We start from the raw sequence: 57,671 nt of genomic DNA, 5'->3' as shown, positions 1-57,671 counted from the left end.
GAGTTTCCTAATTTACGGTTTTCCATGAGTAATCTCTCCTTTACAACTCTTTATTATTAAACAATTCTTCAAGATGACGTTGTTCTCCTTCATCATTAATGTTCAGAAACCAGTAACTATTTTCCTCAAATCGAATATCCTCGATGAATGATGTCTTGACTCGTTCAAATAGAGTACCTACTCTATAGAGTCCCTCATCCAACAAGTCCTTAATAATAGGCATACATGAACGATGGTAAAGCCCCATAAGAGGCTGTCTTTTTCCATGAACGATAGGAATGATAGCTGAGTATCCATTTTGGATATGTTCTAGAAGAGTATCGTAAATAACTTGATGGATCATAGGTGTGTCACAAGGTGCTGTAGCAAACCATTCTGCAGCTGAGCTACTCATTGCAGAATGTAATCCTGCAAGTGGTCCGCAGCCCTGATAAGGAGGAATGTCTTCAATGACTTCTAATTTAGTTAAGCTAGAAAACTGAGCGGTTAATTTTGGATGACTAACAATTATTGTTTGTTTACAACTCTTGAGGGCTTCAAGACTGTAGGAATAATAAGGTTTACCTTGAAATAAAGCCATTGCTTTAGGAGAGCCGAACCGTTGGGACTTACCTCCAGCCAGTAAAACGCCTCGTACATTTTTGTGCATCATTATTTCCCCCTAACCATCTATACCCATTATGGCATAACAAAAACGGACAAGTCATATAGTTAGAGTAAGACGATGGTGAAGAGGAAGGGGAAGCGTATGTCTAAGGATATAAATAAAGTTCGAAAACGTTTAGAATCAAGGCGACGAACAATCGATTATCAGGTGAAGCAGCGTGAGCGTACCGTGCCAATGCTTATAAATCGTCATGAGGAAGAAAGAGAAGAACCAGATGTTTATTATCAACCGATAAATCGACAAGAGAAACCTAAACCAAAGGGAGCAGATTTCTTTCTTATGAGAACACTGTTGGCTGTATGTTTATTTTTCGCGATTGCGATTCTTTACCAAAACGGATCTCCTCAATTCGAAAGTGCTCGTCAATTTGTAAAAGGGGCTTATGAACAGCAATTTCAATTTGCGACTGTGGCCAATTGGTATGAAGAACAATTTGGCCGACCACTTGCACTCGTTCCTATGAACCAAGATGTGGCATTAGGTGATATTGAGGAGCAAAATGAGGCTGAGCTAGTGTATGCTGTTCCTGCTTCAGGAGGAACGGTGGTAGAGAACTTTCAACAAAATGGTCAAGGAATTCTCGTGGAAACAGGCAAGGGAGCCGGTGTAGAAGCTGTCAAAGGTGGACACGTAACATCCGTTGGTCAAAGTGAACAAGGACTTACAAAAACAGTTATTGTTCAACATCCTGATGGTACAGAATCGATATATGGAATGCTAGACGAAGTAATGGTTAATATGTATGACCACATTAAATCGGGTCATAAAATTGGTACTGTATCGACTAGCGGTCAAGCAGAGAAAGGAGTTTTCTATTTTGCGTTAAAAAAGGGTGACGAGTATGTTGATCCAAGTGATGTGATTATGTTTGAGTGAACTGTGGATTCTCTTAAAGAAGGTTAAAATAAATCCTTTGTTTTGGTTTGTTCTCAGTGTTGGTATTATCACAGGGTACTTTCGGGAAGTCATCATGGTGTTTCTCATTGTTTTTATTCATGAAATGGGGCATGCGGGTGTAGCTCATTACTTTAAGTGGCGTATTCATAAAATTGAACTCTTGCCGTTTGGTGGAGTCGCTGAAGTTGAGAACCATGGTAACTGGCCAATCCGAGAAGAATTTTTTATTATAATTGCCGGGCCGATTCAACATATCTGGTTAATCGGTCTTTCTTTTTTGATGGTTGAGACGTCATTTTGGTCAAGTACTGACCACCAAGTATTTATTTGGCACAACGTCACAATATTAATATTTAATTTACTTCCAATCATGCCCTTGGATGGTGGCCGTCTCGTTCAATTATGGTGTACCTATTGCTGGCCTTATCAAAGGGCATTAGTCATCTCATGGTGGATGTCTGTTTCAATCCTTTTCCTTCTTGTTTTGATAAGTGGATTGTTTTTTCCGTATCATTTAAATTTATGGGTAGTACTAGGGTTCTTAATTATTGCCAATTATCTGGAATGGAAACAAAGGCCTTACCGTTTTATCCGCTTTCTTATGGCTAGGCAACATTTTTCTACGCCTCACACGTTTTGCAAAAAAACGATAAAAGTACAAGGTAGCTTGTCAGTAAGAGATACAGTCAAGCTTTTTCGCAGAGGGGTTGTCCATCGAATTCTCATTCGTCACCCTTTTAAAGAGTCTTTACAATTAGAAGAAAAAGAATTATTACATGCATTATTTCAAGAGAAACAACTTAAAACCCCAATAGCGGAATTGATAAGAAAAATATAGTATGAGTTAAACTTACATCAAGAATTAAGGTACAATAGAGGGAAGAAGGGCTAAAGGGGCTGCGTAATGTGAAAAAAATCTACTTTAACATGACAACAAGAGAGCGGAGAGCGGCAATTGTTGAACATGATCGAGTGGTTGAATTAATGATTGAGCGACCGGTAGAAAACAGAATTGTCGGGAATATATATCTAGGTCGAGTCATTAATGTTTTACCAGGAATGCAAGCGGCTTTTGTTGATATCGGTCGGGATAAGAATGGGTTTTTATATCGAGATGATTTACTCTCTTTTCACTTATCAACAGAAAATGAGGATACGAAAAAGAAACGAAATGTATCTGAATTTGTTAAACAAGGAGAAGAAGTTCTCGTTCAGGTTACGAAGGAAGGGTTTGGAACGAAGGGACCTCGTTTAACCGGTGTGGTCTCTTTTCCTGGTCGTTATGTCGTTTATATGCCAGAAGGCGGCTATATCGGAATTTCAAGACGGTTTTCATCCGAAGCAGAACGTGAACGTTGGCGTGAACTTGGCGAAGAAATGCTTCAAAAAGAAGAAGGGATGATTGTCCGAACGATTTGTGAAGGCCGAGATACTGATATTATCAAACAAGATTTGCAATTTCTAAGGATGTGTTGGCAAGAGATTTGGAAAGAAGGAAAAAATCGTAAGGCGCCAGCACTTATCCATCAAGATTCAGGACTTTTAGAACGAGTTGTTCGAGATTTTTCGTTCGAAGATGTATCGGAAGTAGTCATTGATAGTCTACGGGATTATCAAGTTCTTAAAGTATTACTCGAGCCTTATCCAGAACTGCGAGCGAAGCTGAAGCTTTATAGAGAAAGAGAGAATATCTTTTCCGCTTATGCTATTGAAAAAGAGTTAGAGAAGGCTTTGCGTCAACAAATATGGCTGAAAAATGGCGCCTACCTTATGATTGACCAAACTGAAGCGTTAACGGTCATTGATGTTAATACTGGTAAATTCACCGGAAAAACAGATTTAAATGACACGATCGTAAAAACGAATAAGGAAGCGGCGAAGGAAATCGCTCGTCAGCTGAGGCTGCGTGATATTGCCGGGATTATTGTCATAGATTTCATTGATATGAAGCGAGAAGAGGATCGCCTTGAAGTGTTACGGATATTTCAACACGCGTTAAAACATGACCGTACAAAAACGAATGTTGTTGGACTGACGGGACTAGGCCTTGTTGAGATGACACGAAAAAAGGTGAGACAGAATTTGCAGGCAAGTCTTTCAAAAATTTGTCCAACCTGCCAAGGGAAGGGTGTAGTTTTGTCTGATGAAGCCAATGCTTTTAAAATAGAACGCGTATTGTGGGAGCATCAAGGAATGGATGAGGATGCCCTCTTACTTGAAATTCCTTCAAAAATAGCAAAGGTTTTATTTGGTCAAAAAGGTGAGCATTTAAAGAGACTTGAGGAGGCGCTTGGCTTTCGTATTTTCGTATATGCAAATCGCCTGTTGCCAGAGGATAAATTTGCGATACGATTTATTGGCAATAAAGAAGATGCTACAGAGCAGCTTGAACGCTTAAAAGCAAGTAAGTAGGAGTTGAATGATGACAGCAATAAAAAGGTAAAAAAAAAGACGAACTTTTCATTAGATGAGGGCGTTGGACGAGTAGTTTACGGATGAGTTTTGACATTGTCATCCAATGTAAATTTTAGTAAAATGACATCCACAGTAATACATGACGTCAATTTGGCAGAAAGGGAAATTGATTATTTCTCTTGAACAGTTAGAATGGTGTACCGCTTCGAGAAAGCAATCAATTGGCTGTGTAAATGCGTTAGGTTTACGGTAAACGATGAACAAAGACTCGGTTGAGGGGGGATCTCAATCGAGTCTTTTTGTTCATTGTTCGTCAATTTGAAGAGACTTAAGTAAGGTCAAAGGCAATTGAGCATGATCGTCAATTGTGTCTGTATTAGTGACGTCCTTCATTTCATTTACTTCGTTATGCAGTTCTTCCATTTTGCGATCTAATGTCGCAGCTGTTTCAGCTGCATCTTTCAATTCCTTAAGCAATCTCTCGGGAACACCTTGATTATACTTATAAAAAATCTTATGTTCTAAGCTAGCCCAAAAGTCCATAGCTATTGTGCGAATTTGGACTTCGACATATACACGTTCTTCTCTATCAGACATATAAATTGGAATTTCAAAAATCAAATGCAAGCTTTGATAACCATTGTCTTTTGGATCTTTAATATAGTCCTTTATTTCAATGAGCTTTAAATCGCGTTGTTTTTGGAGCATGTCGCTAATTTGGTAAATGTCAGATCGAAAGGAACAAGTAATTCGAATTCCGGCAATATCACGAAGGTTCTCTTTGACATTGGCAAAAGAAATCGGACCGCCTTTTCGCATGACCTTATTTAAGATACTCTCTGGTGCTTTTAGACGCGATTTTGTATGTTCAATTGGATTGTAGTCATGAATGTACTCGAACTCTTCTTGTAATATCTTTATTTTTGTATCCATTTCGTCAATGGCAAATTTATAGGCCATTAGAAAACGAGTAATTTTATTCTTATACATTTTTAATTGATTCATATCAATTTGTGAATAAGGCGTAAGGTCCATAGTAACTCCTTTTAACTCTTTTTGTTTATTGTGGTTGACACATGGCATCTAGTCAAGAAAAAAGCGATGAAGTTCTTCTAGATTTCACATGGAGAGGATCAATTATAAGCGTATGAAAAAAATGCAGATTGAGTGAAATAGAATATTGTATAATAAAGGAAATATCTACTAAAAAGGAGGATGAGTTTCATTTCAAATATAGGAGTAAACTTCATTACAGTTAGAAGAAAACGGAGACGACGTATGGCATTAGGTATAATTGTAGTAATGTTCACGACAGTCTTTATTGTATCAGTCTACGGTTATGTTAAACCTCTCCCAAAGGGTCTCTCCTATGAGGGAGACGTTCATCTAGTTGATGAAGTGGAGTTTCTTTATGATTTAACGTATGAACAAGAGGGTGCCCAACATAAGGAACAACAGATTTTTGAATATCTATATGAAATGATTGATGAGGCAGAAGAATTCATTGTCTTGGATATGTTTCTATTTAATGATGAGTATGACAGAGATATGTCGTTTCCCACCTTATCACAAACGTTAACCAATCATCTTGTAGAGAAAAAGCAATCTGAACCAAAAGTTAATATTCTTTTCATAACCGACCCGATTAATACGTTTTACGGTGCCTATTCATCTAAGATGGTAAACCAGTTAGAGGAACAAGGAATTGAGGTGATTTCAACAGATATGACGCAAACAAGGGATTCGAACCCAATCTATTCCGGGGCATGGAGAACTTATGTGCAGTGGTTTGGTACGGCGGGTAATGGTTGGCTTCCAAATGCCTTCAGCCCGGATTCACCTAACGTAACACTCCGATCTTACCTAAAACTATTGAATTTTAAAGCGAATCATCGAAAAGTGATGATTACTGAAAACGAGGGTCTGGTGACCTCGGCTAATCCACATGATGGAAGTGCCGTACATTCAAATATTGCATTTGCCTTTTCTGGGTCAATTCTTGAGGAATTATTAGCTAGCGAGATTGCAGTTGCAAGGATGTCAGATTCTTATCCTGATTGGGTGAATGATGTTGCTATCAAGCCTAGTAATCCGAGCGGTGAGAGATATAAGTTGCAATTGTTAACAGAAGGCAAAATTAAAAAGCATTTGATTGAGGAACTGCGATTTACTGAAGCAGGGGATCGAGTGACAATGGGAGCATTTTATTTGTCAGATAGGGACGTTATCTCCGAATTAATAGTAGCCGCTGACAGAGGAGTTGAAGTGAGATTAATACTTGATGCAAATAAGGATGCCTTTGGCCGCGAAAAAAGTGGCATTCCAAATCGTCCTGTTGCTCACGAACTTATCAAAAAGACAAACGAAGCCTTACAGGTGCGTTGGTATAATACAAGCGGAGAACAATATCATACAAAGATGATAATCTTGGAACAACAAGAGAAGGATGTAATTATTGCTGGTTCCTCTAATTTCACTAAACGCAATTTAGCTGATTTCAATTTAGAAACCGATGTTAAAATCTCTACGTTACCAAATGACGGGGTGGGAGCAGAAGTACGTAGTTATTTCGACACGCTTTGGAATGATGGGACCTACACATTGGATTACGAAGAATTTGCTGATGACTCCTTGGTAAACCGGCTCCTCTATCGCTTTCAAGAGTGGACGGGGTTGTCCACTTTTTAAGGGTGTTCATCAGGGAAAATACATTGACATGAGATTTTCATTTATGGTAAAATAGCTCTTGTTAGTTATTTGGTCGCACCCAAACGACTACAACCGCACAGACTAGGTTTGATAAATAGGATTTCTTGAAATCCTTACCTGTGATGGCGAGTCTGAGTATATTGAGGAGGTGCAAGTATGTACGCAATTATTGAAACTGGTGGTAAACAAATCAAGGTTGAAGAAGGTCAAGAAATCTACATCGAGAAATTAGATGCAGAGGCTGGCGAAACAGTTAGCTTTGACAACGTTCTTATGATCGGTGGTAGTGATGTAAAGGTTGGTGCTCCATTTGTTGAGGGAGCTCAAGTTACAGCTAAGGTTGAAAAGCATGGTCGTCAAAAGAAGATCATCGTTTGGAAAATGAAAGCAAAGAAAAACTACCGTCGTAAGCAAGGTCACCGTCAACCTTACACGAAAGTTGTTATCGACAAGATTAACGGTTAAGGTGTCGGATGATCACGGTCAGTATTGAACGTAATCAATCAAATGACATTGTCTCATTTACGATGAGTGGACATGCAGATTCTGGTCCGCATGGACATGATCTCGTTTGCGCTGGAGCTTCTGCAGTTTCATTCGGTTCAGTCAATGCAATAGCTGCTCTTTGCGGAGTAGAACTAGACATTGATATCGAGAACGAAGGTGGCTTTCTCCGCTGTTTGGTTCCGAGTGAATTGGATCCTCGAACATTTGAGAAAGTACAGCTACTTCTTGAAGGGATGAGAGTTGCCCTGCAGTCGATGGCAGAGGAGTACAGTGACTATATTGAAATTAAATAGCATGGAGGTGAAACTCATGTTGAAAATGAATCTTCAATTTTTCGCATCGAAAAAAGGTGTAGGTAGTACAAAGAACGGTCGTGACTCTCAGTCAAAGCGTCTTGGTACAAAGCGTGCTGACGGTCAAGAAGTAAGCGGTGGTTCTATTCTTGTTCGCCAACGTGGTACACGCATTTATCCTGGTGTGAACGTAGGTAAAGGTGGAGACGATACACTTTTCGCGAAAGTCGACGGCGTTGTTAAATTTGAACGCGTAGGTCGCGATCGCAAGCAAGTGAGCGTATACCCTGCATAATTAAGAGTAACACTCCAACAGTTATAGCTGTTGGAGTGTTTTTTTATTTGAAGTGAAGAAAAAGACAGTATACAATTAAAGCTAGGACCCAAAACATACTATTAGAATCTCATTTGGATATCCCGAGTAACACCACCCTAAGTGGGAATTTAATGGGTTTTAAGTTAATCATATCTAATATAATCAGCAATGCAATAAAATATAGTTACGAGAACGGAACTGTAACAATATTGGGGTTTATAGAAAATAATCATATTCATATAGAGAATGTTGATCGTGGAATTGGCATGTCATCTGAACAAATAGATAAATTATTTCAGAAATATCAAAAGCTTAATGATGAAGCTCCTGGACAAGGTATCTCGATTGTTTATGGTTTATAAATTAGTTCATCACTTTAAAGGCGATATTCAAGTAGAAAGTGTCCTTCACATAGGGACAACCTTTCGCATATCGTTACCATTATACATGAAATTTTCGATCAATTGATTAGGCCTAGAACTTTTTACATAGTAGATGATAAGAAAAGGGTGAGAAACATGAAGGTGACTGTTATTGGCTTTTGGCACGGCTATCCTGAAAGTGGAGAGGCCACATCAGGCTATTTACTTGAACATGAGAATTTTAAAGTGCTCCTAGATTGCGGAAGTGGCGTTTTATCGAAGTTACAAAGATACTGCTCAATTGACGACATTGATGCTGTTGTGTTATCTCATTATCATGGTGACCATAAAGCTGATTTATCTCCTTTTCAATATGCCCGTATTATTAATGCTAATCGCAACGGACAAAAGGTAGCAACTGTGTATGGACATCAGGATGACGAACAAGAGTTTTCTAAGTTATCTTTTCTTCATGTAGTCAAAGCTGTCGCTTTTCATGATCAAGCCCCACTTAAAGTTGGCCCGTTTCAGTTTACTTTTCAGAAGACAGATCATCCTGTACCTTGCTATGCGATGAAAATTCAATTAGAAGGAAAAACACTTGTATACACGGCTGATTCTCGTTACATCAAGGAATTAGAGTCGTTTGCAAGTCACTGTGATGTGTTAATCAGTGAGTGTAGTGGTTACGCAGAGGACAATGTTGCAGAATTCGGACATATGAATAGTGTGGATGCTGGTAAATTAGCAGCTGCAGCAAATGCAAAGACACTTGTTTTATCTCATCTTCCTCACTACGGAAAACATGAACTATTGCGAAATGAAGCTTCTTCTATTTATTCGGGGAATATTCACATAGCAAAAACAGGATTAGTACTTGAACTATAGAGGTAAAAAGGGGTTATGTCATAAGGGCTGGTTACTTATGACATAGCCCCTTTGCAATGTAGCGAAAGGAGCCATTATCATCTCTTCCTATACTTTTGGGAAACCCTTTTTCACAAGAGTTTTTTTTTTGTGAGAACAACCACTTGCGCATATAAGTATATGATTATATACTATATTAAAGAAAGAGGTGAGTAGAAATGACTGAGATGTTGACTGTAACAATTGACCAAACTGCTAAAATTCTTAAACTGCTAGGTGATAAAACTCGTTTAACTATGGTGGCACTGATGGCAGAGGATGAATGTTGTGTGTGTGAATTTGTTGAACTGTTTGAGATGAGTCAACCTTCTATTAGTCAGCATCTTCGAAAACTACGTGATGTGGGCTTAGTTGTTGAGGAGAGACGAGGGCAATGGGTTTTCTACCGTGTAAATAAAACCCATGAAGCATATCCTATTATTAATAGTTTATTAAAACATCTTCCCAACCAAAAAAACAAGCTTATTAATTTAGAGAACCGTGGTTTAAGAGTATGTTGTGATTAAATACATTTAAAGAGAAATATTAGGGAGAGTGGATGAAGTATGTCTGACGTTTTACTAGCATCCGTTATATTCCTGGTTACGCTCATCCTGGTCATATGGCAACCTAAAGGGCTGTCAATAGGGTGGTCAGCGACAATTGGAGCTATACTTGCATTAGTGGTCGGAATTGTTGATTTTGGAGATGTCGTAACAGTAACAGGAATTGTTTGGAATGCAACATTAACATTTGTAGCGATTATTATTATATCTTTGATTCTTGATGAAATTGGTTTCTTTGAATGGTCTGCATTACATATGGCACGTTTTGCAAAAGGAAACGGCGTGAAAATGTTTATATACGTGTCTGTTCTAGGATCAATTGTTGCTGCATTATTTGCAAACGATGGGGCAGCATTAATTTTAACACCAATCGTTCTAGCGATGGTTCGTGCGCTTCGTTTTAAAGATGTAATGGTCTTACCTTTTATTATGGCAAGTGGCTTTATCGCTGATACGACCTCATTGCCTTTACTTGTCAGTAACCTTGTTAATATTGTATCTGCAGACTTTTTTGGGATTGGGTTTGTTGAATATGCAACACGAATGATTGTTCCAAACTTCTTTGCCTTAGGAGCAAGTATTCTTGTTTTGTATCTTTATTTTAGGAAGGATATACCGAAACAATATGATATGAGTCAGCTTAGAAGGCCTGTAGAAGCGATTAAAGATCAACGCTTATTTAACCTTTCTTGGTTTATACTCGCAATCCTTTTAATTGGATACTTTATTAGTGAATTTATTCATTTACCGGTTTCGTTTATTGCAATGCCAATTGCGATTATCTTCTATGTAATTTTCCGAGTGATGAGTGCAGCAAACTCTGAACTTAGCTCGGCTGGAATTATTAAGAGTGCGCCGTGGGCAATAGTCGTATTTTCGATTGGAATGTATGTGGTTGTTTATAGTCTTCGTAATGTCGGTTTAACGGACGTATTAGCTGAGGTAATTCAAAGTACGACGGAACAGGGATTATTTGTCGGTACGATTTCAATGGGCTTTATTGCAGCCATTCTTTCATCATTTATGAATAATATGCCAACAGTTATGATTAATGCACTCGCTATTGCTGATACGAATACAACAGGGGCCATGCGAGAAGCGCTTATTTATGCAAATGTTATCGGATCTGATTTAGGACCGAAAATTACCCCGATTGGATCACTTGCGACCCTTCTCTGGTTGCATGTATTAGCTCAAAAAGGAATGAAGATTACATGGGGCTATTATTTTAAAGTAGGTATTATTTTAACGATACCGACGCTTTTTATCACATTAGTTGGCCTTTATTTATGGCTAAATATAATCTTATAGCAGTTTGCTAAAATAAGGAGAGAAGAAAATGTCAAAACCAATTATTTATTTTCTATGCACAGGGAATTCTTGTCGAAGCCAAATGGCTGAAGGATGGGGGAAAAAGTATTTAGGGGATCGGTATGACGTATACTCAGCAGGAATTGAGGCGCACGGTGTAAACCCGAATGCTGTTAAAGCAATGAATGAGGTCAGTGTGGATATCTCAAATCAAACCTCTGATATGATTGATAGGGATATCTTACAAAAGGCTGACTTAGTTGTTACCCTTTGCGGTCATGCGGATGACGTTTGCCCAGCAACTCCTCCAAATAAAGAGAGAGTTCATTGGGGCTTCGATGACCCAGCTAAAGCTAACGGTACAGATGAAGAAAAATGGGCATTTTTTCAACGAGTTCGTGATGAGATTGGTGAGAGAATTAAAGAGTTTGGTGAAACTGGTAAATAAGAGAGAGCCGAGGAAACTCGGCTTTTAGTTTTAACTCAAGTAATGAGAAGAAGGAGGAAATGAGATGATTAGAGTATACGATCCGGCAATGTGTTGTTCTACAGGTGTGTGTGGACCAAGCGTCGACCCTGAACTGACACGTGTGGCATCAGCAATTTTCATACTGGAGGGTAAGGGCATTGATATTAAACGCTTTAACCTTGGAGCTGAACCGCAAGAATTTATTGAAGAATCAAAAGTGCAAAGTCTACTAAATGAAAGAGGAACTGAGGCATTGCCAGTTATCTTAGTTGATGGCGAAGTGCATATGACCGGACGTTACCCTACAAATGAAGAATTTGCCGAATGGACAGGTTTATCTGTGGATGACTTCACGAAAAAAAGAGATCCACTTAAAGGCATAAAGTTATTATAGAACCGGAGGAGATGCCAATGAATCGACGTTTTCAACCAACCTCAAATAAATTAACACCTTACTTGTTTTTTACGGGAAAAGGTGGGGTAGGAAAAACATCAACGGCATGTGCGACTGCGGTTGCATTAGCTGATGAGGGAAAAAAGGTATTAATTGTTAGTACAGATCCTGCTTCAAACCTACAGGATGTGTTTGGTGAGGACATAGGGTATACGGAGATGCCAATTAGTCAAGTTGAGAACTTAGATGCCATTAATCTTGATCCGGAAGAGGCAGCTGCTCTGTACCGAGAAATGACCATTGGACCATTTCGAGATAAATTACCTGCTACTGTTATTGCTCAAATGGAAGAACAGTTGTCAGGAGCCTGTACGGTGGAAATTGCTGCTTTTAATGAGTTTGCCACTATTTTAACGGACAAAGAAAGAACAAGAGGTTATGACCATATTATTTTTGATACAGCTCCTACTGGCCATACATTAAGACTTTTACACCTCCCAATGGCATGGTCAGGATTCTTAGAGGAAAGTTCGCATGGTGCCTCTTGTCTTGGGCCGCTTTCTGGTCTAGAGGATAAAAAGGTCTTATATGAAGAAGCGGTTCAAGCCTTGTCAAACGCTGAACAAACGACCCTTATTTTAGTAACTCGCCCAGAGAAATCATCGTTGCAAGAGGCTAATCGAGCAGCAACAGAACTAAGAGATATTGGTTTGCTTAATCAGGTACTACTTATTAATGGAAAGTTAACTGAAAAACAGTCGGGTGATGCGGTGTCCGAAGCTTTTTTTGATAGACAGGAGAAGGCATTGGAGGCAATACCTGAAACGTTAAAAGAGCTTAACATTTACGAACTTCCATTTGTATCGTTTCCGTTAACTGGAGTAAAATCGCTTCGTCACTTATTTGGTAAACCACTTGAAATATCTTATACAGAAAAAAGAAAAATCAGTAATTTTTCAACGATTGAGGAGATGGTCTCTAAATTTGCTGAAAAAGAAAAAGGTGTTATTTTAACCATGGGTAAAGGTGGGGTTGGAAAAACAACGATTGCCGCAGCAATTGCAGTTGGGTTAGCTGAAAAAGGCCACAAGGTCCACCTAACCACTACGGATCCTGCAGAGCATCTTACACCATTATTTCAAGAGTCGATTGATTCACTTTTAACGGTTAGTGCAATTAATCCCAAACAGGAAGTTGAGGCTTACAAAAAAGAAATAATATCGCAGGCAAGTGAAAATCTTGATGAACATGGTCTTGCCTACTTGGAGGAGGATTTGAATTCTCCATGTACAGAAGAAATTGCAGTCTTTCGTGCGTTTGCGAAAGTGGTAGAAGAAGCAGATGAATCCTTTGTTGTAATAGATACAGCGCCAACTGGTCATACATTGCTTCTACTTGATGCGGCTGAATCTTTCCATAAAGAATTAGAGCGCTCAACAGGGGAAGTACCTGAGGCCGTTTCAAAACTATTACCAAGACTACGTAATCAACAAGAAACAGATGTTGTTATTGTTACACTTCCGGAAGCAACTCCTGTTCATGAAGCAAAACGTCTGCAAGAAGATTTGCGACGTGCTGATATTGAACCTTCTTGGTGGGCTATTAATCAAAGCTTTGCTATGACCGAAACAACGGATCCCATCCTAAATGCTCGGGCAGCAGCGGAAGGTGAGTGGATTGATGAAGTGTCTAATCGACTTTCTAAACAGAGGGTTATCATTCCGTGGGGACTTGAAGTAAAATAGATGAACCTTATTGGCATCTTCTTCTTTTCTTTAAAAGAGGAAGGTGTTTAAATTAAAGAAGGTAATTATAATGTTAAAAGGAGAGAGGATATGGCATATTTTGCAGCAATTTTACATATGGAACGACCTGAATTGAATGCCGAGTTTCGTCAAGCTCATCTAGACTATTTAGCAGATTTAGGAGAAAAAGGGAAGGTTTTTAAAAAAGGTCCTTTTATTGATGGTTCTGGAGGCATGGTCATTTATATTGCTGAATCTTTTGAAGAAGCAACACAACTTGCAGAAACAGATCCATATGTAGAAAAAGGGGTTCGTAAGCTTGATTTACGTGAATGGGGAATATAGTTTTATATTTTAAACGTTAAAGTCCGGTATGAGGGTGTTCTCATACCGGAATTTTTTAATTAGCGCTTAATGTATCAACATCAAAATACGCTGTTGTAACGTTCTTTATTTCCTGCGATTTTGATTTGTATGCTCAGAGATATTTGTCAGTGCGTCGCCGGCTTCATTTTGATATACGTTCTCTAAAGCTAGATCACCAAGGGCAACCATACCTACTAATTGACCATTATCCACAACGGGAAGGCGACGAATTTGATGCTGTGCCATCATTGAGGCAGCTTCGTGTGCATCGGTTGAAGATGAAGCGGTGGTAATGTTTGTAGACATGCATTCACGAATCGATTCATTTGTTTGGTTACCTTCAGCTGTTGCGCGTAACGTAATGTCACGGTCAGTAATTATTCCTACTAGTTGACCATTTTCGACAACTGGGATGGAGCCAATATCGTTTTGCTTCATCAAAGATGCTGCTTCCTGAATGGTTTGTTCAGGAGTAACTGTTATAACATTTGTGGACATTAAATTTGTTAGGCTCTGTGCCATGTGTGAATCTCCCCTTTCACTATTTAAGATGGCTATTATCATACTCAATTATGCATCAGGTAACTGTCGTATAGAGATTTTTAAAGAAAATTTCGGTATAGTATCTCATCTTAAAACAAAACGTAAAGATAAGTGAATTTTAAAATAGACAACTTGAATGGAGAGAGTTTGATGAAAGCAGTTACGTATCAAGGACCAAATCAAGTAAAGGAAAAGAAGTTGAAGATGCAAAGCTTGAACAAAAGGATGATATAATTGTAAAAATTACAAGTACAGCGATTTGTGGATCGGATTTACATCTATATCAAGGAAACTTTCCTCTTCCTGAAGGCTATATTATTGGACATGAACCGATGGGATTTGTAGAAGAGATCGGTCCTGAGGTTACTAAGGTAAAAAAGGGAGATAGGGTGGTTGTTCCATTTACCGTTGCATGTGGTAAATGCTTTTATTGTGACCATGAAATGGAAAGCCAATGTGATAACTCTAACCCCCATTATGATTCGGGAGGATATTTCGGTTACTCTGAAAAGTTTGGAGATCATCCAGGTGGGCAAGCTGAATATTTAAAAGTCCCTTTTGGCAACTTCACTCCATTTGTCATACCTGGGAGCTGTGAGCTCGAAGACGAGTCTCTATTGTTCTTATCGGATGTTCTTCCAACTGCTTACTGGAGCGTTATTAACGCAGGTGTAAAAAAAGGTGATACGGTTATCATACTTGGTTGTGGACCGGTTGGTTTGATGGCTCAAAAGTTTGCATGGATGCAAGGAGCAAATCGGGTCATAGCTGTAGATTATATAAAATATCGTTTACAGAAGGCTAAGCAAATGAACAATGTTGAAATTTTTGATTTTACCGAATTTCCCGATATGGGGGAGCATTTAAAAGAAATTACTGCTGGAGGCGCAGATGTTGTCATTGATTGTGTCGGAATGGATGGGAAGAAATCACCTTTGGAGTTTATTGAGCAAAAGCTTAAACTACAAGGTGGAACTCTTGGTCCGATTCAAATTTCTACGAAGGCTGTACGTAAATACGGAACCGTGCAAATTACAGGCGTTTATGGTAGTAACTACAATAACTTTCCGTTAGGTGCATTTTTTTCTAGAAATATAACATTGAAAATGGGACAAGCACCCGTTATTCATTTAATGCCAGAGCTCTATCAGAAAATTGTTGACAATGAATTCGATCCGACAGCTATTATCACACATAAAATGTCACTTGAGAACGCAAATGATGATTACCATAAGTTTAATGGACATGAGGATGACTGTATTAAAGTTATCTTGAAGCCTTAAAGGAAGAGAAGTCTAAAATGGTTGATTCAACCTTTAGACTTCTTTTTTATATATCCTACTTCCAGAAATCTCTCGTCGGTATACACTATTGCGGCAAGGGATTTAGAATCTAGTAAATATATGATTCGAGGAATTTTATCTAAGTAAAGAGGGTAAAGACAATAGGTTCTTTACCCTCTTTGTTGCTTAAACTAACAAGTTTCAACATAGATTTACAAAAGCTTTACATTTGTAACATACCTCCTTAATATTGGGCTACTATACTAGCAATTGTGAGAGACAAACTTCTCTAATTAAATTTAAAAGAGGAAAAGGGAGGACAATTAAGTGAATTTGAAAAAGTATTTATTATTTCTAGTAATGGCGGCATTAGTAGCAGTTGTTGCAGCATGTGGTGGAGCAACTGAAGAAACAGAAGGAACTAATACAGACCCAGAAGTTGAAGAACAAGTTGATACAGATACAGAAGAGCCAGTAGAAGAGGAGGCCACTACTGAATTAGAAGGTAGCGTTGTTGTTGATGGTTCGGGTACTGTATATCCTCTAATGTCTGTACTTGCTGAAGAATATATGATTAATGAGCAAGAAAATGTCTCAGTTGAAGTGAGCCGCGCTGGAACAAGTGCTGGCTTTGGTCGTTTCCTTGTCGAAGATGGAACAGATTTTAATGATGCTTCTCGTCAAATTAAGGAAGAAGAAGCTGCGATTGCAGAAGAATTAGGTATGGAAGTAAAAGAATTTAAAGTAGCTCTTGATGGTTTAACGTTTGTTATTAATAAAGAAAATGACTGGGCAACTGAGTTAACAGAAGAAGAATTAATTAACATTTTCCTTGGTAGTAGTGACATTAAGAAATGGTCTGACATTCGTCCAGATTTCCCAGATAGAGAAATTAATACTTACGGTCCTAACGAAAATCACGGAACTTATGAGTTCTTTTATGAAAATATTCTTGGAAAAGAGGATTTAGTTGACGATGTAAATCTTCAACAAGAATATTCTACATTAGTTACTTTGGTATCAGAAGATGTTGATGGAATCGCATTTTTTGGATTTGGATACTATGTAAACAACCAAGACCAGTTACAAGCAGTTAACGTTGATTTTGGAAATGGTCCCGTTGAGCCTTCTCTTGACACGATTGGTGAAGATGCTGAGTATGCACCATTCACACGTCCAGTATTCACATATTTAAATGTTGATACGGCTAAAGAAAAACCAGAAGTATTAGACTATGCATTATTTGTTGTAAAAAATGCAAATAAATTTGCAGGTGAAACTGGATTTGCTCCAATACCAGATTCAGAGTCTCAAGAATACGTTGATTTCTTAGAAGGTTTAAAGTAAGTATAGTTAGAGGATGAGGACCCCTTAATGGTCCTCATCTTCTGTGTATTTTTACAAGGGGGTTGAGAAGGGTGCAGCGAGCCATGGGACCGAACAACAGTGGAGAATTGGGGAACACTGTAAATGTAAGAGAGCTTATTGATAATAAGAAAAAATCACGAAACTTTACAAATATTACTGAGTTTCTTATGCCGAAATTGCTATTTTTGATCGCAACAATTTCTATTTTAACAACGCTTGGTATTTTACTTACGCTTTTAACAGAAACTATTGAATTTTTTAGAAGAGTTCCTTTTTTTACCTTCTTTACTGGAACTGTATTAAAACCTTTAAGTCAGAATCCTCAATTTGGAGTTTTGCCTTTACTAACAGGAACGATTATTTCATCCATCATAGCGATGTTCGTAGCTATACCTATAGGATTGATGACAGCTATTTATTTGAGTGAGTATGCAACAGATAAAGTTAGACGAGCGCTTAAACCACTGTTGGAAGTTCTTGCTGGTATTCCTACAATAGTTTATGGGTTTTTTGCTTTTACTTTTGTAACACCTATTTTAAGAAACTTTATCCCTGGTCTTGAAGCAACCAATATCTTAAGCCCGGGTATCGTGATGGGTATAATGATTATTCCTATGGTCGCATCACTTTCGGAAGATGCGATGAGCTCTGTACCTAATTCAATGAGAGAGGGAGCTTTAGCATTAGGATCTACTAAACTAGAAGTAACTCGAAAGGTAATTATTCCGGCAGCAATATCAGGGATTATTTCCTCATTTGTTCTTGGGATTTCACGTGCTATTGGAGAAACAATGATTGTAACAATTGCAAGTGGAAGTTCAAAGAATTTCACATTCGATATTACTCAATCTATGCAGACAATGACTGCATACATTGTTGAAGTGACTGGTGGGGACGCACCTGCTGGTTCAACTATATATTACAGTTTATACGCTGTAGCAATGACACTTTTTGTTTTCACATTTTTTATGAATTTACTGGCAAGATACATCTCTCGTCGATTCAGGGAGGAATATTAAAATGAAGTATGTAGATTTAAATCAAGTTCAAAAAAATATGAATTCACGCCTTTTAAAAAATAAATTGGCGAAAATGTTATTTTTATTCGCAACGATTTTTAGCTTAGTTGTACTCGTTGTACTAATCTTACGTGTCTTATCACAGGGGATGGGTTGGATAGATTTCAACTTTTTAACAGGTAAGTTATCTAATAATGCAGATCGTGCTGGAATTATGGGGGCTATAATAGGGACTTTGTGGCTCATGGTAGTTGTTGCTCCTGTTACGATGTTTTTGGGGGTTGGAACAGCCATTTACTTAGAATCCTATGCAAAAAAAGGTCGTCTTCAAGCTTTTATTCAAACGAATGTCTCGAATTTAGCGGGAGTACCCTCGATTGTATTTGGAATACTAGGTTTAACTATTTTTGTTCGAGCTCTAGATTTAGGTAATGTCATCCTAGCTGGCGGGTTAACAATGGCTTTGCTAGTTTTACCGATTGTTGTCGTAGCTAGCCAAGAAGCCATAAGGGCTGTCCCTTCTTATTTAAGTGAAGCGTCATATGGAATGGGAGCAACCAAATGGCAAACCATAAAGAAGATTGTTTTGCCTGCGGCTTTACCTGGAATTTTAACTGGTGCTATATTATCCCTTTCTCGCGCAATTGGAGAAACAGCACCACTTGTTGTAATAGGAATACCTGCTCTATTAATTCCTTTCCCAGGAAGTCTAATGGACAGGTTTACGATTTTGCCGATGCAAATTTATTACTGGACTATTGATGCAGCACTTGTCTCTGAGTACGCGAACTTAGCAGCGGCTACAATTGTTGTCTTACTTTTGGTTTTATTCATTTTGAATTCAGTTGCAATTATTATTCGTAACAAATTTCAAACAAGATATTAATTTAAGGGGGCATATTGATGAGTCTGTTAAAAGTAAATGAAAAGAAGGATTTAGAAGTAAAAATAAATAGTAAAAAATCTCCTGAGAAATCCTTAGCTGAGGAAATTGTTTATGCAACAAAGGATTTGAACCTTTGGTATGGTAAAGACCATGCACTTAAAAATATTAATCTATCAATTTACGAAAAAGAAGTGACAGCGATTATTGGACCTTCTGGGTGCGGAAAGTCTACTTATATAAAAACGTTAAATCGAATGGTGCAATTAATCCCGGTTGTTCGTATTTCCGGTGAAGTTCAATATCGTGGAAAAAGTATTTTAGATAAGTCTTATAAAGTAGAAAATTTACGTACTCGTGTTGGAATGGTCTTTCAGAAGCCAAATCCCTTTCCTAAGTCAATTTATGAAAATGTTGCATATGGTCCTAAAATTCATGGTATTCGAAATAAAAAAATATTGGATGAGATTGTGGAACGTAGTTTACGTGGTGCAGCAATTTGGGATGAAGTTAAAGGACGGCTGCATGAAAACGCATATGGTTTGTCGGGTGGACAGCAACAACGCCTGTGTATTGCTCGTTGCTTAGCAATTGAACCTGATGTTATTTTAATGGATGAACCTACATCTGCTCTTGATCCAAAATCTACATTAAAGGTAGAAGAGTTAATTCAAGAACTTAAAGAAGAGTACTCAATTATTATTGTTACTCATAATATGCAGCAAGCTGCACGCATTTCTGATAAAACTGCATTTTTTTTAAATGGAGAAGTCGTGGAGTACGATAATACTGATATTATTTTTTCTAACCCTACTGACAATCGTACAGAGGACTATATTACAGGGAGATTCGGGTAAGAAGGGTGTTGTAGGAATTGGTCGTTCGAAACTTTCATTTTCAACTGGATGATATCAAAAAAGAACTTTTGGATATGGGTAAACAAGTTCAAAAGATACTTGATGAACTAATTAAAGCCTTCTCTTTATTTGATAATAAGGTTATGGAAGCTATCATCATAAATGATGTGTTTATTAATCAAAAAGAGCTTGAGTTGCACGATAAAGTAACGATATTGATATCGACGCAACAGCCAGTAGCTACTGATTTGCGTAAACTTATTGTTGTTTTAAAAATTTCAAGTGATTTGGAAAGAGTTGCAGATTTAGCAGTGGATATTGCGAAACAATCAAAACGTTTAATAAAAGAGTGTTTAATTCCTTATCAAGATAAATTACTAACAATGTTTGTGTTAGCACAAGACATGATTCAAAGGTCCTTACACTCTTTTGAATTATCAGATTTGCTATATGCTCAAAAAATTGCTGTACTGGATGATAAAGTTGACTTTTTGTATGGAGAATTAATTAAGGATCTTTTTAACACTAGTAAGCAGCATGGCATCGAAGTTGGTCAAGTAACCCAACTAGCTTTTATTGGACGTTATATAGAGCGTATTGCCGACTATGCAACAAATTTAGCCGAATGGGTCATTTATGAAGTGAATGGAAAGCACTTTGACTTGAACTAATCCTTTAGGATTAGTTTTTTTTACTTTGTACTGAATGCAGTTGATTTCATTGACGAAAAAAGCCCTAATTGAAAATTGTACTACTTCGTATTTGACAGAGAACGCTCTGTAAGAACAGATCGCTGACCTAAAAAAGTATGAGCTTTTCTTTCCATTGAGGAGCTCTCAAAAGCATAAAAGGATAGGGTTAATGGCTCTCTCGTCTGACGATGAGAAAATCACTCGTCTTAAGGCTTTAAAAAATATATAGCGACTCCAAATTACAAAAGGGGTGCCATAAGGTAAAAAACCGTCCTTATGACACCGAGGTCACAGAAAAAGTAAAAACCAAACCCTTTTAACTCCTCAAAGAAGCGGCATGCTCAGAGTGTTGCACGCCTGCTATGAGAAACCCACTCATAGCGAGGCCACTGAAAAACCCTTTGAAAGCATTTCGAGGAAGCAGTAATGGCTTCACTCGTTGCGCGCCTTGCTATGAAAAAACCACTCATAGCAAGGCTTTTCAAAACCAGGCAACGGCTCCGCGCATTACTAAGAGGCCACTGTAAAAGGAAAAGCACCCTTTTTCAGTGGCCTCCTCATAGCAAGCTTAAGACAAAGCAACTGTTCCGCTCAAACCCTTTATGACACCCCCTTTGTAATTAATCGACATTAAATCGCTTTGTCATAGCAGTTAGTGATTTTGATAAATTCATTAATGTTATCCCAATTTGATGGGTGCTTTCCATATGTTGAATTTGATTCTCACTTGTTGCTAACATTTCTTCAGAACTTGCTGATGTTTCTTGAGAGACAGAAGAAAAGCTAAGTGCAGTTTGCTCGAGTTCCGGTAAGACGCCTTCTAAATCGACTAATTCTCCCTGCATTCCTTTTAACCTCATACTTACTTCTGATATTTCAGTCATGAGTCCATCGAAAGAGTCTTTGGATTCGTTGGCCATGGAAAGGTTTGTCTTTGTTTTTAAAAGCATTTGTTCAAATTCTTGAGTAGCATTTATTGTGATAGATTCCATGTTCGATATAGATTGTGTAATCTCTTCAGTTGCACTTGTTGATTGTTCAGCGAGTTTACGAACTTCGTTGGCAACCACTGCAAAACCTTTACCAGCTTCACCTGCACGTGCTGCCTCAATGGCTGCATTTAAGGCCAGTAATTTGGTTTGTTCAGCTACGCCATTAATGAGACCGACAAGACTTGTTATTGATGATGAGTAGTCTTTTACTTGTTTGATGGTCTCTGTTAAATGGTTAAAGTCTTTTTCAAACGCATGAATAGTATCAATTAATTCGGTAACATTCTTCTCGCCTCGATTGGCTGAGTGATTCATATCAGTAGATTTACTAAAGACGATATTCATATTATTCATGATTCCATTCACTTTATTCTTCATTGCCTTAAAGCTATTTACACTGTTTTCAGAATGAGTGGCTGTTTCCTCCGCGCCAAATTTAACGACTTGAATAGCTTCAATTAATTGATGGCTATATGTAAGAGTATCATTAGATGATGTACTTAATTCACCACCCGTTTGATTTAATTCAAACGTGGTTTCCTTAAGTTCATGTAATATAACCCTCACTTGATCAATCATGGAAGTATAACTTCTATACAGAGATACAAATTCAGGAAGAGTTGTCTTAAATGAAGTAGGTTTTAAAAAGTTTCCTTCACGGGCTTCTCTCATCATGTTTCTTAAATTATGTAAAGGCTTTGTCAGTGTTCTCACGAAAAGTAGAATGATAATGGTTGAGAGAATGATGCTTGTAAGAATAACAAACAGTGAGAATTGGGCCATATTGTTTACAACACCCATGTAAGATTGAGTAGGGACAATTAAAACATAGCTTCCCTCAATTTCTTTCATTTCTTGATGGGCGACTGTAAATGTCTCTCCATAAAAAGTTTCTTGAAAAATCCCCTTATCGGTATTACCTATACGTTTGACTATTTCCTCACGTATTTGAGGTAATGAATCTTTACTTACTTTAAAGGGAATTATTTGTTGTTCCTCAGTTATGTAGAAGAAGTCAGACAAAATGCCGTCGGTTTCAAGTTTTTTTTGTTGAGATCGAATGTTTAATTCAAGCTGCTGCATGAAATATTGCCGGTCACTGACGTAAAGAAAATTGAGGTTTTCAGCGATATATCCCATTAACTCTACTTCACGAATTAATCTATTTTCAATGCTATCAATTGTCATATCCTTTGCTTTTAGATAAGAGCTTATCCCTACAGCGAAAATCGATAGAACGAGTAAAGAAATAAATAGAATGAGAAGTCTGTTTTGAAGATTAAAGCGTTGAGAGGTTTTAAAATACCATTCTCTCAGTTTATTTTTTTTCATGTTGAAACCCTCCATATTAGAACTAATGATGATAGTTAAATTCTAACAGGGAATTGTTAAGCAATTGTAAAGATTGAGTTAAGGATTATCGAGTATTTTATCCTACTCAATTAGTATTAAATTAATGGTGGGTAATGGAACATATAGTAATTGACGTGTATATCATACAGGACTTTATTATTGCGGGTAGGGAGGACATGAAATTATAGTCACTGATTTTAATGTACCTCCTTAAAAAAAGAGACGCGTTATGAAAGAATTCATAATTTGAAAAGAGAATGGAATTAGATGCGGGAGAGGATTGCCTGATAAACTTGTTAGTTATAAACGGAAAAACTTACTTGTTTGCCTGATAATTGACCATAAAAACTAAAGGCGATGCTCATTCCAACAAATTATTTGGTTTCTTCTTTTTGATTTGGTGGAAATATGTATATAATAGAGATTGACATTATCAAACTATAGGAGGCCATTCATGTCACAGCTTTATAATATTTTTTATCAGTCACACACTGGTTCGTGGGCATTTTTGCTTATATTTTTCCTTATTAGCTATTTCCTTTACAAAGGTGGAAAGGCGAAGGGGGCAAAAATTGTTCATATGGTGCTTCGTTTATTCTATATCATTATGCTCGTTTCAGGGGCCGGACTACTTATTGGCTACGGGTTCCCTCTTTTATTCATCTTTAAAGCCGTGTTAGCTCTAATTCTAATGTATGCAATGGAGATGATTCTTGTTGGAACTAAAAAGAGAACACTTGGAACCAAGGCAACAATGTACTGGATTATGTTAGCTGCAACAGCCATTGTAGTAGTGGTCATTGGCTTTAGTAACTAAAAGAGTGGGGTACAAAAAGAGGTGAAGCTTCCTTTTTTTGTACCCTCTTTTTTTAAGCCAAAAGGTAGTAGGAATGATAGAATTAAAACAGTAAACAGTAAAACAGTGGAAGGGTTAGTCTCATAATAGAGAGACTAATCATTTGGGTGCTTATTTGTGAAAGAGGTGAATAGGGTGACAACAATTTATGGTACACAATTAGAGGATATTGCAAATAAAGAAAGGCTGGAAGAGGCATTTCAATTACAAAGAGACCTCAAAGATCCTGTTTTTTATTTATTACCTTCACATCAATGGCTACAAAAGGCAAGAAGTCGTCAACCAGGTTTACTATTTACAACATTTGATGATGTAGCTAATTATATATTAAAACAAACAGCTGAATCTTATATTGAGTTAAGTGAGCATGAACGGACGTTATTTTTTCAACAGTTTGTGGAAGAAAAACAGGAGATCCAACATGGGAAAATCAAAGGATATGCGGATACGTATGGGCAAATAGCACGTTTAGGCTTAACAATAGAGAATGTACCGACTTCTGTAAAGGAGTTAGTACCATTGTTTGAAACGTACGAGCAAGAAGTAACGAATAGAAGGATGCTCGATCCTGAACATGTGATCCTTTATGCAATTAGGTATCTTAAAAACAATCTTCACGTACCAATAGGAGCTGTTATTGTCGATGGTTACTATGATTTTAGTCCATTACAATTCTTACTATTAGAAGCATTAAAAGAAGCCGGTATTCGGGTGGATGTATATTTGCCGAACCATCAGCAGCTTGATATTGTCGAGGAAACTCTAACAGATTTACAGAAAATCGGTTACGCTACTAATTTTAAACTTCTTCAAAAAGAGCGAAAACATCAGGAGGTAGAACTCATCGCAGCTACGACAGAAGAGGAGCAATGGCGAGGGGTTTTAGAAGATATACAGCTTTCAGAGTTAGCCTTTGAAGAAATCGGAATTCTAGTTGCTGGAGAAAAAAACGATGAGTTATTAAGACAAGCGAACGAGATGGGGTTACCACTAAATCATTCGAAAAAAAAGCGATTATCGGATACAGCGGTATACACTTTGCTTTTAAAGTGTATACAAGAGACAGGTGCTTTCGAAACAAAGTGGGAGAGGCTACCATTAGTTGAACAGCTGCTGTCCGTTTTCTTTGTTAAAGGGATTCATTATTCAAAGGTTAAGCAGTTGTTTTTACAGAGTCAAGAACTCTCTGAACCAGCCGTTAACAATGCATACCAAACGATCATTCAAACCAAGTGGAGCAAGAGGGCGACGTTTCTAGTATATGTAAAACAATTACTAGATCTCGTTCATGCTCTCAAAATAAATAAAGAGTTGGAAAATACATTCAAATTAGAAACTGAGACGATTAAACTTCAACAAATTGTTCTTGAACAGAGGGCGCTTCTTCAAATAAAAGAAAAACTCAAACTATATGAAAAACAATTAATCGAAAAAGGACTTACTTCACTAGAAATGAATCGGGATATTTTTCATGATTGGTTTCGAGAGCTCGGTGAGACCACACAGTTATTTTTAGAACGAGGATCAAAACGTGGAATTCAACTTCATACGTGGCGTGATGTTGGACTATTTAAGGGTACGAAGCTTTACGTTGTTGGAATGAATGAAGGCGTCTATCCAAGAGTTAATCAACTTAGTGGGTATGTGCAAGAGCGGGATTTATATGATAGCTCTATACGCTTTGGTAGTCCTACGTTGCTTCATTTCCAGAAAAAACAAGATGCTTACTTCGAACAGCTTTTTTATGTTGCATCATCGCTCTCGTTTGTATATGTTAATGGCCTTGATCCGAATCACCCATTGTTACCGTCTCCTTTTGTTGAGGACCTCCCCATTAACCGTAAATGGTCCTGGGAGAAGCGTATGACAAACGATTATGCTTTTTCCGAAAAGGAACAGGTTGAAAAACTCGCCTATCATCTAGGAAAAAAGTTTATCGTAAAAAACCTTCCTTCTTCTTTACGAAAGCTTACACGCCAGAGTGAACGACTTGAAACCGGGGAGGAAGTAATTGAGCAATTTAGAAACAGGCAACCAGTGGTATCGGTCACAGAGCTTGAAAGCTACGCGCGTTGCCCGTTTCGGTATTCGATGGAGCGTGTTTTAAACGTGCGAGAGCCAGGTGCCCAGATGGAACGTGTGTCTCCTTTAGATATTGGACAGCTCGTTCATACGTTAATTGAAAACGTTTATAAGGAGCTTGGTCTCGTTGGAATCACATTTGACAGTTTAACGGAAGAGCAAAAAGAACAAGTTCCCAATTTAATTACCGAACGTTTTGAAACCCTATGGGAAAACATTGAAAAACAGCTTCACGAAATTCCTCAACTAGATTTGGAGTTATCCAAGAAAGAATGGTCGCGAAGGCTACAGAAATGGTGGCAAGCGGAACGAAAGCACTTTTGGGATAACCCTCGATTATCAACCATGAAGATTGATGCGCTAGAGACAGCGGTAAGGTGGGAAATGACACTTACGAATGGAGAACGTTTGATTTTAGCTGGTAAGGTTGACCGCGTTGATATTGAGGAAGAGGGTTTTGTTATTTATGATTATAAAACAGGGGCAGCTTCTATAAAAATGGAAGAGGATGTTCGTACAGGATTAAAGCTCCAACTCCCCCTATATACACATGCCCTGAAGAAACAATTAGAACAGAGAGAAAACCAACCAATGTCAGCCCTTGGAGCAAGCTATATTTCATTAAAAGAGCCTAATAAACGAGCAGGTAATGGAATATGGCGTTCGGATCATGTTGGCAAAGGGTCGATATTCCAAGTAAGTTCACAATGTAGAAATCGTGAGGATGAGCTTGGTACGGATTCATTTTTGGAAAAATATCAGCTTAAAGAACGAATTGAGGAGTTGTGGAATGGGATGAATCACTCTTTTCCCGTTGCACCAATCGAGTGCTCTAACTTTTGCCAATATCGTTCTGTCTGCCGTGTGACAGAAGCTCAGAGAGAGAAGGGGGGAGTGTAAATGAACTTTAATGATGCACAAAGTCAAGCCATTTACAGCAAAGAGTCGTTGGTCGTTATTTCGGCAGGCGCCGGTTCTGGAAAAACACGTGTATTAACAGAGCGCTTTATTTATTTGTGTGAACAAAAGTACAATAATCCTGACGGGACACTAGGCGCATCTGTAGAGGAGATCGTTGCGATTACGTTTACTGAGAAAGCTGCTAGAGAAATGAAAGATCGGATTCGTAAACGCCTATCTGAAAAAGTTGAAGAATCTGGAGAACAAGCAGAAAAAAACTTTTGGCAAGAACAAAAGGATTCTATGAACCGAGCGCATGTTTCTACGTTTCATAGCTTTTGTCAACATTTAATTAGCCAGTATGCGATGAAAGCTGAGCTTCCACCTAGGGTACGGGTTATCGATGATGTTGAAGCGAAACAAATGAAACAAGAGGTTCTTACACAGCTTTATGGTCAAGCGTATTTTGTTAAACTTGCTAATCCTTTTTTTAGGTTCATGACTAAGCGTCAGTTAAGTAGTTATCTTGAAGGAATTCATAATGAAATACGTGAGCTCAGTGCGGATCATTCGTTTCAGGCACTAGATGCTGAATCGATGTTACAACAACAGCAAAAAACTTTAAATGATGAAAAAAGGAAATATATTCAACGTTTTCATGAACAAGCCTATAGGTGTGTCAACGAATTTCCCTCCACCGAAGGTTTAACCAAGGCACAATCTGCCCATGTTGAGAGGCTCTCAGAAGCATTCAGTAACCCATGTTCTCAAGAGGACGCGGATGAATATTTTAAGTACATCACTGAGATGATGCCAAAGCGTAGTGATAAGAAGTGGGCTGAGCACATTCCTTCTTTACATGAATTATATGAGGATTGTTGGAAACCGTTAAAAGAGAAGTGGAAATCACTGAATCACTCTTTTGATGGTGAACTAGAAACAATTGATTTACTTAAAGGGTTTATTCAGCTCCTACAATATTTTGATACAACCTATTCTGCCCAAAAAGAAGAACGTGGGCTGGTAGACTTTTCCGATTTACAGCTAAAGGCGGTAGACTTATTAACGGATTCCTCCGTTCAAAAGACGTGTCGGACTCAGTTTCGCCATATGATGATTGACGAATTTCAAGATACCAACCGTTTACAGTTAGACATGCTTTTACGAATTAATCCTATTTATCAATTTATTGTAGGTGACACCAAGCAATCTATTTACAGGTTCCGGGGGGCTAACGTTCGATTAATGAATGAGATGGAGCAAAAAGCAACTAAAAAAGAACAAGCCGACTCAATATTGATGAACGTGAATTACCGAACAGCGTCGCCTATCATAGAAGCTGTAAATGCATTATTTTCATTTGTTATGACAACTGAACGGACAGAAACTTATGAAACAGTTTATACACCTTTAGAGGCAGCACGTCCACCAGAAGTTGAAAGTGAAAAAAGAGTCGAGCTTCTCACCCTTTCACAACCAGACGATGAGGAGGAGGAAGAACTAAATCAGTACCACGTTCTAGCTAACCGAATGATCGAAATGATGAAGTCTGGCAAACCAAGAGTTTTTCAAGGTGAGTGGCAAGCTCCACAGTGGAGGGATATGGCTGTATTAATTCCAGCACGTACACAGCTTTTGTTGCTTGAGCGTGCACTTACTGAAAGAGGAATTCCCTATGTTGTGTATGGGGGTGTAGGTTTTTATGAAAAACAAGAGGTAACTGATTATTTAACATTACTTCGCTGGTTAAATCGACCGTTTGAAGATGTTTATCTCCTATCAATTTTAAGAAGTCCAATCATTGGATTAACATTAGAAGACTTTTATATTGTTAATCAAATGAAGGATGAGTCACAGACTTTTTCTGAATTTGTCTATGATTCGGAATGTGCTCTTCCTCTTCATATACAAGAAGCGTTTTCTACTATTCGACTATGGATAGAACGCTGGGTGCCATTTAAAATTAGCCAGACATTAAAAGCAAGTTTGTACCAAATTCTTGAGGATACGGGGATGCTAAAAGCGATTCTAATTCAAAAGAATGGTATGCAAAAACTAAAAAATGTGGAAAAACTAATTCAGTCTATTGTTGATGGTCATTCAAATGTATTAGAAAACATTATCGACTCAATTGACCAAAGAATGGAGGTTAGCAGTAAAGAAGGTGAATCTGAAATTGAGAAGGTCGATGGAGATGTTGTGCATATTATGACGGTACATGCCTCAAAAGGACTTGAATTTCCAATTGTATTTCTTCCGCAGGTTGAGAGAAGTCCACAAGTAGATAAAGGAGTCATTCGTTTTCATCCAAGCTTAGGGATCGTATTGAATCTTGAAGAACTGGAAACATTCGATGATAAGCCGCAGACTCGTATCACCGAAGGATTTCCAATCGTAAAAGAGCAGGCAAGTGTTGAAGCGAAAGAGGAGGCAAAGCGGCTATTTTATGTTGCAATGACTCGTGCAAGGGACTATCTTTTTATAGTAGGAGAAGACACACCAGCTAAGAACTCTTGGCTTGAGATGATTAGAAGGTCCCAGGAAAAGGGAGTGTTGAATTCCTATCTAATTGAAAGAGATGAAGTGAGCGACCAAGGAGAGTGGGAAGTGGAGACCCCAATTTATGAGCCAGTAAAGGTATTAAAACAAAATACAATACCTATCTCTTTTTCAGTCTCGGAAATTATGTTGTTCCTTAAAAATCGGGAGGAATATTATAATAGATATATCCTCAACATGCCAGAATCTTTTTCCAAAAGGCAAGGAGTTTCCAAATTCGTACCTAATCCATCCAAGGTTGGTACGTTGGTCCATCGAGCCTGCGAGCTCCGTGATTATGGAGTTTCGGAAAAGCTCGCCATTGAAGAGGCACTTTCCGATTTGGAGGAACAATTAGAAGAAAATAGGGATAGCTATGAGGAAGCAGTTCGGGAATTAATGGACACGTATACAGAAGCAAGAAGACAGGACTTAGGAGATGTAGTAGCTAATGAGTGGAGCTTTTCAACAATAATTGAAGGGGCTGAAGTTATTGGAGAAATTGATAAAATTGTTCGGAAAGATGGAAGCATCCATCTGATTGATTTTAAAACAAATAAAATTCAAAGGTCAGGTGCTGAATTGTTAGAAGTCTATCAGACCCAGCTATACTTATATAAATTGGCCTATGAGCAAGAATCCGGTGAACATGTGAGCTCAATGTCATTATATGTGATGCGAGATAAATCTCAACCAATTCACACACTCATTTATAATAAGCAGGAAGAAGTTAACGTTCGTAAAGCAGTAAAAGCTTTAGTAAAACAAAAAATTCTAACCACTTCTAAATTAGAGTTTTTAAGTTTAAACTTCTAAAGAGAATAAACTTATTAGAGCAATTTACTTTCCGATGGTACTTTTAAGAATCATTGTAGAATAACCAATTTAACGACCATTTCCGTCCCCAGACTAAGCCCTTAGACATGTTATAATAGTTTTAGTTTGTAGATAAGCTTTTTTCTGTTTAGAGTGAAATAACTTTTTTATAGAAGGATGAGCGTGTATGAGGCAGGAAGATATGGAGAAAAGATTGAAAGAAATTGAACAACAGTTCCAATCTTTGTTCCACTATAATACAAATGCAATCTTTGTTTTAAATCGTTTGGGTTCGTTTATACGCGTAAATCCTTCTTCTACACTAATCACCGGCTATTTAGAAAAGGAACTTTTGTCATTGGAATTTGAAAAATTAGTGTGCTCAAAGGACCTGATTCGTGCCCAAGAGTATGTTAATTTAGCATTGGATGGGCAATCAGAAACGTTTGAGGTTGAAATGGTTCATCAACAAGGGAAACGTTTATATATGAATGTAACCCTTATCCCTAGCCTAGTTGAAGGAAGAGTTGAAGGGATTATCGGTATAGCGCAGGATATGACAAAGCGAAAGCATGCGGAGGAACAAATTAAAAAAATTGCAAATGAAGATGAATTAACTAAGCTACCTAACCGACGATATTTTCATGAAGTTTTAAAAAAAGCGATAGCCGAGGCTGAACTAGAAAAAAACAATTTAGCCGTTTTGTTTATTGACTTGGACCGTTTTAAATTAGTTAATGATACATTAGGTCATTTTTTTGGTGATGCTGCACTAAAAATGCTCGCAGACCGACTACATAATGGAATTGGTGAGCATGATGTTCTCGCTAGAATGGGTGGAGATGAATTTATTGTTTTTCTACCGTCTTCATCTTATCCGCTTGTAAATGAAGTAGCATCTAAGCTTCTTAAGTTAATAAGGGAACCATTACTTATTGATGATTATGAATTTACGATAACTGGAAGCATTGGAATTTCAACGTACCCTGAGAATGGTCGCGATGCAGAAGCTTTAATTCGTTCAGCTGATGCTGCTATGTATCGTGCAAAAGCTAGTGGGGGTGACGTATTTAAACATTATAATCGTGAAATGAATGACGAGTTTTATGAGCTTTTCCATGTAGAGAATGATTTACGAAAGGCTCTAGAACGAGGAGAATTTAAATTATACTTCCAACCCCAGTTTGAAACGAAATCAGGAAAACTATGTGGAGAAGAAGTTTTAGTCAGATGGAATCATCCCAATGAAGGGTTAGTTGGACCTAGTAAATTCATATCAATAGCGGAAGAAACCGGTTTAATTATTCCGATTGGTGAGTGGATTTTACGTGAGGCCTGTCACCAAAAGTCTCGATGGATTAAGTCAGGGTTACCAGCAGTACCTATGTCGGTTAATGTCTCCCAACGTCAATTCCTTCAAGTGAAGTTTTTTGAAAAGATACAATCAATTCTTAAGGAAACAGAATTACCTCCTCAATATTTAGATTTAGAAGTAACCGAGAGTGTAACGATTGATATTAATCGGACTTTAGCTGTGTTAAGTAATTTGACACAGCTTGGCATTAATATTAGTCTAGATGACTTTGGTACAGGTTACAGTTCGTTGAAGTATGTCAGTCAACTTCCTATTCAGGAATTGAAAATTGATCAATCTTTTATAAGTGGGATTGGTAAAGGACTGAATAGTGAAGGGATTATCTCGTTGATTATTAACTTGGCACATCTTTTAGGTTTAGTCGTTATTGCTGAAGGAGTAGAAAAGAAGGAACAGCTTGATTATTTAGCGAGTCAAGGTTGTGATCGCATTCAAGGATTTCTTCATTCAAAACCTCTTTCGCTTCAAGAATATGAAGAGTACCTTAAAAAGTTATAGTAAAAAGGTAATTACAGGTAAAAACACTTAGTTAAAAAGGATATTGAGAAAAGAGTAATTTAATCCTCTCTAGTAACACAACTAGTCAAAGTGGGACCATTTCATCTTTTGAAAGCCTTACTACGATTGAGTTTCGTATAGTAGGGGAAGCATTGTACTTGGTTATTCCTATCTATGAGTATCTTTTGTCTTCACATACTTTAAAAATAATCCTAAGAAGAAATGCTTACTAATTAGGAAAATATGCTATGATGATAAAAAGAATTCTAAAGAACAAAGTAGCCGAATAATTGGGATCAACTATGAGTAGATGTTTCATAGTTGATCCATCGGCGTACGGAGCTATTGCAAACTTTGCAAGTACCTTTTTTGGACAAGCTCTGATAGTTTTGTCGATAAAGAATGAGTGAATTTAAAAAACATCGAGGTGAACTGAATCTTGATTAATTCTGAGTATTTAGATGTGTTTCTTGATGAGAGTCAAGAACATCTTCAGGCAATTAATGATAATTTGCTAAAACTAGAACAAGCACCAGATGATCTATCAATTGTAGGCGAAGTATTCCGCTCTGCCCACACATTAAAAGGTATGGCGGCCACGATGGGCTTTGAAGATTTAGCTCATTTGACTCATAACATGGAAAATGTTCTCGATATGATTCGAAACAATAAACTTCATGCAACGTCTGAGGTGTTAGACGTCGTGTTTGCTGCGGTTGATGACCTTGAAGCAATGGTTACAGATATTGCTGCTAGTGGAAGTGGAAAGCGTGATGTATCCGAGGTTGTCGGACAACTAGAAAGAATTGAGAAAGGTGAGGCTGTCGCTAAAGCAGATGACGCTAAAGTTAAAGCTGATTCATTGAGTTCTTTCGATGAGACCCTTTTGTATGAACATTACGACGAATTTGAACGAACCGTTTTACATCAGTCATTTGAACAGGGTTACCAAGCCTATAAAGTGAAAGTAACGCTCGACGAAAGAGCAATGTTAAAAGCTGCTCGCGTGTTTATGGTATTTGAGGTATTAGAGCAAGTTGGAGAGGTTATTAAATCTAACCCACCTACAGAGCACCTTGAAGAAGAAAGATTCGACCAAGAGTTTCTAGTTACAGTTGTTTCTAAAACTGATGGAGATGAAATTAAGCAACGGATTTTAAAAGTATCTGAGATTACGAGTGTTATCATTCAACAAATTGACGAAGAAATGTTAAAAAATGTTGAGACGCCTCCAACCAAGCCAATTGAATCCAAAAATGCAACTAACGCAAAAAAGTCTGCTCAAATGGAAGAACAGGTGCCAACGCAAAAGAAAAGTGGAGAGTTAAATAAAACAATTCGAGTCAACATTGAGCGTCTTGATGTATTAATGAATTTATTCGAGGAGCTAGTTATTGATCGTGGGCGTTTAGAGCAAATTGCTAGTGAGCTTCGCAATACGGAATTAAATGAAACGGTTGAGCGTATGTCGCGAATTTCCGGAGATTTACAAGAAATCATTTTAAACATGAGAATGATGCCCGTGGACCAGGTCTTTAATCGTTTCCCACGAATGGTGCGTAGCCTTTCAAAGGACCTTAATAAAAAAGTGAATCTTGAAATTGTCGGGGCAGAAACGGAATTAGACCGAACTATCATTGATGAGATTGGCGATCCGCTAGTTCACCTTCTCCGCAATTCAATAGATCATGGGATTGAAACACCGGAGAGACGTCAAGAAATCGGTAAGACAGAAGAAGGTACAGTTATTCTTAAAGCGTATCATAGTGGAAACAACGTCTATATTGAAATTGAAGATGATGGTGCTGGGATTGATCGTGATAAAGTATTAAACAAAGCCTTATCAAACGGTGTTATTACAGAAGACGATGCTGAAAAGTTAACAGACGAGCAAGTATTTGGTCTGTTATTTGCTTCCGGTTTCAGTACAGCAGAAAAGATTACTGATGTATCAGGGCGTGGAGTTGGACTAGATGTTGTTCGTAATACATTTGAATCTTTAGGTGGAGTTGTAACCGTTAACTCAGTCCTTGGAAAAGGATCGGTTTTTTCGATACAATTACCGTTAACATTATCGATTATTGACGTGATGCTTATTGAAGTTCGTGAAGAAAAATATGCAATTCCGCTTACTTCTATTGTAGAAACAGCAATTGTAAATAAAAAGGATATTTATAGTGCTCACAATCAAAAAGTTATTGATTTTCGTGGGAAGGTTGTTCCTCTAGTATTCTTACGGGATATTTTTAATGTCCCAGGAGAACGAGAAGAAGAAGAATTCTATTCACTTGTCATTATCCATAAGGGTGACAAAGTCGCAGGACTCGTTGTTGATTCATTGATAGGTCAGCATGACATTGTCTTAAAATCACTTGGGAATTACTTAACAAATGTTTTTGCCATCTCAGGTGCAACGATTTTAGGTAATGGTCAAGTGGCACTAATAGTTGATACGAATGCACTAATTAAATAAGCGACGGGGAGGGTGAGCACGTTGTCAAATGAAGCAGCTATAAAGAAGGATATAAAGGTTATCATTTTTCAATTAAAGGACCAAGAATATGCAATTGAAGTTGATTATATTCAATCGATTGAACGTATGCAGCCTGTGACTAGAATTCCTCGTACGTTTCCCTTTATAACTGGAGTTATGAATTTACGTGGAGTGATTACACCGATTATTAATCTTCGTAAACGCTTTGGAGTTGAGGATAAAGAGTACGATGAAGCTACAAGAATTCTCGTGGTGTCTAAAGAAAATCTTGAGATTGGTTTTATTGTTGATGGAGCTAATGATGTTATTGATATACCTGTTGAAAAGATTGAACCCACACCAGAGGTTATTGATGGAATTGAAGCGGAATATTTACGTGGAGTTGTGAAGATTGGGAACCGTTTATTTACATTACTTAATTTAGAAAAGGTAATTCAAGAGTAATCATGGTATGATAGTTGAGTAAAAAGGTTGAAGAGGTGATTTCATGGCATCCGTTTTAATAGTGGATGATGCAGCATTTATGCGCATGATGATTAAAGATATTTTATCAAAAAATGGTTTTGAGATTGCAGGTGAAGCTGCTAATGGTGCCGAAGCTATTGAGAAATTTAAAGAAGTCAAGCCAGATCTCGTGACAATGGATATTACTATGCCAGAAATGGATGGAATTCAGGCCCTTAAAGAGATCCGACAAATAGACGGTGGCGCTAAGGTCATTATGTGTTCTGCGATGGGGCAGCAATCAATGGTTATTGATGCTATTCAGTCTGGAGCGAAAGATTTTATCGTAAAGCCGTTCCAAGCTGATCGGGTATTAGAGGCAATTAAAAAAGTGTTAGGGCAATAATACATTAGAAATGACAACAACAACACCATTCGCGACTTGCGAATGGTGTTGTCGTCTATCGAGGGCTAAGGGAGGAAAGAGGACGATGAGGAAGCAGTTCGCAGTGATTGGGTTAGGGCGTTTTGGAACAAGTGTCTGCAAGGAATTGTATAAGTTGGGGCACGAGGTATTAGCAATTGATGCAAATGAGGAAAAGGTGAATGAAATGACTCGCCATTCAACTCACAGTGTGATTGGAAATGCCACAGATGAAAAGACTCTTCAATCATTAGGTATTCGTAATTTTGATTATGTGGTTGTAGCGATAGGTGATGACATCCAATCGAGTATTCTCTGCACACTGGTCTTAAAAGAACTTGGTGTCAAAAATGTCTGGGTAAAGGCGCAAAACTATTACCATGAACGCGTCCTTGAGAAAATTGGTGCAGACCGTATCGTCCACCCGGAACAGGATATGGGAATTCGAATTGCACAGCATCTAACGTCCGAAAAAATTGTTGATTATATTGAATTATCCGCTGATTATAGTATTGTTGAGTTAATTGCGACGGCTAAGATTGCCAACAAGTCATTAATTGACCTTGATATTCGCGCCAAATATGGCTGTACGATTTTAGGGATTAAACGAGGAGAGGACATGAATATTTCCCCCATGCCTTCAGATGTTATTTTGAAAGATGATATTTTAATTGTCATTGGTCATAAAAATGATTTGAAACGCTTTGAAGAAGATGGGATGTAAGTAGTTTGAGTTAGAGATAGTATTAAAATCGTAGCCGTCTGTTTAATTAGGACGGCTTATTGGCATGAAAAAACGCTTGATGTAGTTAGAAGCTTGCTGTTTTATATGGACATTAGACATTCGCTTCACCCCTTCATAGCCTTGACAACGATAATGATACTCGCTAAATAGTCCATCATTTTTCTTAGTAAAGATGTTCATACTGTGATTAGTCATAAATTTTTTCGAAATGGCCATTTCTTTACTCATTTTGTTGAGAATGGAATGAATGAGTACTAGATAATGCTCTTGAAACTTTAAAGGCATTTTTTCAAGCTCCAGTAAATCTTTTTCAAGAGCTTTTCTAGAAAGAGAGACAATGATGTAATGGCGAAGGACTTCTTGCTCTTCGTATGTAAGTTTTGACATTAGAATATCCCACCTCTAAATAGGAACGTATGTTCTTAATGAGTAGTATACATCTTTTTATAGAATTTATCAAATGGTTGTAAACTAATTTTAAATTGAAACAAGTAGTAAAATGCGTTAAAATTGTTTCTTGGTTAAAATAAGTAAAATGCCTTTTGAATGAATCGGGAAAAAGGCTGTATACTATCTATAACCTGTAATAGATGGGAGAGACAAGTGGAAAAACAAATAAAACAATTCCAGGATTGGATTAAAACAAATCGATTAATAAGAGTTGTTAGTATTGAATCCCAAATGGGAAGGAAAACGATTATAGGTCGCTTACTCTTGTTTGATCCTGATCGAAGAACATTATTAGTTTATGATGATGACCAAAAGGAAGTTATCAATTTACAACTGAATGAAATAGATAGCATTGAGACTGCTTAAAAAGAGAAGGTGAAGGACCACCTTCTCTTTTTTAAGTGTGTTGCGGAGTCAAGATAACTTTGACTTTGCGAATGCGACGCTCCTCAACTTCAACGACTCTTAGCTTTAAATGTTCATAGTGAAGCTCCTCACCAGATGCTGGAATACGTTGGAAAATCCCAACCAGCCACCCCCCTAATGTATGATAAGAGGTATTTGGAAGATTTACGTTTGTTAATCGCGCAAAATCATCTAGAGCATAATCGGCGTTAACAAGAAACGTTTCTTGGTCAAGTTGACGTACAAATTTAATTGTTTCATCATGCTCATCCCAAATTTCCCCGACAATTTCTTCGAGAATATCTTCAAGCGTTATTAAACCAGCTGTACCTCCATATTCATCAATGACAATGGCCATATGAACCTTATCTTTCTGAAGTTTGGGAAGTAACGCGGAGATTTTCATTGATTCGACAACCAAAAGGGGTTCGCGTAATAACTTTTCTATTATAATCTCTTTTTCTTGAATAAGGGCTGTAAGAAAATCCCTCTCGGATAAAATGCCAATAATATTATCAATGTTACCATCAAAAACAGGGATTCGTGAATAACGTTCTTTAAAGAAGGTTTCCTTAATCGTATCAATAGATTGACTTACATCAAAAGCAATGATATCTATGCGTGGCTTCAAAATTTCCCCAACAATGATATCGTCAAAATCTAATGAGCGATGTACAAGTTCCTTTTCATGCTTATGAAGTACTCCTTCTTCTTCACCTAAGTCGAGCATAACCTTAAATTCATCTTCTGTCATAGAGGGATAAAACTCTTTGTTTTGGATAAGTAAAGACATCCCTCTTCTTAGCTGAAGAAAAAGCCATGTAATAGGTGTAAGAATTTGAATTAACAAAAATAGAATAGCAGATACTCTTAAAGCAAATGTCTCAGCAAATTCTTTTGCTAATGATTTAGGGATAATCTCTCCAAAAATTAAGACGAGAATAGTTACTACAAACGTACTGATAAATACACCTCGACTCGGTCCAAATAAATCAGTCGCAAGCTGAGCGGAAATCGTAGCTGCAGCAATATTCACAAGATTGTTACCAACGAGAATTGTAGAAAGTGCTTTATCGAAGTTATCTGAAATTAAAAGAGCTTTTTTTGCACCTGACCGTCCTTCATCAAGATATGTTTTTAATCGTATTTTGTTTGCGCTTGAATAAGCCGTTTCAACAGAAGAAAAAAATGCAGAGAGGAGTAACAATAAAATAAACAAGCTTATCATACTAAATGGGATATCATCCATGGACTACCACACTCCTAGAGGATTTATTGATAATTAAATCACTCAGATCGCTATAAATAGTGTTACCCACTTTACAAAATTAAACCAATATTATTAGAAAAGCTTTAACCTCCTATTTTTAATTTGTTATCAGCTTAATGAATCAGCCCATTTTCACTAATTAATTGAATTAACAGTTTAATTTATAATTCTGATGGGTATAGGAATAATATAAGAAAGGAATTAGGAGGGATAGGATATGAACAATCACTTTGCCATGGATAATAATGTACTTAGACAATTGCATATTATTCGAAGTTTACAGAAAAGAGCGGAAACCACAGTTCAATCGATGTACGCACAAGCAGTTCTTGAATATTCTCTCTATCATTCAAACAAACAAAGAATCCTTGAAAATATAGATAAATCTCTTAGAAAGAATGACAAAGAGAGTTTTTTGAAACACTCCTCTGTTTACAACGAGTGGATTGCTAATCACAAAGAGGGCAAAGTTATATCAGAAAATGGTTTTGAGCTTGTACTAACATTTGAATAGTATTTTTTGAGAACCTTGATTACATCTAGTCATCAAGGTTTTTTTTGTATGATAAAGTATTACTAGCGCTTTTTTTTATTATACAATGTATTTAAGTGGACTGTAATGGAGAAAGGTAGGAACAATATGGCATTTTTGCTGTTTTTATTAGCCGGTTTAGGTGAAATAGGAGGGGGCTATTTAATCTGGATTTGGGTTCGTGAAGGTAAATCATTCTTAGTAGGGATGACAGGGGCGTTGTTACTTGTGTTTTATGGCATTATTATTACATTTCAACAATTTCCTAATTTCGGTAGGGTATACGCTGCTTATGGAGGTCTGTTTATTATGATGGCACTTTTATGGGGATGGTTAATTGATAAAAAAGCGCCAGACTTTTATGATCTCCTTGGTGGAGTCATTTGTGTTGTTGGCGCTTGTATCATTTTATTCGCCCCAAGAGATTAGAGGCAAATTAACCTATCAAGGTTTTGACTGGGAATTATTCTACTAATAAGTTATAGGCATTAAGCAGGATGGGTTCTTGTTGAATATAAACATTATAAAGATAAAGCAATGCTTCATTTTCATTTTGTAAGTGCTGATTGATTTCTTCAAAAATATTAGATAAAAAGCGATCTTTTTCAATAAACTTACTCATTTTTTGCGGATGAAAGCTCATTTTTTGTAAGCCTCCTCTTATATGACTTTGCTTTTAATTATAATATGTAGTTGTGACCCAAAGAGTTCGTAACAACCAGTTATTCTATGTATTTAAAAATTCTTTGAAAATAGTGAAAGGGACTTGAATATTACTTTTAAATAATAGACAACGCAGTAGAGAAAGAGATACAATTAGGTGTGAAAGTATTTAGCTCAAGCTATTTATTAGTATATTTTTCTGAATACTCAGTTAATACCCTCGCTATATAGTGAACTAGTTGTAAATGAGGTGATTGAAGTCAAGTAGCATTCTTTCTCGTGGGAAAACGATTGATGAACCTGTGAAGATTGCTTTAGATTTATTAAGGGCTACACGGGATCAAGTCGAAGTATGCTTTTAAAAATGAAGATTCTTATGAATTTGGATTAAGCCCACTGCTCAAAATCCTATTAGAACAAAAGTTTAAGACATTTAATCCGCTTATTAAGCAGTTTGTTAGGGAAGTAAATGAAAATAAAGCATTCTTAGATGAGGAATGAAGGGGACTAGCAGGAAAATTCATTTTTATTATTACATCCAGAAGGGTTTCGCGATGTTCATGACTTAGAAAAAGAGAATCGATTTGTAAACCATGTCTACGAAGTAAGCATTTCGCCTCCCGATCCTAGTGCCTCTATTGTTTGTTCATATGGTTTAAATAGTGAGTTGTATTCTAGTGGAAACTAGTAATTAAAGGAAAAGGGATTTACAATTCAAAGCTTCATACAGGAGGTTTTCTAGAAATTAAAAGATTATTTGTAGGAGGGACGCATTTGCACAGCATGGTGGCAAAAGTAAAGGTAACAGGGTCAAAAACAGGAGTTGAAACGAGTATCAAAGTTCCAGCCAACCAAACGATACAAATAGAAAAGGCAATGGAAGATACTATGAATACAAGTCGGGTAGCGTAAACATAAGTTTACGAAAGAAACTGATAAAGTCTATGCTCGTTTAAATGAAAATGTTAAGCCGAAATAGAGTTGTTGTGTGCCTGCAATTTTATAACCAATATGAAAAAACTTGTTGCCGTGGAGAAAGTGCCTGGCAAGAACTTTTAAAAAACGATTAATAGTCATCTTAAATACTCGCAAAACTGACTAGTCGGTTTTATGGTGATATACTTAACATATACTTCATTAGTATATAAGACAACTAAAATGAAGAATAGGAGAGAGATTATGTCAAAGAAAACAACAAAGGAACGAATCATTGAAAGCGCTCTCCTTCTCTTTGAGGAGAACGGCTTTCATGCAGTAACAGTTGATAAAATTGTCCAAGCAAGTGGAACATCTAAAGGTGGTTTTTATCATAATTTTAAATCAAAGGACGAATTGTTATATACAATTCATGACTCTTTTATTAATTATATTTTGGACAAAGCTCAAGATGCATATGAAAGATACGAACTGCCAGCAGAGCGGTTGTTTGAAACAATTAAATCCTTCGTGATGATGTTTGATTTATTCAGGCCTCATGTGACTGTATTTTACCAAGATTCTCTGTACTTAAGTGAAGACTACTTTCATACAATTAAGACAAAGCGACGCCGCTACAAAGAATTAATGTTTCGACTTATTGAAGAAGGAAAAGAATGTGGCGAGTTCAGACAGGAAATCCCAATTCCTATTACATCGATGGCTATCTTCGGCATGACGAACTGGACATATAAATGGTATAAAGATACGGGTGAATATTCAATACAAGAAATTGCGCTTATTTATGCAGATATAATTATGCATGCAGTTTTGACGAGAGAGGCACAGGGGAAACAAGAGTATCAACGATTTTTCCTTCAAGAAAAAAAGAACTGATAACAATGAAATCATTCAGATAATAGTGCGATATCATACATACATATAGAATATTGTAAGCAGTTGGAATTCCTCTACCTAGGGGGATAATTTCGGGAAGCCCAGATTCATTCTATTAGGGCATGGTGCAATCTCTTAAAATATAAAAGGAAAGATTGAAAAGCTATCGGTTACGTCCGATAGCTTTATTATTATTTCATATTTTTACATGTGAATCCTTGCTTCTTTAACATTGCTGCTATGTCTTGATAATAGGACTTTTCGTAAAATTCAGCGATGCGACTAGACCACGTCATAGTTTGAGTGTATTCTTTCATCACCTCGTCGTACTTATCAAGTTCTTCCTGTGAAGGCTTCTGGTACATTTCTTCATGATGAAAAAGGGAAGTTGGTATTCTTGGTTTCTGACCCGGATCATGATCAGGATAGCCTAAACATAGTCCTGAAATAGGGACCACGTAAGAAGGAAGCTCTAATAAGTCAATCACATCTAATGGATTTCGACGAATTCCTCCGATTGGTACTGTACCAAGTCCGAATGATTCAGCTACCGTAATTGCATTAGACATGGCCAACCCTACATCAGTTGCCCCCACTAGTAACGCATCAACGTCATCGAGAGCCTTTAACTGTTTTCCATCTTTTTCACCAGCGAGAAAAGCGCGGTGGAAATCCATACAAAAAATAAGGAAAACGGGAGCTTGATTAACATGTGCTTGATTGCCGACAAGCCTAGAAAGTTTTTCTTTCCTATCTTCATCTTTAATCGAAATAACAGTGACCTGTTGACCGTGAATCCATGAGGGGGCCCATTGGGCTGCTTCAAGTACTAATTCTAATTTATCAACCGGCACAGGGGTGTTTTTGTAGTTACGGAAGGAACGGTGTTGCCTTATAGTTTGAATAACCTCATTCATTATTCTCACTCCTTTCATCATGATAATTAAACCATAATTGCAAACAAATCCAAAGCAATTTGCTTTTTTCTTACATTTAACCGTTAAATTATGTAAACTATAATAGATAAAGGGGTTAGCCGGTTTACATGACATAGGTAAATCGGATTTAACTGGACATAATCACATGAAAGGAGCGGTTGAATGGGTTTATTATTAGCGTACATTGTTGTATTTTTATTAGCTGCAACACCCTTTTTTGAAGTGGTCGCAATCATACCTATAGGAGCACTAGCAGGACTAAATACCTTTTTAGTTGTACTAATAGGCTTATGCGGGAATATTGTAACCGTAATACTTGTAATTATACTAATGGAAAAAATCAAAAAGTGGATTGAGAGAAGAAGAGATAATAAAAATGATGAAACAAAGAAGGATAAACGAGGTGCACGAGCAGAGAAAATTTGGAGAAAGTATGGGTTGCCTGGGTTAGCTATCTTGGGACCAATACTTGTAGGTAGTCACTTGGCTGCTTTTTTAAGTATGACATTCGGTGGACAAAAAAAGAGAGTAGCTATTTGGATGATAGGAAGCCTTACTGTTTGGGCAACTATTGCAGGTATTTTAACCTTTTATGGTGTTGACTTCTATAATGAACAGACAGATAACGAAGGTTTTTTAGTTGAATGGTTGAAGCAATAATGCTTTAGAAATTATAGGAAATTTAATAGGGGCTCCAAAAGATATTTTTCTTTTGGAGCCCCTTGAAGTCTTAATAAGGAATTTAAATTATCTTATTATAGTGAAATGGTTGTTAAGGCGTCTAAAGGAGCTGAGAAGAGAGTTGACCGGTGAAGTTTCGGGTCAAAATAGGTAATTAATAACTCCTTCCTTTCTACAATTTGTTCATCCTCTAAATAATGACAAAGAGCGAAAGGTATCACTTCAATCATTGTATGTTTATGGAGTTCTTTTTCCGTGAGTTTTAATTGAGAAAAATCACTAGAAATGATTTCCGGGTTGTCAGCAATAACACGTAAATAGCGAGTTTGCTCTTCTTTGAATAATGAAAATGACCACCAAGTCTTACGCGGCTTGTGTTTGTGACTCTTAAAATAATCAATCATCATTAAAGCTTTGATGATGTGCAAATTTATCTGCTTGGACGATTCTAAATATTGATACAAACGTGTAAATAAATCCTCGAGCTGATGTCCAATTCTTGACCAGCCTTGCTTATCCCAATAATCACCAAATTCCTGAAAGAAGTCAAATGGAGAAGAAAATACGTGCTTTACCAAATACTCCACAGTCATGTCCATTCGGTGATCGTTCCAATATTTCTCTAATACATCCTCAACTCGTTTGATTCTTACAATTTCAGCAAAAGAAAGCACATTATTACTAAGAATCTCATATGGGGAATGGTCCATATAAATATAGTTGTGGTCATCTGCTCTGATTCTTAAACCAGTTCCACGAAGCATTTTAAGAAACCCAAGCTGTAGTTCTTCTGGTCGCATCTCGAATACATCATTAAATGTATTTCGAAATGATTGATAATCTTCTTCAGGTAAGCCAGCAATTAAATCTAGATGTTGATCAATTTTCCCACCCTCTTTGACCATGGTTACCGTTCGTTTCAACTTTTCAAAGTTTTGTCGACGATGGACAAGGTCGTTTGTTGCATCATTTGTCGATTGAACACCAATTTCAAATCGGAAAATTCCCGGAGGGGCATTTTCATTCAAATATGTTAAAACTTCAGGACGCATTATATCCGCGGTAATTTCAAACTGGAATACGGTTTCTTGATGATTTTCAATTAAAAAACGGAAGATTTCCAGCGCATAGTCTCGTTTAATATTGAATGTTCGATCCACAAATTTAATTAGTTTTGCTCCACTTTCTATAAGAAACAATAAGTCAGATTTCACGCGATCAATATTGTTATAGCGAACGCCCACCTCAATTGAAGATAGGCAAAATTGACAGCTATAAGGACAGCCGCGGCTTGTCTCAAAATAAGTAACACGCTGTTTTAAGCCTTTTTGGTCCTCAGGAAAACGATAAGGAGTTGGGATATCATCGAGCTTTAATTTCGGTCTTGGTCCAGTCATAATAATTTCTTCACCTTTACGATAAGCAAGACCAAATACCATATGATATTTATTTGTAGTACTTATTTCTTCTAAAAGTTGTTTAAACGTTTCTTCACCTTCTCCAACCACGATAAAGTCAACAACGGGAAGCATACTTAGCCATTCTTTAGTATCATAAGAGACTTCTGGTCCACCTAACACAACCTTTGTTTCTGGCATAACTTTTTTCACCATTTCGATTACTTTAATTGTTTCCTCGATATTCCAGATATAGCAGCTAAATCCAATAACATCTGGTTTCTTTTCAAATAAATCGGAAACAATATTCATAACTGGGTCTTTAATCGTATATTCAACCATTTCAATTGCAAATTCAGGCTCTGCATAAGCTTTTAAACAACGGAGCGCTAAACATGTATGAATGTATTTTGCGTTTAACGTTGTTACGACAGTTTTCATTAGTTAATCCCTCAATTCTCTTCTTTCCTATCGTACTGTATGATACCATATCTGAGAGGAAGGTAGAAATATTCATAGTAGTTTGGACAAAGAAATATTAAAAAGAACTTCTCTTCCTAGAGAGGTGTTTAAAGTCATTTAAAATGGGAAAAGATATCTCTTTTTGAAAAGACAATAAAGAGAAAGTGTGGGGGAAAATGACTATTATTCTGGAATTTTGGATTTTTGAATTAATTTTAATCGGAAGCATCTTATGTGCTGTATTTGGGGGGAGTTTTCTTGTAACGAATTGGCTTAAGAAGAAACAATTTGACCGCCATAAAAAAGTAGAAAACCTTGCAGCCTTTTTATTAACTATTCTAGCTGCTATTGTATATTTCGCGTTGCAAGAGCAATTTGTTTCATCTGCTTACAAAGGGGATGTAATCATGACAGAAAGTACTGCCAATATTATAAGTTATCAATCTGCTCGTTATGTCTCTACAGAACAACCTCTTCACCTTTTAAATTTATTTGCTTATGGATCTACGTATGAACTTCCGGGCTTAGAGAATACATCAGTAACAGTTACCACAACTGATTATGTTAGTTTTTATAAGGATGTACGTTATAAAAATACATACATCCATGAGAATCAAATGTTCGATTTTCAAACATATGTCCAGGAGGAAATAGGTCCCTTTGTAAATGAACTCTATACGAATGAAAGGTCTGAGCAAGAAGTTTTGAGAATGCTAGAAGATACGTATCCATATCATCAATTTGTGTTCCAATAAAAGAATTAGATTCATTGAATCCTAATCCTTTAAAAAAGCATTCGAACCAGAGTACAGTTCGAGTGCTTTTAGTTTGTATCAATAGGGACGACAAGCGGGAATTCCCACATTTTTTCCTGTAAATGAAGTCGTTTAACTTTGAGAGAAATCGATTCCGGTAAAGGTTTTGCAAATTCATAGGTAACAATCACTTCGTTTGTAGAAGGATTATTGTCCGTTGAGGTGAAAAAAGGAAAAATTTCTTCATCCTCTTGCAGAAGTGAAATACTTAAACCTTTAATTTCATGAACATCTTGAGCATGAATAGTGAGTTTATTACCAGAAATCTGTAAAGATTTAATTGTAAAATCATTAACGATAATATTTTTATCATTGTCCTTAAGATTTGAAAACTGGAGTGTTCTTTTATAATAATCCGGGCGAACATAAACATTTACTCCAAGTTGTTCTATATCATCTGATAAATTTGGAGAAAAAAACTGCCGAATTAATAGGGTATTATCGGTTTCATTAGAGATAATCTCAGAATGTTTAGCCTCATATGATTGCTCGTTTGCAAGTAATGTCTTTTGCATTGTGAATGAGTAGTCAGAAATGGAATAGTCAAGGAGAGATTCTGCTTCAATAGTGACAAAAAATCCTTTCTCTCCTTCCCACTCTCCTAGCTCTATGCCTGAGTAGTTAACGCGGACATGTGTACTTTCAGCCTCTGTTAATAGGGTTGGCTTACTAGTGGGTTCTGTAATGCAACCGACAAGTGATAAAAACATAATAAGGTAAAGAAACATGTGATATTTCAAAATTAGTCACCTCGTTATTCGACAAACTTTTCTCTAGTTTAACATGATGTTTTCCTGTTCTACTAATAAATTTCAAGAAATTTAGATAGGATTTCAAGGAATGCGATGACTCTTTACCAAAAATAGAAGGGGTTGTGTCATAAGGGTAGTATTAACCCTATGACACAACCCCTTTGACAGTCCCTACTTCTCTTATGAAGATGTAAGTCCCGAATCGTTTCTTGTTTGTTTATCTCGTAAATACTGTATGGCTGTAATAACAAGGAATAGAATAAGCCCAGAAATAGAGATAATTAAATTATTAGGATAAATTAACGCCAATCCTGCTGCAAATAAAAGAATTCGCTCCAAAAAAGCAGGCTTAACGATATAGTAATTCATCAAGGAACTACTCACAGCTACCATACCAAGCATGGCTGTAAAGACGGCTGGTACGAGCGTGGCAAAAGTCCAGTCTTGTAAAAGTAGAACTGGATTTGAGACAAAGGCGTACGGAATAATGAACGCAGCAATCGCGAGCTTAAAGGCAGATACACCAGCACTCATCGGATTTGCTTTGGCTATACCGGCCCCAGCGTACGCTGCTAAACATACGGGAGGCGTTATATCGGCAACAATTCCAAAGAAGAAAACAAAGAAGTGTGCGGCAATAATAGGAACATCAAACGCAATAAGTGCAGGAGCTGCCATGGAAGCGGTAACGACATAGTTAGCGGTTGTTGGTAAGCCCATGCCGAGTAGAATACATGCAATCATCGTGAAAAATAGAACAAGGAAGAAGACGCCCCCTGCTAAATCGATAATTCCACCAGCAATCTTTCCGCCAAGTCCTGTCATTGTCACAATTCCAGCAATGATACCAGCTGTCGCACAAGCTGCTATAACTGGTAAAGCAACACGAGCACCTTGTTCAAGTGCATCAATTAAGTCACGTAAGCTCATTCGGGTATCTTTACGGAACATACTAACAATGACCGCCGTAGCAATCCCAAATAAAGCTGCTCTAGTTGGAGTGTAACCTAGATAGAGCATCACGATAATTGTAACAAGTGGAGCCATTAAATCAATTCGTTTTAAAATCCCTTTTTTAGAAGGGAGTTCGTTTTTAGGTAACCCTAAAATTCCTTGTTTTTTTGCTTCGAAATGAGTCCCCATAAAGACTCCTGAAAAGTATAAGAGGGCAGGAATAATCGCAATTAAAATAATATCACGATAAGGGACACCTGTGTTACTTGCCATAATAAAGGCAGCAGCCCCCATAATTGGTGGCATGATTTGACCACCTGTGGAAGCAGCTGCTTCAGCACCAGCCGAAAATTCCGGCTTAAATCCTGCACGCTTCATCATCGGTATCGTAAAGGAACCTGAACTAACGGTGTTGGCAACAGAGGATCCTGTTACCATACCTTGAAGCCCACTTGCTGTAACAGCAGCCTTCGCGGTGCCTCCTGTCATTCCTCCTGTGGCACCGAATGCTAAATCATTAAAGAACTTCCCTATTCCTGTTTTTGTTAACATGACTCCAAAGAAGAGAAAGAGAAAGATAAAGGTTGAAGAAATTCGGATTGGGGTTCCAAATATTGCTTCTGTATTAAAAAACATTCTTGTCATTAAGCGTTCAAAATCAAAGCCTGCGTGTTGAAATGCCCTAATAGGAAATACGTTACCAAAATAACCATAAGCAAGTGCAATAACGGCAATAATAACGATTGGAAGTCCGACTGCACGTCTAGTTGCTTCAAGAACAAGGATAACACCCAATGTTGCTACAACAACATCTAAGGTGGAGTAGCCTAGAATGGTTACTTGGTTACTAGTAAGACGGGTATATTCAAACACAATATAAAAGTTAACCCCTAAAGCAAATAAAGCGAGCACTCCGTCGTACCACGGAACACCTGATTTTTTTAGCATTGAGCGTTTGAGTGGATAAAGAATGAAAATAAGAGCCAAGCCTCCTGCTAAATGAATAGCACCTTGAATGAGGGTTACGTAAAAACCTCGAAAGGAAGTGTATAGTTGGAATAGCGTTAGCATAATTGCTAATATGCTGACAATCCATGCCCATTTCTGTAAGTCAGTGCGAAAGGCTGATTCTTTATCATATTTAGCTAGTAGTTCGTGTTGTTTCCCATTATCGGTTGTCAAGAGTAATCACCACCTTGAATTAAATAAATTACTAAAGATATTTTGTAGAAAGGGGGATATTGGTAGGTGTTATGAAAACATACGCTTTCCTAAGAATAGATTCCCAATTCAGAGAAAATGCAAACTTCAAAAGGTAATTGTTTGAAAAAAAGAACTGGACATGTCTGCCCAGCCCATTTGTCATACAGTTATTCAGCTTCGATTTCATCAAAGTATCTTTGAGATCCGGGATGAATCGGTAAACTATCCGAACCAAGTAAAATATTTTCTTTCGTCATGAATGATCCTTGTGGATGAGAGATTTGGTCAACATTTTCATAGAGGCCTTTAGTAATCTCATAAGCAAGGTCTTCACTAATTTGAGAGGTTGAACCAACTAAGACCGCATATGCTGTTATCGTATCAACTGGCTCGTCTAAGAAATCGTATGCTTCAGCTTCGATTTCAAGGTGTCCATAATCACTATTATCTATAACATGTTGAAGCGCATCACCTTCGATAGGGAGAATAACAACATCACGAACAAAAGCTAGTTCATCAATGCTACTCGCAGGCAAGCCAAGAAGTCCAAAGGAAGCATCTAATTGACCATCTTGTAGTCGAGAAGATGCATCACCAAATCCTTCTTGATAGGCTTCATAGTCACCTTCTTGAAGCCCGTATGCTTCTAAAATTAGTTTAGCTGCTGCTTGTGTCCCACTTCCAGCAGGTCCAATTGCTACACGTTTACCACGTAGGTCTTCTATCGAAGTAATTCCAGTATTTTCAGTCGTTACAACTTGCATAACTTCAGGGTAGATATGACCCATAAAACCAAAGTTGTCAATCTCCACTCCTTCAAAATCACCTTCACCTGTTAATGATTCGACAGCAGTTACATTGACAGTCATCCCTAACTGCATTTCGCCACGGAAAATTCCACCAAGGTTGGCAACGGAAGCGTCAGAGGCGACAGCACTGACATTGAAATCTTCATATTCTACATTATTATTTAACACGTTTGCCATTTCTTGTCCAAGAGGATAATAAGTTCCACCGGTGCTACCTGTTCCTAATTGCAAATCGGTTAGGAAATCACCAGTCGGATCCTCGGCCTCGCCTTCAGTTTCAGTGGCTGTATCTTCACCAGTTGGCTCCTCACCCTCTGGTGCTTCCTCAGCTCCGCCACAGGCACCAAGAACCAGACCAATCGAAAGAAAAGCTGTCGATAAGTACGTAAACTTTTTATTCATCATTTATTCCCCCTTTATTTGTCTATGTATGCTAGCAGAACGGTATTCAGCACTAGCTACAAACTAATTTAAGCAAAATTATACAATGTTGTCAAAGAAATAGGAGGTAATTGTGTGGGAGAAAATCTGCAGAAAAAACAAAAAACTCCTAGTAATTAGGAGTTTTTTTGTACTATTCTACTTTTTTATAATCTTTAGGATCATTAGCAACAATTGGAGAACTTGTGTCCATATGACCAAATAGTTCTGGAACGACTTCACCGTCGATAAGAATTTGTGTTTCATTAAAACCAAATTGTTTCATCGTTAAGGCGATTTGTTGCAATAACATTTCTTCAACTCCAGACCCTACTTGTGCCTCAAGAAGTGCAGGTGAAAACGAAACATGGGCAACACCCTGATCTTCTTCTACTGATTGAACGATGACATCCTCTGGGATAAGGGATACTAAGCCTTCTTCATTCGGACCTTCAATCCATGCATTAAGCGTTGCTTTAAAGAGTTCCTCATCGCTTGCTTCAATCATGCGTTCTACTCGGTAAATATCCATCACATTGTCATCTGCAAAAAATAACTCAACAGGTGTCGCTAATTCCTCTTCAACAGCATTAGAGTCAACGGTTTCGTTACCAGATTCAGTCGTTTCTGAATCGACTTCTGGTGTTTCATCTAATTCATCGTTTTCTGTTGTTTCTGACTCAACCAAGTCTGTATTTTCTTCTGTCACAACTCCACTTGTTGAATGGTCAGAATTGATTGGCTCTTCGCTTTGGCCACAAGCAACGAGTAGGAGAAGAAACAGGCAGATAATTGAAAATAGTATCGGTTTTTTCACGTCGGTCACTCCTTCTGTAATCATCATTAATTGCTATGTTGAGAGCTTGTCTATTTTTCGACTAGGATAAGCTCTCAACACATAAATTTTACATCATTAGCAATGAATTTCAATCATTAATTTAGACCCAACCTTTTGGACTAGTTTACTTTATTAAAAATTGTGAAAAAGGGTGGTGGAAAAATTGAATCTAATATTAGGGTTGTTCCACTACATAAATCCGTCCTGTGGTAATTGAATTTCAACACGATGTATATGAGACATAAACAGTTATTCTATCATTAGAATGAGTACGTCAAGTGGGGAATAGGAAACAAATTAATGTTATAATGGAAAAAAAGTAACAAGGAAGGAACTCGTCATATATGCCACAAAATAAATTATTTTTATTTGGATACGGTTTGGTCATTATCTTCCTCATTATTTACTTGGGGACGTTAATTGATTGGGTGTTTAAACCTGTCGTTGTTCTTGTCCAAACCCTATTTGCGCCAATTATACTAGCAGGTGTACTTTTCTATTTGTTTCGCCCGGTTGTTAACTTACTATCGCGAAAAGTATCGCGAGGGTTATCTATTTTGATTTTATATTTAAGCGTTATTGCATTATTCACTGTGATCGTTTTAGTGATAGGACCAGAATTACAGAAGCAGTTTAATAGTTTAGCTCGAAACATGCCTTTTTTCATTAATGAAATACGCGATCTGTTCATTAGTCTTCAGGAAAATGAATTTGTTTCACGTTTTCAAGAAAGTGAAAATTTTTCACTTGAGGAGATTACATCAAAGCTCGTTAACTATTTAAACGATATTGTTGCCGCAATTGGTGCGAATATTGCCTCTGTTATAGGCTTCATAGCTAATTTAATTATTATACTAATCATTATCCCATTCGTGTTATTTTATATGTTGAAGGAGGGGGAAAAGGCACCAAAGCAAGTACTTAAGCTATTACCACGTAAACAGCAAAGTGAAGGTCGTCTTGTTTTATCAGATATGGATAAAGCATTAAGTTCTTACATCCAAGGACAAATTATCGTTAGTGTATGCGTAGGGGTACTCGTATACATCGGATATTTAATTATTGGAATTGAATATCCTTTAGTTCTTGCCCTTGTCGCTATGTTTACAAATGTCATTCCTTTCGTTGGTCCATGGATTGGTACATTCCCTGGTTTAATTGTTGGTTTTTTGGATTCCCCATTAATGGCGCTGTGGGTAATCATTGTTGTGGTGGTGGTTCAGCAGATTGAAAGCAATCTCATCTCTCCACAGGTTATGGGTAAGAAGTTAGATATTCATCCGCTTACGATTATTCTCTTATTGCTTGTTGCAGGACGATTTGCTGGATTACTCGGATTACTTTTAGCCGTACCGACCTACGCTGTGGGTAAAGTGATTGTTCTCCATACGTATCGATTATGGAGACTAAAGAATTCGACCCTAGATTAATTTTCTGCTAAAGTGAGTATATGCAATTTAATATTAACGAGGTGAGAAAGTGGCGTTTGAAATGGATGGAATTATCCAAGTAGAAAATGATGAATTAAAGAAATTGTTAAAAGAGGATCCAAAGCAAACAATCATCGTTGATGTCCGTGAGCTTGATGAATATGATGAGTCTCATATACCTGGAATCCCGCTTATTCCCATGCAAACGATTCCTAAACATGTAGAAAAGCTCGATAAAAAGAAAGAGTATGTTTTTATATGTAGAAGCGGAGCAAGAAGTCAGAACGTGGCATTGTATTTAAATCAATTTGGATTTAATGCTAAGAATTATGCTAATGGAATGTTAGGCTGGGATGGGGAGAGATTGTCCGGGCTGGAATGGGTCATTGTGGATACAGAGGAATTATTTAAAGAGAAAGAATAAAATAATTGCGGATGGAAATTGTTGAAATAATAAAATGGAAGGGTGTCCTATTGTGGATATCCTTCCATTTTAGTTACCTCGCCATCTATGGAGATTTTACTTTCAACACCGAGCAAATCAATATATACAATAAATGATTCAATGGCATCATTTAGTAAAGAATTCTATGTTTGAAAAGGACCAGAACTCTTCTTTTTGGACAAAACTAGTAATTAGTATGATCCTAAAAATCCTACTAAATTCATACTAGTTCCACCACCATTAAAATGAAGAGTCACCGATGTCGAAAGCTTTGGAAACGTGAATGATAGATCTATTAATCTTTTTTTAGTACACTAATTAAATAGAAAAAATTGTTGATGGAGTGGAATGAAAATGAGAGTACTGACCAGTTTATTATTTATATCGATTTCATTACTAGTTATGTTACCTAACGAAGCTGAAGCAACTGAAAAAACATGGTTTTATATTGATGGTCAGGAACAGCGCTATCAGGGAAATATCGAGGTTGTCAATCAAGAAGTTTGGGTGCCAGCTCGTCCAATCCTACATTTATTACCTGAAATTCACAAAGAATGGGGCATAGACTCAGCTTATCTTAATCGTTGGTTAAGAGATGAACTGGAAGAAGAGGAAGAGGAAATAGAAGAACTACTAGAATTAGAACGAATGGAAATAAATAATCGCGAATATCTTTCTATCTCTGATATAAAGGAATTAGGGCTTGAAGCATATTATTACCAAGATGAGAAAATCTTACATATTAACACTCCTGGTTTAATGGAGATCAATGAAATAACAATTGGACTATCGAAAACAGAAATTAACCACCACTTAGAAAATATTCATTGGAATACGGGATTCGGGAAGGTAGCTGATTTTATTGGCTTTTACGGTGAAATGAATCCTTATTCTTACAAAGACCGATATGGTTATGTTAGAGAGGAAGAAGTTCCAGATTTACAAATCGAGGTAATCGACGACATAGTGACGTATTTGATAATTTCTTCAGACGAGTATGTCACATCAAAAAATATTAAGGTTGGCGACAGCTTATCAGATGTTTTTCGAGCATATGGAAATCAATTTGTTCGTGAACAAGAAGACGGAAAACAAATTGTTGTTTACGATGTAGAGTTCGGTTCCATTTGGTTTATCGCAGGAGAGAATCAAAAGATTGAACGATTTGCTTTTTGGAATAATCATTTAGAAGGTTTTGGTGAGAAGCGCGAAAAAATTGAAGAGAAACCTGAACAAATGACTAGTGCGTCTCAGTAGCCTACATTTATTGAGGAGTGTCTTAAAGAGTGAAATTACCTTTAGACACTCCTTTCTTTATTATAGATGGTCGTTTTCTTTTGAGTACGAATGCTTACCAGCTTTGGCATTTTCAGCCGCTTGAATGTTCTTCATTTGATTTTTAGCATTGTTATCTTTCTTTTTTTTATTATTATCTCCAGTTCTTGGCATTTTATCACCCTCTTTCGAATGATGTTAGAAAGTTAGTATGTACGACTTTAGTTTGGATTATGAAGAAATGGTTTAGAACATAACAAGCAGGGAATCAGATAAGTAAGACATTGAAAGGTGGGAGTTTAATATGAGAAAACGAACGCTCTTAACAACAGTCATTGCAATAGGTACGGGAACAGCCTTATTAAAAAATAACGAAAACCGTGCAAAGGTAGGTAGAAAAGCTCGTGAGTATTATGCGAAGTTAATGAATCGTACAGCAGATGATACGGAAAATGAACGACGTACTCAAATTGGACATCCCGATCCCCATGACTATTCGGACAATAAAATGGTAAGCGAAGGTGCAATCTATAGCGTTAAACATTATGATAAGAATAAATATTAAAACCGCCTTTTGGCGGTTTTTTTCAATGCTTAGGAATTGGGAGTTTTCTTAGTATGGGGATAAGTGATGGGCATACTGGGGTGAAGAGGGAGTTCCTCCACTTAGTGCTTCTAACATTAGATTGCTGTGCAGTTTTTCTTGATTTTTTACAGATAGCTTGTAAGTATAATGAAATACTTGGAAATGCTATAATTAAGAAAAGTCAGCATTACTGAGGGGGGTACCAATGATTACGATACAAAATGAAACAATTTATGGAATTCCAACGTTACATATAGTAGCTGAACCTTTTCTAAGAGAGCCAAGACCAACTATTTTTTTCTTGCATGGTTATACGAGTGCAAAGGAATATAATCTTCCTCTAGCCTATTTACTAGCGGAAAAGGGATTTCGTATTATTCTACCGGACGCTATTCATCATGGAGCACGTGAATCTAAATTAACAGGGAAAGAACGAGATATGCTTTTTTGGGATATTGTTTTAAAGACCATCGGTGATGTAGCAACCTTAAAGCAAGAACTTGATAACCGTTCACTCATTCACGATCAAAAGATAGGGGTTATTGGAACGTCGATGGGTGCAATTACTATGTACGGGGCATTGGCTCAGTACTCCTGGATTAGCTCGGCTGTCTCATTTATGGGTTCTGCCTACTACAAGGAATTTGCGCATCAGCAGTTAAAGATGCTAATGGAAAGTGGTATTCATTTAGAAAATTCATTTGTTGAAGAGTTGTATCTAAAACTAAAACCATTTGATTTAACGCAACGGTTGGAGAAATTAGAGAATCGACCGCTTATGATTTGGCACGGGAAGCAAGACGAGGTCGTACCTTATAACTTTTCTGAAAAGCTGTTTGAAGAAATTCAACCGCATTACGCGGACACACCAAATAAACTTCAATTTTTCACAGAGGAAAAAATGGCTCATAAAGTGTCACGGAAAGCGATGACCCTTTCTGTAAAATGGTTTGAAGAGCATTTACTTGATGAACGGGAACAAGTTTACTAATGATAGAACGAAAAACAAGAATACTAAGAGAATTACAGAAGTCAATTATTGTTATCATTGGGGCAATACTTGTTGCTGTCGCATTAAATTTCTTCTTAATCCCTGCAAGTGTGTTTGCAAGTGGATTTACAGGACTTGCTCAATTACTGTCGTCGGTACTTCCTATTTCAACGGGTATCCTTTTGTTTGTGTTAAATGTCCCGGTTGCTATTTTAGGGTGGAGAAAAATCGGAAAAAGTTTTACGGTTTATAGTATCATTAGTGTTATTGTTACAACATTATCATTAGAACTTATACCAATATGGTCCTTTTCTCCGGACATTTTGTTGAATGCAGTATTCGGTGGGGTAATTATTGCCGTTGGTGCTGGAATTACCCTGAAGTGGGGAGCTTCTACAGGTGGACTTGATATCATTGTCTTGATATTATCACGATATAGTGATCGCCCAGTAGGCATTTACTTTTTTGCGATTAATAGCGTTATTGTGGTTACTTCTGGATTTTTATTTGATCCAGAAAAAGCACTGTATACGCTTGTTACGTTATACGTTTCCTCTAGAGTGATTGATACGATTCATACTCGGCATGTGAAATTAACTGCATTGATTGTAACGAAAAAGCCTGAGCAACTCAGAAAGGCTATCCATGATAAACTCACTCGTGGTATAACTAGAATGCCAGCAAAGGGTGGCTATACAGCCGATGAAAAAGAAGTCCTCATGATGGTCATTACAAGGTATGAGTTATATGAATTAAAAGAAATTATTCAATCCTCTGATCCAGGGGCCTTTACAAATATTGTGGAGACAGCAGGAATTTTTGGGTTATTCCGTAAAGATTAGAAAGGAGATAGTCAAATGAAATTTCAAGTCTTTTTACTAGCTGTTATGTTAGTTTTAGCGGGTTGTGGACAGGGAGTAACAGGTGGGTCTGGACTGTTTGAGGAGGAAAGTAAAGTGAATGGTTGGTTATTTAAAGTTGTAGCAGAACCCGGAAATGATGTATTGGAAGTTACACTTGAACTTAAAAATGAAACAGGACAAGAGGCAGCTGTTGACTTTTCATCAGGCCAAACATATGAGCTTGTGTTAACTAACCAAGAAGGAGAAGAGGTTTACCGCTTTTCTGAGGGGAAAATGTTTACAATGGCTTTAGTTCATAAGAAGGTAGCAGAGGGCGAATCAATAGTGTTTGAAGAATCGATTCCAACGAGTGATTTTGAATTAGGAGTTTATAGCCTCCAAGCAGAGCTTCTTGTAGCTGCGGTTAACAATGAGGTACCGGAAGATTCATTTAAACAAACAATAGATGTTGAAATCAAATAAATTAAAGAGGGTAGCCTAAAATCACTTTTAGGCTACCTTCTCTTTAGTTCCCCCACAATTTTTGAGCTGCTTCTTCTATCGTTTTACGTAAATCAATCCACAATTCATCTTGCCCTTCGCTTTTAGAATGGATAGTGCCCTCTTTCATTTTAGAATGAAGCTGTTTTCCGTTCCAATACGTTTGAAATGGTTCAGGTAATTTATTACTCATAATTTCATTCCTTTATGTTGTGGTTGGTTAAACGGATTAATTCGTAAATCTCATCATTAGACAACTCTGTTACTCGTTGTTCCCCAGCCGCAAGGATTTGATCAGCTAGTGCCTGTTTTTGAGTCAGCATTCTGTCAATGCGTTCTTCAAGTGTACCAGTAGTCATCAATTTATGTACAGTGACATCTTGTGTTTGCCCTATTCGGAATGCACGGTCAGTTGCTTGGTTCTCAACTGCGGGATTCCACCAACGGTCATAATGAATGACATGATTTGCAGCAGTTAGGTTTAACCCAACTCCACCTGCTTTTAGAGAAAGAACAAACACAGGGATTTCCCGATTGTCTTGAAAAGTTCTAATTGCTTCTTGTCTTTTAGCTCTCGTTAAACTACCGTGTAAAAATGGAATCGTTTGGTTAAATCGTTTTTCTAATGCTGTGGTGATAAGCGAACCCATTTCTTTGTACTGTGTAAAGACGAGTACCTTTTCACTTTTACGGTAGATTTCATCTGTTAACGAAAGAAGAGCGTCCCATTTTTCCGACTGATGTCCATCAATGTTGCGGTCCTTAAGGAAGTGGGCAGGGTGGTTACAAATTTGTTTGAGTTTTGTCAAACTTCTTAAAATTAGTGCGCGACGCTCAAACTGAGAGACTTGGTCTAGTTGAGAGAGTACATCATCAACAACAGCTTGATAAAGAGCAGCTTGCTCAACAGATAAAGGAACTTTGTGTACCGTTTCTCTTTTTTCTGGTAAGCCTAAATTAAGTGATTCATCCGACTTTTTTCGTCTTAGAATGAAAGGATGAATCAATTGCTGAAGCTGACTCAAACGTAATGAATCTTGGTCACGTTCTATTGAACGAATAAATTGATCTTGAAAATGACGGAAGGATCCGAGATATCTTGGATTTAACACGTC

At 37.3% G+C, this 57,671-nt stretch carries 59 protein-coding genes, 1 pseudogene and 1 other annotated feature (2 of these 61 cut by a window edge); of the genes and pseudogenes, 43 read left to right on the top strand and 17 right to left on the bottom strand.

Translation table 11 applies throughout. From position 1 onward, the window contains the following. Together CEF19_RS04510 and CEF19_RS04505 are read right to left on the bottom strand one after the other, a co-directional pair. Positions 1-26, bottom strand: partial view of an aldo/keto reductase gene (locus CEF19_RS04510; RefSeq protein ID WP_100404973.1) — the 5' end (the start) only. 892 nt of this gene lie to the left of the window's left edge; 26 of the gene's 918 nt are visible here — the first part of the coding sequence; it begins with the start codon at positions 24-26; its stop codon lies beyond the left edge, outside the window. A 14-nt stretch (positions 27-40) separates the two neighbouring features. Continuing rightward, complete coding sequence (locus tag CEF19_RS04505; protein WP_100404972.1) at positions 41-652, bottom strand: molybdenum cofactor guanylyltransferase; 612 nt, start codon at positions 650-652, stop codon at positions 41-43. 96 nt (positions 653-748) lie between these two features. Here CEF19_RS04505 and CEF19_RS04500 point away from each other — a divergent pair, with 96 nt between their 5' ends. The 3 genes from CEF19_RS04500 to CEF19_RS04490 all read left to right on the top strand — a co-directional run bounded on the left by CEF19_RS04500 (position 749) and on the right by CEF19_RS04490 (position 3,976). Beyond that, a complete protein-coding gene (locus CEF19_RS04500) occupies positions 749-1,543 on the top strand; it encodes a M23 family metallopeptidase (RefSeq protein WP_100404971.1) in 795 nt (264 codons plus the stop codon). Then, complete coding sequence (locus tag CEF19_RS04495) at positions 1,536-2,402, top strand: M50 family metallopeptidase (protein WP_100404970.1); 867 nt, start codon at positions 1,536-1,538, stop codon at positions 2,400-2,402. Before CEF19_RS04500 ends, CEF19_RS04495 begins: the two co-directional genes overlap by 8 nt. Positions 2,403-2,470: 68 nt before the next feature. After that, on the top strand, positions 2,471-3,976 hold the full coding sequence (locus CEF19_RS04490) for an Rne/Rng family ribonuclease (protein WP_227521913.1): 1,506 nt from the start codon (positions 2,471-2,473) through the stop codon (positions 3,974-3,976). A 306-nt stretch (positions 3,977-4,282) separates the two neighbouring features. Here CEF19_RS04490 and CEF19_RS04485 read toward each other — a convergent pair whose 3' ends face one another. Beyond that, on the bottom strand, positions 4,283-5,014 hold the full coding sequence (locus CEF19_RS04485; RefSeq protein ID WP_100404969.1) for a GTP pyrophosphokinase: 732 nt from the start codon (positions 5,012-5,014) through the stop codon (positions 4,283-4,285). A 180-nt stretch (positions 5,015-5,194) separates the two neighbouring features. Here CEF19_RS04485 and CEF19_RS04480 point away from each other — a divergent pair, with 180 nt between their 5' ends. From CEF19_RS04480 to CEF19_RS04425, 12 genes are all read left to right on the top strand, one after another. Beyond that, positions 5,195-6,667, top strand: coding sequence for a phospholipase D family protein (locus CEF19_RS04480; protein ID WP_227521912.1), 1,473 nt, complete (start codon positions 5,195-5,197; stop codon positions 6,665-6,667). A gap of 81 nt (positions 6,668-6,748) precedes the next feature. Further along, positions 6,749-6,831 (top strand) — a sequence feature (ribosomal protein L21 leader region). A 13-nt stretch (positions 6,832-6,844) separates the two neighbouring features. Continuing rightward, complete coding sequence (gene rplU / locus CEF19_RS04475; RefSeq protein WP_100404967.1) at positions 6,845-7,153, top strand: 50S ribosomal protein L21; 309 nt, start codon at positions 6,845-6,847, stop codon at positions 7,151-7,153. Positions 7,154-7,161: 8 nt separating this feature from the next. Then, positions 7,162-7,488 carry a ribosomal-processing cysteine protease Prp gene (locus CEF19_RS04470; RefSeq protein ID WP_100404966.1) on the top strand — a complete coding sequence of 109 codons (327 nt, stop codon included), beginning with the start codon at positions 7,162-7,164 and terminating at the stop codon, positions 7,486-7,488. Positions 7,489-7,504: 16 nt separating this feature from the next. Then, complete coding sequence (gene rpmA, locus CEF19_RS04465; RefSeq protein WP_100404965.1) at positions 7,505-7,783, top strand: 50S ribosomal protein L27; 279 nt, start codon at positions 7,505-7,507, stop codon at positions 7,781-7,783. Positions 7,784-7,935: 152 nt separating this feature from the next. Beyond that, entirely contained in the window at positions 7,936-8,166 is a 231-nt protein-coding gene (locus tag CEF19_RS04460; RefSeq protein ID WP_100404964.1) for an ATP-binding protein, read from the top strand. Positions 8,167-8,322: 156 nt separating this feature from the next. After that, the gene (locus CEF19_RS04455; RefSeq protein WP_100404963.1) at positions 8,323-9,054 is read left to right on the top strand and encodes an MBL fold metallo-hydrolase; all 732 of its coding nucleotides are present in this window, start codon (positions 8,323-8,325) and stop codon (positions 9,052-9,054) included. Between the two features lie 197 nt (positions 9,055-9,251). Further along, complete coding sequence (locus tag CEF19_RS04450; protein ID WP_406565336.1) at positions 9,252-9,599, top strand: ArsR/SmtB family transcription factor; 348 nt, start codon at positions 9,252-9,254, stop codon at positions 9,597-9,599. 39 nt (positions 9,600-9,638) lie between these two features. After that, complete coding sequence (locus CEF19_RS04445; RefSeq protein ID WP_100404962.1) at positions 9,639-10,949, top strand: arsenic transporter; 1,311 nt, start codon at positions 9,639-9,641, stop codon at positions 10,947-10,949. A 28-nt stretch (positions 10,950-10,977) separates the two neighbouring features. Then, positions 10,978-11,397: an arsenate reductase (thioredoxin) gene (arsC, locus tag CEF19_RS04440; RefSeq protein WP_100404961.1), complete on the top strand. Its 420-nt coding sequence runs from the start codon at positions 10,978-10,980 to the stop codon at positions 11,395-11,397. 64 nt (positions 11,398-11,461) lie between these two features. Continuing rightward, positions 11,462-11,812, top strand: a complete 351-nt coding sequence (gene arsD, locus CEF19_RS04435) for an arsenite efflux transporter metallochaperone ArsD (RefSeq protein ID WP_100404960.1) — start codon at positions 11,462-11,464, stop codon at positions 11,810-11,812. 17 nt (positions 11,813-11,829) lie between these two features. Further along, positions 11,830-13,557 carry an arsenical pump-driving ATPase gene (arsA, locus tag CEF19_RS04430; protein ID WP_100404959.1) on the top strand — a complete coding sequence of 576 codons (1,728 nt, stop codon included), beginning with the start codon at positions 11,830-11,832 and terminating at the stop codon, positions 13,555-13,557. Positions 13,558-13,647: 90 nt separating this feature from the next. Next, the gene (locus CEF19_RS04425) at positions 13,648-13,902 is read left to right on the top strand and encodes a YciI family protein (protein ID WP_100404958.1); all 255 of its coding nucleotides are present in this window, start codon (positions 13,648-13,650) and stop codon (positions 13,900-13,902) included. Positions 13,903-14,007: 105 nt separating this feature from the next. On the opposite strand, the gene CEF19_RS04420 is transcribed toward CEF19_RS04425, so the two are convergent. Continuing rightward, positions 14,008-14,445, bottom strand: a complete 438-nt coding sequence (locus CEF19_RS04420; protein WP_100404957.1) for a CBS domain-containing protein — start codon at positions 14,443-14,445, stop codon at positions 14,008-14,010. Between the two features lie 171 nt (positions 14,446-14,616). Here CEF19_RS04420 and CEF19_RS04415 point away from each other — a divergent pair. The 6 genes and pseudogenes from CEF19_RS04415 to phoU all read left to right on the top strand — a co-directional run bounded on the left by CEF19_RS04415 (position 14,617) and on the right by phoU (position 20,547). Beyond that, positions 14,617-15,749, top strand: a pseudogene (locus tag CEF19_RS04415) (zinc-dependent alcohol dehydrogenase). Between the two features lie 327 nt (positions 15,750-16,076). Further along, positions 16,077-17,096: a PstS family phosphate ABC transporter substrate-binding protein gene (locus tag CEF19_RS04410; protein ID WP_100404956.1), complete on the top strand. Its 1,020-nt coding sequence runs from the start codon at positions 16,077-16,079 to the stop codon at positions 17,094-17,096. Between the two features lie 83 nt (positions 17,097-17,179). Beyond that, positions 17,180-18,136 carry a phosphate ABC transporter permease subunit PstC gene (gene pstC / locus CEF19_RS04405; protein ID WP_100408203.1) on the top strand — a complete coding sequence of 319 codons (957 nt, stop codon included), beginning with the start codon at positions 17,180-17,182 and terminating at the stop codon, positions 18,134-18,136. A gap of 1 nt (position 18,137) precedes the next feature. Next, positions 18,138-19,022, top strand: a complete 885-nt coding sequence (pstA, locus tag CEF19_RS04400; protein WP_100404955.1) for a phosphate ABC transporter permease PstA — start codon at positions 18,138-18,140, stop codon at positions 19,020-19,022. A 17-nt stretch (positions 19,023-19,039) separates the two neighbouring features. After that, positions 19,040-19,876 carry a phosphate ABC transporter ATP-binding protein PstB gene (gene pstB / locus CEF19_RS04395; RefSeq protein WP_100404954.1) on the top strand — a complete coding sequence of 279 codons (837 nt, stop codon included), beginning with the start codon at positions 19,040-19,042 and terminating at the stop codon, positions 19,874-19,876. A gap of 17 nt (positions 19,877-19,893) precedes the next feature. Beyond that, on the top strand, positions 19,894-20,547 hold the full coding sequence (gene phoU, locus CEF19_RS04390; protein ID WP_100404953.1) for a phosphate signaling complex protein PhoU: 654 nt from the start codon (positions 19,894-19,896) through the stop codon (positions 20,545-20,547). A 641-nt stretch (positions 20,548-21,188) separates the two neighbouring features. Here the strand turns inward: phoU and CEF19_RS04385 are convergent. Further along, positions 21,189-22,892, bottom strand: a complete 1,704-nt coding sequence (locus CEF19_RS04385; protein ID WP_100404952.1) for a methyl-accepting chemotaxis protein — start codon at positions 22,890-22,892, stop codon at positions 21,189-21,191. 475 nt (positions 22,893-23,367) lie between these two features. On the opposite strand from CEF19_RS04385, the gene CEF19_RS04380 reads away from it, so the two are divergent. The 8 genes from CEF19_RS04380 (at position 23,368) to CEF19_RS04345 (ending at position 36,064) form a co-directional block, all read left to right on the top strand. Continuing rightward, positions 23,368-23,730 (top strand): DUF1516 family protein, encoded by a 363-nt coding sequence (locus CEF19_RS04380; protein WP_100404951.1) that lies wholly within the window; start codon positions 23,368-23,370, stop codon positions 23,728-23,730. A gap of 174 nt (positions 23,731-23,904) precedes the next feature. Continuing rightward, entirely contained in the window at positions 23,905-26,751 is a 2,847-nt protein-coding gene (locus CEF19_RS04375) for a PD-(D/E)XK nuclease family protein (protein WP_100404950.1), read from the top strand. Then, a complete protein-coding gene (locus CEF19_RS04370; protein ID WP_100404949.1) occupies positions 26,752-30,105 on the top strand; it encodes a UvrD-helicase domain-containing protein in 3,354 nt (1,117 codons plus the stop codon). Between the two features lie 187 nt (positions 30,106-30,292). Beyond that, a complete protein-coding gene (locus CEF19_RS04365; protein ID WP_100404948.1) occupies positions 30,293-31,978 on the top strand; it encodes a putative bifunctional diguanylate cyclase/phosphodiesterase in 1,686 nt (561 codons plus the stop codon). A 439-nt stretch (positions 31,979-32,417) separates the two neighbouring features. Beyond that, positions 32,418-34,451, top strand: a complete 2,034-nt coding sequence (locus CEF19_RS04360; protein WP_100404947.1) for a chemotaxis protein CheA — start codon at positions 32,418-32,420, stop codon at positions 34,449-34,451. 21 nt (positions 34,452-34,472) lie between these two features. Further along, the gene (locus tag CEF19_RS04355; protein WP_100404946.1) at positions 34,473-34,916 is read left to right on the top strand and encodes a chemotaxis protein CheW; all 444 of its coding nucleotides are present in this window, start codon (positions 34,473-34,475) and stop codon (positions 34,914-34,916) included. 43 nt (positions 34,917-34,959) lie between these two features. Beyond that, positions 34,960-35,322: a response regulator gene (locus tag CEF19_RS04350; protein WP_100404945.1), complete on the top strand. Its 363-nt coding sequence runs from the start codon at positions 34,960-34,962 to the stop codon at positions 35,320-35,322. 85 nt (positions 35,323-35,407) lie between these two features. Further along, entirely contained in the window at positions 35,408-36,064 is a 657-nt protein-coding gene (locus CEF19_RS04345; protein ID WP_100404944.1) for a potassium channel family protein, read from the top strand. A gap of 42 nt (positions 36,065-36,106) precedes the next feature. Here the strand turns inward: CEF19_RS04345 and CEF19_RS04340 are convergent, their stop codons facing one another. Next, a complete protein-coding gene (locus CEF19_RS04340) occupies positions 36,107-36,472 on the bottom strand; it encodes a YhjD family protein (RefSeq protein WP_100404943.1) in 366 nt (121 codons plus the stop codon). Positions 36,473-36,688: 216 nt separating this feature from the next. Between CEF19_RS04340 and CEF19_RS04335 the strand changes: the two genes are divergently transcribed. After that, positions 36,689-36,901: an LSm family protein gene (locus CEF19_RS04335; RefSeq protein ID WP_100404942.1), complete on the top strand. Its 213-nt coding sequence runs from the start codon at positions 36,689-36,691 to the stop codon at positions 36,899-36,901. A gap of 31 nt (positions 36,902-36,932) precedes the next feature. Here the strand turns inward: CEF19_RS04335 and CEF19_RS04330 are convergent, their stop codons facing one another. After that, positions 36,933-38,189: a hemolysin family protein gene (locus CEF19_RS04330; RefSeq protein WP_100404941.1), complete on the bottom strand. Its 1,257-nt coding sequence runs from the start codon at positions 38,187-38,189 to the stop codon at positions 36,933-36,935. A gap of 238 nt (positions 38,190-38,427) precedes the next feature. On the opposite strand from CEF19_RS04330, the gene CEF19_RS04325 reads away from it, so the two are divergent. Together CEF19_RS04325 and CEF19_RS04320 are read left to right on the top strand one after the other, a co-directional pair. Beyond that, positions 38,428-38,724, top strand: coding sequence for an IDEAL domain-containing protein (locus CEF19_RS04325; RefSeq protein ID WP_100404940.1), 297 nt, complete (start codon positions 38,428-38,430; stop codon positions 38,722-38,724). 126 nt (positions 38,725-38,850) lie between these two features. Then, positions 38,851-39,171: a YnfA family protein gene (locus CEF19_RS04320; protein ID WP_100408202.1), complete on the top strand. Its 321-nt coding sequence runs from the start codon at positions 38,851-38,853 to the stop codon at positions 39,169-39,171. 34 nt (positions 39,172-39,205) lie between these two features. On the opposite strand, the gene CEF19_RS04315 is transcribed toward CEF19_RS04320, so the two are convergent. After that, positions 39,206-39,385: a hypothetical protein gene (locus tag CEF19_RS04315; RefSeq protein ID WP_100404939.1), complete on the bottom strand. Its 180-nt coding sequence runs from the start codon at positions 39,383-39,385 to the stop codon at positions 39,206-39,208. 794 nt (positions 39,386-40,179) lie between these two features. On the opposite strand from CEF19_RS04315, the gene CEF19_RS23060 reads away from it, so the two are divergent. Further along, complete coding sequence (locus tag CEF19_RS23060; RefSeq protein ID WP_157800878.1) at positions 40,180-40,317, top strand: hypothetical protein; 138 nt, start codon at positions 40,180-40,182, stop codon at positions 40,315-40,317. 267 nt (positions 40,318-40,584) lie between these two features. Beyond that, positions 40,585-41,217, top strand: coding sequence for a TetR/AcrR family transcriptional regulator (locus tag CEF19_RS04310; RefSeq protein ID WP_100404938.1), 633 nt, complete (start codon positions 40,585-40,587; stop codon positions 41,215-41,217). A 191-nt stretch (positions 41,218-41,408) separates the two neighbouring features. Here the strand turns inward: CEF19_RS04310 and CEF19_RS04305 are convergent, their stop codons facing one another. Then, a complete protein-coding gene (locus CEF19_RS04305) occupies positions 41,409-42,134 on the bottom strand; it encodes an NADPH-dependent oxidoreductase (RefSeq protein WP_100404937.1) in 726 nt (241 codons plus the stop codon). A gap of 183 nt (positions 42,135-42,317) precedes the next feature. Between CEF19_RS04305 and CEF19_RS04300 the strand changes: the two genes are divergently transcribed. Continuing rightward, a complete protein-coding gene (locus tag CEF19_RS04300; protein WP_100404936.1) occupies positions 42,318-42,815 on the top strand; it encodes a small multi-drug export protein in 498 nt (165 codons plus the stop codon). A gap of 95 nt (positions 42,816-42,910) precedes the next feature. Here the strand turns inward: CEF19_RS04300 and CEF19_RS04295 are convergent, their stop codons facing one another. Further along, a complete protein-coding gene (locus CEF19_RS04295; RefSeq protein ID WP_100404935.1) occupies positions 42,911-44,674 on the bottom strand; it encodes a B12-binding domain-containing radical SAM protein in 1,764 nt (587 codons plus the stop codon). A 197-nt stretch (positions 44,675-44,871) separates the two neighbouring features. Here CEF19_RS04295 and CEF19_RS04290 point away from each other — a divergent pair, with 197 nt between their 5' ends. Beyond that, complete coding sequence (locus CEF19_RS04290) at positions 44,872-45,450, top strand: hypothetical protein (protein ID WP_100404934.1); 579 nt, start codon at positions 44,872-44,874, stop codon at positions 45,448-45,450. Between the two features lie 68 nt (positions 45,451-45,518). On the opposite strand, the gene CEF19_RS04285 is transcribed toward CEF19_RS04290, so the two are convergent. The 4 genes from CEF19_RS04285 to CEF19_RS04270 all read right to left on the bottom strand — a co-directional run bounded on the left by CEF19_RS04285 (position 45,519) and on the right by CEF19_RS04270 (position 50,465). Next, the gene (locus tag CEF19_RS04285; RefSeq protein WP_100404933.1) at positions 45,519-46,250 is read right to left on the bottom strand and encodes a hypothetical protein; all 732 of its coding nucleotides are present in this window, start codon (positions 46,248-46,250) and stop codon (positions 45,519-45,521) included. A 192-nt stretch (positions 46,251-46,442) separates the two neighbouring features. Then, positions 46,443-48,398, bottom strand: a complete 1,956-nt coding sequence (locus CEF19_RS04280) for a TRAP transporter permease (RefSeq protein ID WP_100404932.1) — start codon at positions 48,396-48,398, stop codon at positions 46,443-46,445. A gap of 188 nt (positions 48,399-48,586) precedes the next feature. Then, positions 48,587-49,630: a TAXI family TRAP transporter solute-binding subunit gene (locus CEF19_RS04275; protein WP_100404931.1), complete on the bottom strand. Its 1,044-nt coding sequence runs from the start codon at positions 49,628-49,630 to the stop codon at positions 48,587-48,589. A gap of 172 nt (positions 49,631-49,802) precedes the next feature. Then, positions 49,803-50,465 (bottom strand): GerMN domain-containing protein, encoded by a 663-nt coding sequence (locus CEF19_RS04270; RefSeq protein ID WP_227521911.1) that lies wholly within the window; start codon positions 50,463-50,465, stop codon positions 49,803-49,805. 365 nt (positions 50,466-50,830) lie between these two features. Between CEF19_RS04270 and CEF19_RS04265 the strand changes: the two genes are divergently transcribed. The 3 genes from CEF19_RS04265 to CEF19_RS04255 all read left to right on the top strand — a co-directional run bounded on the left by CEF19_RS04265 (position 50,831) and on the right by CEF19_RS04255 (position 53,618). Then, complete coding sequence (locus tag CEF19_RS04265; protein ID WP_100404930.1) at positions 50,831-51,916, top strand: AI-2E family transporter; 1,086 nt, start codon at positions 50,831-50,833, stop codon at positions 51,914-51,916. 49 nt (positions 51,917-51,965) lie between these two features. Next, a complete protein-coding gene (locus CEF19_RS04260) occupies positions 51,966-52,340 on the top strand; it encodes a rhodanese-like domain-containing protein (protein WP_100404929.1) in 375 nt (124 codons plus the stop codon). 375 nt (positions 52,341-52,715) lie between these two features. Continuing rightward, positions 52,716-53,618, top strand: a complete 903-nt coding sequence (locus CEF19_RS04255; protein ID WP_100404928.1) for a hypothetical protein — start codon at positions 52,716-52,718, stop codon at positions 53,616-53,618. Between the two features lie 60 nt (positions 53,619-53,678). Here CEF19_RS04255 and CEF19_RS04250 read toward each other — a convergent pair whose 3' ends face one another. Continuing rightward, on the bottom strand, positions 53,679-53,810 hold the full coding sequence (locus CEF19_RS04250; protein ID WP_100404927.1) for a DUF3941 domain-containing protein: 132 nt from the start codon (positions 53,808-53,810) through the stop codon (positions 53,679-53,681). A 130-nt stretch (positions 53,811-53,940) separates the two neighbouring features. Between CEF19_RS04250 and CEF19_RS04245 the strand changes: the two genes are divergently transcribed. From CEF19_RS04245 to CEF19_RS04230, 4 genes are all read left to right on the top strand, one after another. Then, on the top strand, positions 53,941-54,201 hold the full coding sequence (locus CEF19_RS04245) for a hypothetical protein (protein ID WP_100404926.1): 261 nt from the start codon (positions 53,941-53,943) through the stop codon (positions 54,199-54,201). Positions 54,202-54,427: 226 nt separating this feature from the next. Further along, entirely contained in the window at positions 54,428-55,213 is a 786-nt protein-coding gene (gene yjfP, locus CEF19_RS04240; protein WP_100404925.1) for an esterase, read from the top strand. Further along, entirely contained in the window at positions 55,213-56,055 is an 843-nt protein-coding gene (locus tag CEF19_RS04235) for a YitT family protein (protein ID WP_100404924.1), read from the top strand. The genes yjfP and CEF19_RS04235 overlap by 1 nt, the downstream gene beginning before the upstream one ends. A gap of 15 nt (positions 56,056-56,070) precedes the next feature. Next, entirely contained in the window at positions 56,071-56,538 is a 468-nt protein-coding gene (locus tag CEF19_RS04230) for a BsuPI-related putative proteinase inhibitor (protein ID WP_100404923.1), read from the top strand. A gap of 43 nt (positions 56,539-56,581) precedes the next feature. Here CEF19_RS04230 and CEF19_RS23055 read toward each other — a convergent pair whose 3' ends face one another. Together CEF19_RS23055 and CEF19_RS04225 are read right to left on the bottom strand one after the other, a co-directional pair. Continuing rightward, a complete protein-coding gene (locus tag CEF19_RS23055; RefSeq protein WP_157800877.1) occupies positions 56,582-56,749 on the bottom strand; it encodes a hypothetical protein in 168 nt (55 codons plus the stop codon). A 4-nt stretch (positions 56,750-56,753) separates the two neighbouring features. Next, positions 56,754-57,671, bottom strand: the 3' end of a protein-coding gene (locus tag CEF19_RS04225; protein WP_100404922.1) for a DEAD/DEAH box helicase. It continues 2,088 nt past the right edge of the window; only the last 918 of its 3,006 coding nucleotides appear in the window; its start codon lies off the right edge, out of view; the stop codon is at positions 56,754-56,756.

This window comes from Bacillus solitudinis, assembly GCF_002797395.1.
In the GTDB taxonomy this organism is placed as follows: domain Bacteria; phylum Bacillota; class Bacilli; order Bacillales; family Bacillaceae_D; genus Halalkalibacter_A; species Halalkalibacter_A solitudinis.
The sequence above is the reverse complement of the archived record's forward strand: the minus strand, read 5'-3'. Positions and strand labels throughout refer to the sequence as shown.

Coding starts and splice junctions, on each gene's coding strand:
- CEF19_RS04505 (WP_100404972.1), bottom strand. CDS start 652: ATGATGCACAAAAATGTACGAGGCGTTTTACTGGCTGGAGGTAAGTCC.
- CEF19_RS04500 (WP_100404971.1), top strand. CDS start 749: ATGTCTAAGGATATAAATAAAGTTCGAAAACGTTTAGAATCAAGGCGA.
- CEF19_RS04485 (WP_100404969.1), bottom strand. CDS start 5,014: ATGGACCTTACGCCTTATTCACAAATTGATATGAATCAATTAAAAATG.
- CEF19_RS04480 (WP_227521912.1), top strand. CDS start 5,195: ATGAGTTTCATTTCAAATATAGGAGTAAACTTCATTACAGTTAGAAGA.
- rplU (WP_100404967.1), top strand. CDS start 6,845: ATGTACGCAATTATTGAAACTGGTGGTAAACAAATCAAGGTTGAAGAA.
- CEF19_RS04470 (WP_100404966.1), top strand. CDS start 7,162: ATGATCACGGTCAGTATTGAACGTAATCAATCAAATGACATTGTCTCA.
- rpmA (WP_100404965.1), top strand. CDS start 7,505: ATGTTGAAAATGAATCTTCAATTTTTCGCATCGAAAAAAGGTGTAGGT.
- CEF19_RS04460 (WP_100404964.1), top strand. CDS start 7,936: ATGGGTTTTAAGTTAATCATATCTAATATAATCAGCAATGCAATAAAA.
- CEF19_RS04455 (WP_100404963.1), top strand. CDS start 8,323: ATGAAGGTGACTGTTATTGGCTTTTGGCACGGCTATCCTGAAAGTGGA.
- CEF19_RS04450 (WP_406565336.1), top strand. CDS start 9,252: ATGACTGAGATGTTGACTGTAACAATTGACCAAACTGCTAAAATTCTT.
- CEF19_RS04445 (WP_100404962.1), top strand. CDS start 9,639: ATGTCTGACGTTTTACTAGCATCCGTTATATTCCTGGTTACGCTCATC.
- arsC (WP_100404961.1), top strand. CDS start 10,978: ATGTCAAAACCAATTATTTATTTTCTATGCACAGGGAATTCTTGTCGA.
- arsD (WP_100404960.1), top strand. CDS start 11,462: ATGATTAGAGTATACGATCCGGCAATGTGTTGTTCTACAGGTGTGTGT.
- arsA (WP_100404959.1), top strand. CDS start 11,830: ATGAATCGACGTTTTCAACCAACCTCAAATAAATTAACACCTTACTTG.
- CEF19_RS04425 (WP_100404958.1), top strand. CDS start 13,648: ATGGCATATTTTGCAGCAATTTTACATATGGAACGACCTGAATTGAAT.
- CEF19_RS04420 (WP_100404957.1), bottom strand. CDS start 14,445: ATGGCACAGAGCCTAACAAATTTAATGTCCACAAATGTTATAACAGTT.
- pstC (WP_100408203.1), top strand. CDS start 17,180: ATGGGACCGAACAACAGTGGAGAATTGGGGAACACTGTAAATGTAAGA.
- pstA (WP_100404955.1), top strand. CDS start 18,138: ATGAAGTATGTAGATTTAAATCAAGTTCAAAAAAATATGAATTCACGC.
- pstB (WP_100404954.1), top strand. CDS start 19,040: ATGAGTCTGTTAAAAGTAAATGAAAAGAAGGATTTAGAAGTAAAAATA.
- CEF19_RS04385 (WP_100404952.1), bottom strand. CDS start 22,892: ATGAAAAAAAATAAACTGAGAGAATGGTATTTTAAAACCTCTCAACGC.
- CEF19_RS04380 (WP_100404951.1), top strand. CDS start 23,368: ATGTCACAGCTTTATAATATTTTTTATCAGTCACACACTGGTTCGTGG.
- CEF19_RS04370 (WP_100404949.1), top strand. CDS start 26,752: ATGAACTTTAATGATGCACAAAGTCAAGCCATTTACAGCAAAGAGTCG.
- CEF19_RS04365 (WP_100404948.1), top strand. CDS start 30,293: ATGAGGCAGGAAGATATGGAGAAAAGATTGAAAGAAATTGAACAACAG.
- CEF19_RS04350 (WP_100404945.1), top strand. CDS start 34,960: ATGGCATCCGTTTTAATAGTGGATGATGCAGCATTTATGCGCATGATG.
- CEF19_RS04345 (WP_100404944.1), top strand. CDS start 35,408: ATGAGGAAGCAGTTCGCAGTGATTGGGTTAGGGCGTTTTGGAACAAGT.
- CEF19_RS04340 (WP_100404943.1), bottom strand. CDS start 36,472: ATGTCAAAACTTACATACGAAGAGCAAGAAGTCCTTCGCCATTACATC.
- CEF19_RS04330 (WP_100404941.1), bottom strand. CDS start 38,189: ATGGATGATATCCCATTTAGTATGATAAGCTTGTTTATTTTATTGTTA.
- CEF19_RS04325 (WP_100404940.1), top strand. CDS start 38,428: ATGAACAATCACTTTGCCATGGATAATAATGTACTTAGACAATTGCAT.
- CEF19_RS04320 (WP_100408202.1), top strand. CDS start 38,851: ATGGCATTTTTGCTGTTTTTATTAGCCGGTTTAGGTGAAATAGGAGGG.
- CEF19_RS04315 (WP_100404939.1), bottom strand. CDS start 39,385: ATGAGCTTTCATCCGCAAAAAATGAGTAAGTTTATTGAAAAAGATCGC.
- CEF19_RS04310 (WP_100404938.1), top strand. CDS start 40,585: ATGTCAAAGAAAACAACAAAGGAACGAATCATTGAAAGCGCTCTCCTT.
- CEF19_RS04305 (WP_100404937.1), bottom strand. CDS start 42,134: ATGAATGAGGTTATTCAAACTATAAGGCAACACCGTTCCTTCCGTAAC.
- CEF19_RS04300 (WP_100404936.1), top strand. CDS start 42,318: ATGGGTTTATTATTAGCGTACATTGTTGTATTTTTATTAGCTGCAACA.
- CEF19_RS04295 (WP_100404935.1), bottom strand. CDS start 44,674: ATGAAAACTGTCGTAACAACGTTAAACGCAAAATACATTCATACATGT.
- CEF19_RS04290 (WP_100404934.1), top strand. CDS start 44,872: ATGACTATTATTCTGGAATTTTGGATTTTTGAATTAATTTTAATCGGA.
- CEF19_RS04275 (WP_100404931.1), bottom strand. CDS start 49,630: ATGAATAAAAAGTTTACGTACTTATCGACAGCTTTTCTTTCGATTGGT.
- CEF19_RS04265 (WP_100404930.1), top strand. CDS start 50,831: ATGCCACAAAATAAATTATTTTTATTTGGATACGGTTTGGTCATTATC.
- CEF19_RS04255 (WP_100404928.1), top strand. CDS start 52,716: ATGAGAGTACTGACCAGTTTATTATTTATATCGATTTCATTACTAGTT.
- CEF19_RS04250 (WP_100404927.1), bottom strand. CDS start 53,810: ATGCCAAGAACTGGAGATAATAATAAAAAAAAGAAAGATAACAATGCT.
- CEF19_RS04245 (WP_100404926.1), top strand. CDS start 53,941: ATGAGAAAACGAACGCTCTTAACAACAGTCATTGCAATAGGTACGGGA.
- yjfP (WP_100404925.1), top strand. CDS start 54,428: ATGATTACGATACAAAATGAAACAATTTATGGAATTCCAACGTTACAT.
- CEF19_RS04235 (WP_100404924.1), top strand. CDS start 55,213: ATGATAGAACGAAAAACAAGAATACTAAGAGAATTACAGAAGTCAATT.
- CEF19_RS04230 (WP_100404923.1), top strand. CDS start 56,071: ATGAAATTTCAAGTCTTTTTACTAGCTGTTATGTTAGTTTTAGCGGGT.
- CEF19_RS23055 (WP_157800877.1), bottom strand. CDS start 56,749: ATGAGTAATAAATTACCTGAACCATTTCAAACGTATTGGAACGGAAAA.